55 protein-coding genes and 2 pseudogenes (2 of these 57 running past the window's edge) are annotated in these 56,116 nt (G+C 70.8%); 34 read left to right on the top strand and 23 right to left on the bottom strand.

Going from position 1 to position 56,116, the window contains the following annotated elements:
- A protein-coding gene (locus tag ABD798_RS35060) for an alcohol dehydrogenase catalytic domain-containing protein (protein WP_344885159.1) crosses the window boundary here: on the top strand, positions 1 to 363 show its 3' portion. Its footprint begins 639 nt before the window's first position; 363 of the gene's 1,002 nt are visible here — the last part of the coding sequence; the start codon falls outside the window, past its left edge; it ends in the stop codon at positions 361 to 363.
- Here ABD798_RS35060 and ABD798_RS35055 read toward each other — a convergent pair.
- Positions 360 to 1,085 carry an SDR family NAD(P)-dependent oxidoreductase gene (locus ABD798_RS35055; protein ID WP_344885156.1) on the bottom strand — a complete coding sequence of 242 codons (726 nt, stop codon included), beginning with the start codon at positions 1,083 to 1,085 and terminating at the stop codon, positions 360 to 362. The two genes, ABD798_RS35060 and ABD798_RS35055, sit on opposite strands and share 4 nt — an antisense overlap.
- Before the next feature lie 63 nt (positions 1,086 to 1,148).
- Between ABD798_RS35055 and ABD798_RS35050 the strand changes: the two genes are divergently transcribed.
- On the top strand, positions 1,149 to 1,694 hold the full coding sequence (locus ABD798_RS35050; RefSeq protein ID WP_344885153.1) for a MarR family winged helix-turn-helix transcriptional regulator: 546 nt from the start codon (positions 1,149 to 1,151) through the stop codon (positions 1,692 to 1,694).
- Here ABD798_RS35050 and ABD798_RS35045 read toward each other — a convergent pair.
- The 3 genes from ABD798_RS35045 to ABD798_RS35035 all read right to left on the bottom strand — a co-directional run bounded on the left by ABD798_RS35045 (position 1,665) and on the right by ABD798_RS35035 (position 3,361).
- Positions 1,665 to 2,375: an HAD family hydrolase gene (locus ABD798_RS35045; RefSeq protein ID WP_344885150.1), complete on the bottom strand. Its 711-nt coding sequence runs from the start codon at positions 2,373 to 2,375 to the stop codon at positions 1,665 to 1,667. The genes ABD798_RS35050 and ABD798_RS35045 overlap by 30 nt on opposite strands.
- 63 nt (positions 2,376 to 2,438) lie before the next feature.
- Positions 2,439 to 2,564, bottom strand: coding sequence for a hypothetical protein (locus ABD798_RS35040; protein ID WP_344885147.1), 126 nt, complete (start codon positions 2,562 to 2,564; stop codon positions 2,439 to 2,441).
- A gap of 26 nt (positions 2,565 to 2,590) precedes the next feature.
- Positions 2,591 to 3,361: an SDR family oxidoreductase gene (locus ABD798_RS35035; protein ID WP_425549327.1), complete on the bottom strand. Its 771-nt coding sequence runs from the start codon at positions 3,359 to 3,361 to the stop codon at positions 2,591 to 2,593.
- Positions 3,362 to 3,558: 197 nt separating this feature from the next.
- Here ABD798_RS35035 and ABD798_RS35030 point away from each other — a divergent pair, with 197 nt between their 5' ends.
- The 4 genes and pseudogenes from ABD798_RS35030 to ABD798_RS35015 all read left to right on the top strand — a co-directional run.
- Positions 3,559 to 5,184 (top strand): ABC-F family ATP-binding cassette domain-containing protein, encoded by a 1,626-nt coding sequence (locus tag ABD798_RS35030; protein WP_344885141.1) that lies wholly within the window; start codon positions 3,559 to 3,561, stop codon positions 5,182 to 5,184.
- 184 nt (positions 5,185 to 5,368) lie between these two features.
- Positions 5,369 to 5,578 carry a helix-turn-helix domain-containing protein gene (locus ABD798_RS35025; protein WP_030429267.1) on the top strand — a complete coding sequence of 70 codons (210 nt, stop codon included), beginning with the start codon at positions 5,369 to 5,371 and terminating at the stop codon, positions 5,576 to 5,578.
- 54 nt (positions 5,579 to 5,632) lie between these two features.
- Positions 5,633 to 6,433, top strand: coding sequence for an enoyl-CoA hydratase/isomerase family protein (locus tag ABD798_RS35020; protein ID WP_344885138.1), 801 nt, complete (start codon positions 5,633 to 5,635; stop codon positions 6,431 to 6,433).
- Positions 6,434 to 6,616: 183 nt separating this feature from the next.
- Positions 6,617 to 8,476 (top strand): annotated as a pseudogene (locus ABD798_RS35015) (ABC transporter ATP-binding protein); the annotation flags it as partial.
- A gap of 279 nt (positions 8,477 to 8,755) precedes the next feature.
- Here the strand turns inward: ABD798_RS35015 and ABD798_RS35010 are convergent.
- The gene (locus ABD798_RS35010) at positions 8,756 to 9,472 is read right to left on the bottom strand and encodes a sugar isomerase domain-containing protein (protein WP_344885135.1); all 717 of its coding nucleotides are present in this window, start codon (positions 9,470 to 9,472) and stop codon (positions 8,756 to 8,758) included.
- A gap of 245 nt (positions 9,473 to 9,717) precedes the next feature.
- On the opposite strand from ABD798_RS35010, the gene ABD798_RS35005 reads away from it, so the two are divergent.
- Genes ABD798_RS35005 through ABD798_RS34995 form a run of 3 tightly spaced genes read left to right on the top strand, consistent with a single transcriptional unit; the run spans position 9,718 to position 12,140 of the window.
- Positions 9,718 to 10,206: a GNAT family N-acetyltransferase gene (locus ABD798_RS35005; RefSeq protein ID WP_344885132.1), complete on the top strand. Its 489-nt coding sequence runs from the start codon at positions 9,718 to 9,720 to the stop codon at positions 10,204 to 10,206.
- A gap of 4 nt (positions 10,207 to 10,210) precedes the next feature.
- Positions 10,211 to 10,966, top strand: coding sequence for a DeoR/GlpR family DNA-binding transcription regulator (locus ABD798_RS35000; RefSeq protein WP_344885129.1), 756 nt, complete (start codon positions 10,211 to 10,213; stop codon positions 10,964 to 10,966).
- Positions 10,959 to 12,140, top strand: coding sequence for an MFS transporter (locus ABD798_RS34995; protein ID WP_344885126.1), 1,182 nt, complete (start codon positions 10,959 to 10,961; stop codon positions 12,138 to 12,140). Before ABD798_RS35000 ends, ABD798_RS34995 begins: the two co-directional genes overlap by 8 nt.
- Positions 12,141 to 12,233: 93 nt before the next feature.
- On the opposite strand, the gene ABD798_RS34990 is transcribed toward ABD798_RS34995, so the two are convergent.
- Positions 12,234 to 12,758, bottom strand: coding sequence for a CGNR zinc finger domain-containing protein (locus ABD798_RS34990; RefSeq protein WP_344885122.1), 525 nt, complete (start codon positions 12,756 to 12,758; stop codon positions 12,234 to 12,236).
- Between the two features lie 25 nt (positions 12,759 to 12,783).
- Between ABD798_RS34990 and ABD798_RS34985 the strand changes: the two genes are divergently transcribed.
- Positions 12,784 to 12,990, top strand: a complete 207-nt coding sequence (locus ABD798_RS34985; RefSeq protein WP_344885118.1) for a hypothetical protein — start codon at positions 12,784 to 12,786, stop codon at positions 12,988 to 12,990.
- A gap of 18 nt (positions 12,991 to 13,008) precedes the next feature.
- On the opposite strand, the gene ABD798_RS34980 is transcribed toward ABD798_RS34985, so the two are convergent.
- Positions 13,009 to 13,539: a DinB family protein gene (locus ABD798_RS34980; protein ID WP_344885115.1), complete on the bottom strand. Its 531-nt coding sequence runs from the start codon at positions 13,537 to 13,539 to the stop codon at positions 13,009 to 13,011.
- 131 nt (positions 13,540 to 13,670) lie between these two features.
- Between ABD798_RS34980 and ABD798_RS34975 the strand changes: the two genes are divergently transcribed.
- The gene (locus ABD798_RS34975) at positions 13,671 to 14,417 is read left to right on the top strand and encodes a TetR/AcrR family transcriptional regulator (RefSeq protein ID WP_425549322.1); all 747 of its coding nucleotides are present in this window, start codon (positions 13,671 to 13,673) and stop codon (positions 14,415 to 14,417) included.
- On the opposite strand, the pseudogene ABD798_RS34970 reads toward ABD798_RS34975, so the two are convergent.
- A pseudogene (locus ABD798_RS34970) lies at positions 14,373 to 15,095 on the bottom strand (CPBP family intramembrane glutamic endopeptidase); the annotation flags it as partial. The gene ABD798_RS34975 and the pseudogene ABD798_RS34970 overlap by 45 nt on opposite strands.
- A 12-nt stretch (positions 15,096 to 15,107) precedes the next feature.
- Positions 15,108 to 15,980, bottom strand: coding sequence for a ferredoxin family protein (locus ABD798_RS34965; protein ID WP_344885109.1), 873 nt, complete (start codon positions 15,978 to 15,980; stop codon positions 15,108 to 15,110).
- Positions 15,981 to 16,102: 122 nt separating this feature from the next.
- On the opposite strand from ABD798_RS34965, the gene ABD798_RS34960 reads away from it, so the two are divergent.
- The 6 genes from ABD798_RS34960 to ABD798_RS34935 all read left to right on the top strand — a co-directional run bounded on the left by ABD798_RS34960 (position 16,103) and on the right by ABD798_RS34935 (position 22,656).
- A complete protein-coding gene (locus ABD798_RS34960) occupies positions 16,103 to 18,076 on the top strand; it encodes a VWA domain-containing protein (protein ID WP_344885106.1) in 1,974 nt (657 codons plus the stop codon).
- Between the two features lie 157 nt (positions 18,077 to 18,233).
- Positions 18,234 to 20,357 carry an MMPL family transporter gene (locus ABD798_RS34955; RefSeq protein WP_344885520.1) on the top strand — a complete coding sequence of 708 codons (2,124 nt, stop codon included), beginning with the start codon at positions 18,234 to 18,236 and terminating at the stop codon, positions 20,355 to 20,357.
- 54 nt (positions 20,358 to 20,411) lie between these two features.
- A complete protein-coding gene (gene mshC / locus ABD798_RS34950) occupies positions 20,412 to 21,647 on the top strand; it encodes a cysteine--1-D-myo-inosityl 2-amino-2-deoxy-alpha-D-glucopyranoside ligase (protein ID WP_344885103.1) in 1,236 nt (411 codons plus the stop codon).
- 173 nt (positions 21,648 to 21,820) lie between these two features.
- Positions 21,821 to 22,057: a hypothetical protein gene (locus ABD798_RS34945; RefSeq protein ID WP_344885100.1), complete on the top strand. Its 237-nt coding sequence runs from the start codon at positions 21,821 to 21,823 to the stop codon at positions 22,055 to 22,057.
- Between the two features lie 75 nt (positions 22,058 to 22,132).
- Positions 22,133 to 22,402 (top strand): DUF6355 family natural product biosynthesis protein, encoded by a 270-nt coding sequence (locus ABD798_RS34940; RefSeq protein WP_344885096.1) that lies wholly within the window; start codon positions 22,133 to 22,135, stop codon positions 22,400 to 22,402.
- 2 nt (positions 22,403 to 22,404) lie between these two features.
- Positions 22,405 to 22,656 (top strand): DUF6355 family natural product biosynthesis protein, encoded by a 252-nt coding sequence (locus tag ABD798_RS34935; RefSeq protein ID WP_344885093.1) that lies wholly within the window; start codon positions 22,405 to 22,407, stop codon positions 22,654 to 22,656.
- A 101-nt stretch (positions 22,657 to 22,757) separates the two neighbouring features.
- Here the strand turns inward: ABD798_RS34935 and ABD798_RS34930 are convergent, their stop codons facing one another.
- On the bottom strand, positions 22,758 to 23,375 hold the full coding sequence (locus tag ABD798_RS34930; RefSeq protein ID WP_344885089.1) for a DUF998 domain-containing protein: 618 nt from the start codon (positions 23,373 to 23,375) through the stop codon (positions 22,758 to 22,760).
- Positions 23,372 to 26,824 carry a bifunctional lysylphosphatidylglycerol synthetase/lysine--tRNA ligase LysX gene (gene lysX / locus ABD798_RS34925; protein ID WP_344885087.1) on the bottom strand — a complete coding sequence of 1,151 codons (3,453 nt, stop codon included), beginning with the start codon at positions 26,822 to 26,824 and terminating at the stop codon, positions 23,372 to 23,374. The genes ABD798_RS34930 and lysX overlap by 4 nt, the downstream gene beginning before the upstream one ends.
- Before the next feature lie 53 nt (positions 26,825 to 26,877).
- Here lysX and ABD798_RS34920 point away from each other — a divergent pair, with 53 nt between their 5' ends.
- Complete coding sequence (locus tag ABD798_RS34920) at positions 26,878 to 27,759, top strand: alpha/beta fold hydrolase (RefSeq protein WP_344885084.1); 882 nt, start codon at positions 26,878 to 26,880, stop codon at positions 27,757 to 27,759.
- A 5-nt stretch (positions 27,760 to 27,764) separates the two neighbouring features.
- On the opposite strand, the gene ABD798_RS34915 is transcribed toward ABD798_RS34920, so the two are convergent.
- From ABD798_RS34915 to ABD798_RS34905, 3 genes are read right to left on the bottom strand one after another with little or no spacing between them, the layout of a single operon-like run.
- The gene (locus tag ABD798_RS34915) at positions 27,765 to 28,298 is read right to left on the bottom strand and encodes a TetR/AcrR family transcriptional regulator (protein ID WP_344885081.1); all 534 of its coding nucleotides are present in this window, start codon (positions 28,296 to 28,298) and stop codon (positions 27,765 to 27,767) included.
- A gap of 35 nt (positions 28,299 to 28,333) precedes the next feature.
- Entirely contained in the window at positions 28,334 to 29,446 is a 1,113-nt protein-coding gene (locus ABD798_RS34910; protein ID WP_344885078.1) for an MFS transporter, read from the bottom strand.
- Positions 29,443 to 30,363: a PAC2 family protein gene (locus ABD798_RS34905; protein ID WP_425549321.1), complete on the bottom strand. Its 921-nt coding sequence runs from the start codon at positions 30,361 to 30,363 to the stop codon at positions 29,443 to 29,445. Before ABD798_RS34905 ends, ABD798_RS34910 begins: the two co-directional genes overlap by 4 nt.
- Before the next feature lie 221 nt (positions 30,364 to 30,584).
- Between ABD798_RS34905 and metH the strand changes: the two genes are divergently transcribed.
- Genes metH through ABD798_RS34875 form a run of 6 tightly spaced genes read left to right on the top strand, consistent with a single transcriptional unit; the run spans position 30,585 to position 37,730 of the window.
- A complete protein-coding gene (metH, locus tag ABD798_RS34900) occupies positions 30,585 to 34,142 on the top strand; it encodes a methionine synthase (protein ID WP_344885075.1) in 3,558 nt (1,185 codons plus the stop codon).
- A gap of 11 nt (positions 34,143 to 34,153) precedes the next feature.
- On the top strand, positions 34,154 to 34,834 hold the full coding sequence (locus ABD798_RS34895; RefSeq protein ID WP_344885072.1) for an HAD family hydrolase: 681 nt from the start codon (positions 34,154 to 34,156) through the stop codon (positions 34,832 to 34,834).
- A 54-nt stretch (positions 34,835 to 34,888) separates the two neighbouring features.
- A complete protein-coding gene (locus ABD798_RS34890) occupies positions 34,889 to 35,299 on the top strand; it encodes a hypothetical protein (protein WP_344885069.1) in 411 nt (136 codons plus the stop codon).
- A gap of 29 nt (positions 35,300 to 35,328) precedes the next feature.
- Positions 35,329 to 35,880, top strand: a complete 552-nt coding sequence (locus ABD798_RS34885; protein ID WP_344885066.1) for a DUF3558 domain-containing protein — start codon at positions 35,329 to 35,331, stop codon at positions 35,878 to 35,880.
- A 3-nt stretch (positions 35,881 to 35,883) separates the two neighbouring features.
- On the top strand, positions 35,884 to 37,053 hold the full coding sequence (locus tag ABD798_RS34880) for a hypothetical protein (RefSeq protein ID WP_344885063.1): 1,170 nt from the start codon (positions 35,884 to 35,886) through the stop codon (positions 37,051 to 37,053).
- Positions 37,054 to 37,055: 2 nt separating this feature from the next.
- Entirely contained in the window at positions 37,056 to 37,730 is a 675-nt protein-coding gene (locus tag ABD798_RS34875; RefSeq protein ID WP_344885060.1) for an ESX secretion-associated protein EspG, read from the top strand.
- Here the strand turns inward: ABD798_RS34875 and ABD798_RS34870 are convergent.
- A complete protein-coding gene (locus tag ABD798_RS34870; protein WP_344885057.1) occupies positions 37,708 to 38,268 on the bottom strand; it encodes a GrpB family protein in 561 nt (186 codons plus the stop codon). The two genes, ABD798_RS34875 and ABD798_RS34870, sit on opposite strands and share 23 nt — an antisense overlap.
- A gap of 97 nt (positions 38,269 to 38,365) precedes the next feature.
- Between ABD798_RS34870 and ABD798_RS34865 the strand changes: the two genes are divergently transcribed.
- A complete protein-coding gene (locus ABD798_RS34865; protein ID WP_344885054.1) occupies positions 38,366 to 38,629 on the top strand; it encodes a phosphoribosyl-ATP diphosphatase in 264 nt (87 codons plus the stop codon).
- A gap of 23 nt (positions 38,630 to 38,652) precedes the next feature.
- Positions 38,653 to 39,501: an ATP phosphoribosyltransferase gene (gene hisG / locus ABD798_RS34860; protein ID WP_344885051.1), complete on the top strand. Its 849-nt coding sequence runs from the start codon at positions 38,653 to 38,655 to the stop codon at positions 39,499 to 39,501.
- A gap of 4 nt (positions 39,502 to 39,505) precedes the next feature.
- On the opposite strand, the gene ABD798_RS34855 is transcribed toward hisG, so the two are convergent.
- The 5 genes from ABD798_RS34855 to ABD798_RS34835 all read right to left on the bottom strand — a co-directional run bounded on the left by ABD798_RS34855 (position 39,506) and on the right by ABD798_RS34835 (position 43,598).
- Positions 39,506 to 40,699: a galactose oxidase gene (locus tag ABD798_RS34855; RefSeq protein ID WP_344885048.1), complete on the bottom strand. Its 1,194-nt coding sequence runs from the start codon at positions 40,697 to 40,699 to the stop codon at positions 39,506 to 39,508.
- A 77-nt stretch (positions 40,700 to 40,776) separates the two neighbouring features.
- On the bottom strand, positions 40,777 to 41,532 hold the full coding sequence (locus tag ABD798_RS34850) for a YlbL family protein (RefSeq protein WP_344885045.1): 756 nt from the start codon (positions 41,530 to 41,532) through the stop codon (positions 40,777 to 40,779).
- Between the two features lie 116 nt (positions 41,533 to 41,648).
- Entirely contained in the window at positions 41,649 to 41,948 is a 300-nt protein-coding gene (locus tag ABD798_RS34845) for a holin (protein WP_344885042.1), read from the bottom strand.
- Between the two features lie 37 nt (positions 41,949 to 41,985).
- A complete protein-coding gene (locus ABD798_RS34840) occupies positions 41,986 to 42,591 on the bottom strand; it encodes a glycoside hydrolase family 25 protein (protein WP_344885039.1) in 606 nt (201 codons plus the stop codon).
- 107 nt (positions 42,592 to 42,698) lie between these two features.
- Positions 42,699 to 43,598 carry a RecB family exonuclease gene (locus ABD798_RS34835; RefSeq protein ID WP_344885515.1) on the bottom strand — a complete coding sequence of 300 codons (900 nt, stop codon included), beginning with the start codon at positions 43,596 to 43,598 and terminating at the stop codon, positions 42,699 to 42,701.
- Between the two features lie 183 nt (positions 43,599 to 43,781).
- Here ABD798_RS34835 and ABD798_RS34830 point away from each other — a divergent pair, with 183 nt between their 5' ends.
- Both ABD798_RS34830 and ABD798_RS34825 read left to right on the top strand, forming a co-directional pair.
- Positions 43,782 to 44,915, top strand: a complete 1,134-nt coding sequence (locus ABD798_RS34830) for a site-2 protease family protein (protein WP_344885036.1) — start codon at positions 43,782 to 43,784, stop codon at positions 44,913 to 44,915.
- Positions 44,916 to 44,989: 74 nt separating this feature from the next.
- The gene (locus tag ABD798_RS34825; protein ID WP_344885033.1) at positions 44,990 to 45,820 is read left to right on the top strand and encodes a tRNA (adenine-N1)-methyltransferase; all 831 of its coding nucleotides are present in this window, start codon (positions 44,990 to 44,992) and stop codon (positions 45,818 to 45,820) included.
- A 254-nt stretch (positions 45,821 to 46,074) separates the two neighbouring features.
- Here the strand turns inward: ABD798_RS34825 and ABD798_RS34820 are convergent, their stop codons facing one another.
- Complete coding sequence (locus tag ABD798_RS34820) at positions 46,075 to 47,010, bottom strand: Rv0361 family membrane protein (protein WP_344885030.1); 936 nt, start codon at positions 47,008 to 47,010, stop codon at positions 46,075 to 46,077.
- A gap of 67 nt (positions 47,011 to 47,077) precedes the next feature.
- Positions 47,078 to 47,488 (bottom strand): hypothetical protein, encoded by a 411-nt coding sequence (locus tag ABD798_RS34815; RefSeq protein WP_344885027.1) that lies wholly within the window; start codon positions 47,486 to 47,488, stop codon positions 47,078 to 47,080.
- 474 nt (positions 47,489 to 47,962) lie between these two features.
- Between ABD798_RS34815 and arc the strand changes: the two genes are divergently transcribed.
- The 5 genes from arc to ABD798_RS34790 all read left to right on the top strand — a co-directional run bounded on the left by arc (position 47,963) and on the right by ABD798_RS34790 (position 55,218).
- Positions 47,963 to 49,765 carry a proteasome ATPase gene (arc, locus tag ABD798_RS34810; protein ID WP_344885025.1) on the top strand — a complete coding sequence of 601 codons (1,803 nt, stop codon included), beginning with the start codon at positions 47,963 to 47,965 and terminating at the stop codon, positions 49,763 to 49,765.
- Between the two features lie 264 nt (positions 49,766 to 50,029).
- Positions 50,030 to 51,244, top strand: a complete 1,215-nt coding sequence (locus ABD798_RS34805; RefSeq protein WP_344885022.1) for an MFS transporter — start codon at positions 50,030 to 50,032, stop codon at positions 51,242 to 51,244.
- Between the two features lie 107 nt (positions 51,245 to 51,351).
- On the top strand, positions 51,352 to 52,113 hold the full coding sequence (locus tag ABD798_RS34800; protein ID WP_344885018.1) for an ABC transporter ATP-binding protein: 762 nt from the start codon (positions 51,352 to 51,354) through the stop codon (positions 52,111 to 52,113).
- 7 nt (positions 52,114 to 52,120) lie between these two features.
- The gene (locus ABD798_RS34795; RefSeq protein WP_344885015.1) at positions 52,121 to 54,625 is read left to right on the top strand and encodes an ABC transporter permease; all 2,505 of its coding nucleotides are present in this window, start codon (positions 52,121 to 52,123) and stop codon (positions 54,623 to 54,625) included.
- Positions 54,626 to 54,855: 230 nt separating this feature from the next.
- On the top strand, positions 54,856 to 55,218 hold the full coding sequence (locus ABD798_RS34790) for a DUF1304 domain-containing protein (RefSeq protein WP_344885512.1): 363 nt from the start codon (positions 54,856 to 54,858) through the stop codon (positions 55,216 to 55,218).
- A gap of 149 nt (positions 55,219 to 55,367) precedes the next feature.
- Here ABD798_RS34790 and ABD798_RS34785 read toward each other — a convergent pair whose 3' ends face one another.
- Complete coding sequence (locus ABD798_RS34785; protein ID WP_425549320.1) at positions 55,368 to 55,886, bottom strand: NUDIX hydrolase; 519 nt, start codon at positions 55,884 to 55,886, stop codon at positions 55,368 to 55,370.
- 43 nt (positions 55,887 to 55,929) lie between these two features.
- Here ABD798_RS34785 and dop point away from each other — a divergent pair, with 43 nt between their 5' ends.
- Positions 55,930 to 56,116: the 5' end (the start) of a depupylase/deamidase Dop gene (dop, locus tag ABD798_RS34780; protein WP_344885009.1), read on the top strand. The gene runs 1,313 nt beyond the window's last position; only the first 187 of its 1,500 coding nucleotides appear in the window; its start codon is at positions 55,930 to 55,932; its stop codon lies off the right edge, out of view.

Below are 56,116 nucleotides of genomic sequence, written 5' to 3'. Positions count from 1 at the left end.
GTGCTGCCCGAAGTGCTGCGCGAAGCCCTGCGCACGGTCGTCCCCGGTGGGCTCGTCCTGCTCTACGGCGGGACCGCGCCCGGCGACGCGCTGCCCGGACTGGACTGCGACCTCGACGGCGTGCGTCGGGGCGAGCTGGTCGCGGAAACGTCCTGGGACGGCAAACCGGTGCGCGTCGGCGGGAGCTACGGCACCGTCCAGGACGACTTCGGCGCCGCGATCCGCGCCCTCGTCGAGCTGGACCCGTCGGCGCTGCCGGTGGAGCGGATGATCACCGAGGAGATCCCGCTGATCGCGCTCCCCGGCACCATCCACGCCCACCTGGCGACCCGCCCGCTCGGCAAGACCCTGGTGCACCCCTAGCGGGTGGTGAAGGCGCCGCCGTTGACGTGCAGGGTCTGGCCGGTGATGTGGCGAGCCCCTGCGGAGGCCAGGAAGTACGCGGTCTCCGCGATGTCGTCGGGGTGTCCGGCGCGTCCGTTGTGCGTCGCCTCGATCAGCGCCGCGCGCCGCTGGTCGCTGAGCTGTCCCTTGAAGAACTCGGTCTCGGCGATGTAGCCGGGGGAGATCAGGTTCGCGGTCAGCCCCTTCGGGCCGACCTCCGAGGACAGCCCGGCCGACCACGAGGCGAGTGCCGCTTTCGACGCCCCGTAAGAGGATGAGGCGAACTCGGCGCCGATCGAACCGACGTTGATCACGGTTCCGCCGGGCCGCATCCGGTCGAGCACGGCCGCGGTGGTGAGCACCGCGCTGAGCAGGTTGGCGTCGAGGTTCGCCCGCCATGCGGCGGCCACCGCGTCGAGAGGGGAGAGCCCTGCGCGGGGCGGGTCCAGGTCGGTGTTGCCGCCCGCCATGTTGACCAGGACGTCCAGCTCCGGCCCGAGGTCGTCGGCCAGGCGAGCCACCTGTCCGGGATCGGTCGCGTCGCAGGTGATCGCGCGGACGTCGAGCTCGGCGGCGGTCGCGGCGAGCTTCCCGGCGTCGCGCGCGGTGATGACCACGGTGTCCCCGGCGGCGCGGAAGCGGGCTGCCACAGCCTTGCCCAGCCCGGTCGAACCGCCGGTGACCAGCACGGTGCGTGTCATGCGAGTGCTCCTCTGCTATGTTTAGGTCTAAACGTTTAGATCTAAACGTAACAGGAGTCGTGGATGGCTGGCGAGGGATATCCGCTCGAACAGGTCGCTTCGTGGCCCGCTGCCGACATCGCCTCGGCGTGGCAACGCGAGCTGCCCGGTGTGCGCACGGGCTCGATCGAGATCATCACGCCGCTGTGGCGGATCGCGAAGGTCCTCGCCGACGACCGCCGCCGCACGCTGACCGAACTGGGCGTCGACCCGTCCACGCTCGACCTGCTCAGCGTGATCAGGCGCGCCGGCCCGCCCTACGAGCTGACCACGCGCGAGATCGCCCGCCGGACCATGGTCACCGCGGGCGCGGTCTCGCAACGCGTGGCGCGCGCCGAACAGGCCGGGCTCGTGGAGAGATCGTCGTCGTCGGCATCACGCCGCGCGGTCGCGGTGCGGCTCACCGAAGCGGGCCACGAACTCATCGAACCCGTTGTGCGCCAACTGCTCGAACACGAAGCCGACTTGATCGACTCGTTGAGCGAGGACGAGCGCGCGACGCTCACCGGCATCCTCGCGCGGCTGGAGCGGGCGCTGGTCTCAGGCGGCGAGGGCTTCGGCGGTCAGTGAGAGCACGGCGTCCAGGCCGCGCGGGCGGTCGCGGTGCCGGGTGTGCGGCAGGACGTAGACCGCGAGTCCCACTCGGGCCGCAGCACCGTCCTTGACCGGGTCGTCGCCGACGAACAGCGTGCGCGACGGCTCGACGCCCAGCTCCTCGCAGGCGATCCGGAACAGATCCGGCTCGGGCTTCACGGAGTCGTGCTCGCAGGAGAGCACGAAGGAGTCGATCAGGTCGGTGACGCCCAGCTCGGCGAAGGAGGGCCGGATGTCCCAGCCGATGTTGCTCACGACGCCGATCTTCACCCCGTCGGCGTGCAAGGTCTTCAGCACCGAAGCGGTGTCGGGGTAAGCGGGCCAGGAGCCCGGGTCGGCCAGGCACGCGTAGAGCGACTCGCCGAGCAGCTCGGGGTCGGCGTCGGCGCGGAAACCGTCGGCGGACTCGGTCATCATGCGCGTCCACACGGCGCGGTGGCGCTCGGCGGACCGGTCGCAGCCTTCACGTTCGACGAGCCCGCTCGGCCCGTCGACCCGCTGCCTGGTGCGCTGGATCAGCTCGGCTGCCTCATCCAAGTCCACTAAGACCCCGCGCTCGGCGGCCTGCGTCTGCACGCCGCACGGCGTCAGCACGTTGCCGTCGTCGAACAGGGTCCCCGAGAAGTCGAAGAGCACAGCGTCGAACCGTCGAGACACGCACACCCCCTGGCTTGTGGCCTCTCGATCGAGGCTACCCAGAGAGCAGTCCGCTCCGACCCGTCAAGTCTTTGTGGTGGCGGACGGCGCCGCCGCCCGGGCTACGCCGATCCGCCGAACGGCGGAGACGAACTCCCTGGCCAGGGCGGTGAGCCCGGCCGGGATGTACTCCTCGGTGATCTCCGCCACCACCCGTGCCCCGGTGGCCTGCCCGCTCAGCCCAGCGTTCCGGTGGCCAGCAGTCCGCCGTCGACGCGCACGGTCTCGCCGCTGATCCAGGCCGCCGCGTCCGAGGCCAGGAACGCCACCAGGCCCGCCACGTCCTCCGGGGTGCCGAGTCGCTTCAGCGGGTACGCCGCCGCGGCGTCGTCCTCGCGGCCGGTGTAGAGGTGCTCGGCGAACTTCGTCTTCACCACGGCCGGGGCGACCGCGTTGACCCTGACCTTCGGGCCGAGCTGCCACGCCAGCTCCTCGGTGAGCCGGATCAGCGCCGCCTTGCTCGCGCCGTATGCCGCGATCACGCCGCTGGAGCGCAGCCCGGCGACCGAGGCGACGTTGACGACCGCGCCGCCGTGCTCACCCATCCACGCCTTCCACGCCTGCTGCACGAAGCCCAGCGCGCCGACGACGTTGGTGTCGAAGATCTTGCGGACCGCGTTCAGGTCGGCGTCCATCAAGGAACCGAACACCGGGTTGATCCCGGTGTTGTTCACCAGCACGTCCAGCGAGCCGAAGCGCTCCACGGTCCTGCCGACGGCCTCGGCGCGCGCCTCGTCGGAACCTGTGTTGGCCACCACTGCGAGAACCCGGCCGGTCCCACCGGTGACCGAGGCCGCGAGCTTGTCGGCGGCGGCGTTCAGCTCGTCGGGCTTGCGCGCGGTGATGGTCACCGAAGCGCCCCTGGACAGCAGTTCCTCGGCGATGGAGAACCCGATGCCCCTGCTGCCGCTGGTGATCAGCGCGGTGCGTCCGGCGAAGTCGTTCAGCGTGGTCATGGGTGCACTCTAGGGCTGGTTACCGGCGAGTAGCCAGGGCGTGCGGCAAAACCGGTCGAACGCATCGCGTAAACTACGGGCGTGGTCTTGATGGATTAGCGGCGCGCGTGGCCTGCCTCCGGTTCTGATCGGGGAGGCGGGCAGATGCCCCCTGTCTTCCGCCACGCGATTCGTCTGGAGTTCTTCCCTTGATCACTGTCACGGACCTTGAGCTGCGCGCGGGCTCCCGCATCCTGCTGTCCGGCACCACCCTCCGCGTCCAGCCCGGCGACCGGATCGGCCTCGTCGGCCGCAACGGCGCGGGCAAGACCACCACGCTGCGCGTGCTCGCGGGCGAGGGCGAGCCCTACGCGGGCACCGTCCTGCGCTCCGGCGAGCTGGGCTACCTCCCGCAGGACCCGCGCGAGGGCGACCTGTCGATGACCGCGAAGGACCGCGTGCTGTCGGCGCGCGGCCTCGACGAGATCCTCCGCGAGATGGAGAAGTCCCAGGCGATCATGGCCGAGCTGGTCGACGAGAAGGCCCGCGACGCCGCCGTGCGCAAGTACGGCCGCCTGGAAGACCGCTTCGCCGCGCTCGGGGGCTACGCCGCCGAGAGCGAGGCCGCCCGCATCTGCGCCAACCTCGGCCTCGCCGACCGCGTGCTCGCGCAGGAGACCGGCACGCTCTCCGGTGGTCAGCGCCGCCGCGTCGAGCTGGCCCGCATCCTGTTCGCCGCGACCGAGGCCGGCTCCGGCAAGTCCGACACGATCCTGCTGCTGGACGAGCCGACCAACCACCTCGACGCCGACTCGATCACCTGGCTGCGCGGCTTCCTCAAGGGGCACAGCGGCGGCCTGATCGTGATCAGCCACGACGTCGACCTGCTCGCCGACGTGGTGAACAAGGTGTGGTTCCTGGACGCCGTGCGCGCCGAGGTCGACATCTACAACATGGAGTGGAAGCGCTACCAGGAGGCGCGCGCCGCCGACGAGAAGCGCCGCAAGCGCGAGCGCGCCAACGCCGAGAAGAAGGCGGGCGTGCTCAAGGCGCAGGCCGACAAGATGCGCGCCAAGGCCACCAAGGCCGTCGCCGCGCAGAACATGGCGCGCCGCGCGGACAAGCTGCTCGCCGGGCTGGACGAGGTCCGCGTCTCGGACAAGGTCGCCAAGATCCGCTTCCCGCAGCCCGCCGCGTGCGGCAAGACCCCGCTCACGGCAGAGGGCCTGTCCAAGTCCTACGGCTCGCTGGAGATCTTCGCCGGGGTGGACCTGGCGATCGACAAGGGCTCGCGCGTGGTGGTGCTCGGCCTCAACGGGGCGGGCAAGACCACGCTGCTGCGCCTGCTCGGCGGCTCGGAGTCCTCCGACGCGGGCTCGGTCGTGCCCGGTCACGGCCTGCGGCTCGGCTACTACGCGCAGGAGCACGAGACGCTGGACCACGACGCCTCGGTCTGGGAGAACATCCGGCACGCCGCCCCGGACACCGACGCGCAGCAGCTGCGCTCGCTGCTGGGCGCGTTCCTGTTCACCGGCGAGCAGCTGGACCAGCCCGCGGGCACGCTCTCCGGTGGGGAGAAGACCCGGCTGGCGCTGGCCGGCCTGGTCTCCAGCGCGGCGAACGTGCTGCTGCTGGACGAGCCGACGAACAACCTCGACCCGGCCAGCCGCGAGCAGGTGCTCGACGCGCTGCGCAGCTACCAGGGCGCGGTTGTGCTGGTCACGCACGACCCGGGCGCGGTGGAGGCGCTGGAGCCCGAGCGGGTGATCCTGCTGCCCGACGGCACCGAGGACCACTGGTCGGCCGATTACCTAGAGCTGGTGCAGTTGGCCTGACCGGCCACCACGGCGGGGCTGCGGCCCCGCCTTTAGCGCGCCCGGATGATCCACAGGGCGTGACTCGCCGATCACGTGGCGATGATTTTTCATGATCGCCTGGCGTTTGCGGCTTCCGTGTTCGATCATTGCGGCGACAGGGGCCATGATCGGCCCCATTGGTCAAAACGGAAGGCGGGACAAGGTGGCTGACCTGAAGAAGGGCGCCCGGATCACGGGGACGGCCCGGGACAAGCTTGCCGCTGACCTCAAGAAGAAGTACGAGAAGGGGGCCAGCATTCGCTCCCTCGCCGAATCTACCGGGCGCTCGTACGGCTTCGTGCACCGGGTCCTCAGCGAATCGGGGGTGACTCTCCGCGGCCGTGGCGGCGCCACGCGGAGCAAGAAGAAGTAGACCCGGCGCGAGGCAGCGCAACACTCTCTCTCATCGTCACGGACAGGAGCCCGAGTGTCGATCGTCGACGCTGGCCTGCTCGACGCCGGGGGCGTCCAGCTCGCGCTGGACGGCCCACTGGCAACCATCACCCTGCACCGTCCGGAGGTGCTCAACGCGCAGACCCCCGCGACGTGGGCGGCGCTGCGCGGGATCGGGGAGGCGCTCTCCCCGGAGGTGCGGGTGGTCGTGGTGCGCGGGTCCGGCCGGGCTTTCTCGGCCGGGCTCGACCGCAGCCTGTTCACGGCGGATGACGGTGAGGGCGGCCCGGGGCTCATGTCGATCGCGACGATGCCCGCCGAGCGGGCCGATGCGGTCATCGCGGAGTTCCAGGCGGCTTTCAGCTGGCTGCGCGATCCGGCGCGGGTGACCGTCGCCGGGGTGCAGGGCCACGCGATCGGGGCCGGGTTCCAGCTCGCGCTGGCCTGCGACCTGCGGATCGCCGCCTCCGACGCCAAGTTCGCCATGGCCGAGACCGGTCTCGGCCTCGTCCCTGACCTCGGCGGCACGCTGCCGCTGGTGCGCTGCGTGGGCTACTCCCGCGCGGTGGAGATCTGCCTGACCGGCAGGCGGGTCGGCGCAGAGGAGGCCGAGCGCATCGGCCTCGTCACCTCCGTCACCGGAGTCGACGAGCTCGACGACGCGGTGAACAACCTCGTCAGGGCGCTGCTCGTGCCGCAGCCCGGCGCTACGCGGGAAACGTTGGCGCTGCTGCACTCCGCGGCCGACAACCCCGTCCCCGAACACCAGCTCTCCGCCGAGCGCGCCGCGCAGATCCGCCGCCTCGCCGACCTCAACGCCCTCCTGAACCCCTGACGCGCTGAATGACTCATTGAGGTACTTGAGCGTCCCGAATGAGTCATTCAGGACGTTGAGCGCGACGAACGGGGCATTGGTGGTGGCTCGCCGGTAGGGCGGCGCGCGAAGATGTCTCGGGCGGGAAGATATCGGGACCTCCTGATGTTGTGCTGGGCGCGACAAGGGGAGAGGACCGCCGCCGTGGACGGAACGTGGATGCTGATGCGCAGCGCGATGGAAGGCGCTGACGTACCGAACAAGATTCGCAAGGGCACGCTGAAACGCGTGTTCTCCTTCGCGAGACCGCACCGGCGCACGCTCATCGCGTTCCTGGCGATCACCGTGGTCACGGCCGTGCTCGCGGTCGCGACGCCGGTGCTCGCGGGCCGGGTGGTCAACGAGATCAGCGGCGGCGGGAGCTCCGGCGTCGTCGTCGGCATCGCGTTGCTGATCGCCGGGCTGGCCGTGGTGGAGGCGGGCGTCGGGCTCGTCGAGCGGTGGTTGTCCTCGCGCATCGGCGAAGGCCTGATCTACGACCTGCGCCGCGCGGTCGTGGGCCACGTGCAGAAGATGCCGATCGCGTTTTTCTCCCGCACTCGCACGGGCGCGCTGGTCAGCCGCCTCAACAACGACGTGATCGGCGCGCAGCGGGCGTTCACCTCCACGCTCTCCGGCGTCGTCGCCAACGTCATCCAGCTCGCACTGGCGCTGGCCGTGATGCTGACGTTGTCCTGGCAGGTCACCGTGATCGCGCTGGCGCTGCTGCCGGTGTTCGTGCTGCCCGCGCGGCGCATGGGGCGCAGGATGGCCGCGCTGCAACGGGAAGCGGCCGGGCACAACGCGACGATGACCACGCAGATGACCGAGCGGTTCTCCGCGCCGGGCGCCACGCTCGTGAAGTTGTTCGGGCGCCCCAAGGACGAGGCCGACGAGTTCGGCGCGCGGGCGGCGCGGGTGCGCGACATCGGTATCCGCACCGCCATGAACACGCGCGTGTTCATCACCGCGCTGACACTGGTGTCGAGCTTGGCGCTGGCCCTGGTCTACGGCCTCGGCGGCTGGCTCGCGCTGGAGGGCCAGCTCGCGGCGGGCACGGTCGTCTCGCTCGCGCTGCTGCTAACCCGGCTCTACACGCCGCTGACCGCGCTGGCCAACGCGCGGGTCGACGTGATGAGCGCGCTGGTCTCCTTCGAGCGGGTGTTCGAGGTGCTCGACCTGCCGCCCACGATCACCGAGAAGCCTGACGCCGCACAGGTTCCGGACGGGCCGGTCGCGGTGGAGTTCGACGACGTGCGCTTCGCCTACCCGTCGGCCGACAAGGTCTCCCTCGCCTCTCTCGAAGAAGTGAAGACGCTGGACACGCGTGGTGGCGAAGAGGTGTTGCACGGCTTGAGCTTCCGGGCCGAGGCGGGCCAGCTCGTCGCGCTCGTCGGCTCCTCCGGCGCGGGCAAGTCGACCATCGCCAGCCTGGTGCCCCGGCTCTACGACGTGGACTCCGGAGCCGTTCGACTGTCCGACGTGGACGTTCGCGAGCTGTCCTTCGACTCGATCAGGCAGACGGTGGGCGTGGTGACCCAGGACGGGCACCTCTTCCACGACACGATCGGCGCGAACCTGCGCTACGCGCGCCCCGGCGCCACCGAGGAGGAGATCTGGGACGCGCTGCGCGGAGCCCGGCTCGCCGACCTGGTGCGCTCGCTGCCCGACGGCCTGGAAACCGTTGTGGGCGAACGGGGTTACCGGCTCTCCGGCGGTGAGCGGCAGCGCCTGACCATCGCCCGGCTGCTGCTGGCGCGGCAGCGCGTGGTGATCCTGGACGAGGCCACCGCGCACCTGGACTCCGAATCCGAGGCGGCCGTGCAGGAAGCCCTCGCCGAGGCGCTCGCGGGCCGGACCGCGCTGGTGATCGCGCACCGGCTGTCCACGATCCGCGCGGCCGACCAGATCCTGGTCGTGGAGGCGGGCGAGATCGTCGAGCGCGGCACGCACGACGAACTCCTTGCGGCACAGGGGCGCTACGCCGATCTGTACCGCACGCAGTTCCGCCAGGCCGAACCTGCGGTGCCGGTGGCGCTGCCGCACGCGCTCGACGACTTCGGCGCTCTGTGGAGGCAGAGCCTCATCGAGGTGCGGCGGCTGTTCCCGACGCGACTGCGCCTGGTGCTCGACGGCGACAAGGGCACCGAGGCTCGGCTGCGCGAACTGGTCCGCGCGGAGGAGGCGTGCTGCCCGTTCTTCGCCTTCACGGTGACGCGCGAGGGCGAGCGGCTCGTGCTGGACACCGACGTGCCGGAGGCCGCGGCCGTCGTGCTCGACGAGATGGCGACCGCGGCCCTGAAGTCACGCGAGTCGGGGGACCCGCTTGCCGTAGTGGGCGAGTAGGTCCTTGTTCGCCTGGTCGCCGCCCTCGGTGTTGGCGCTGCGCCACAGCGGCAGGTCGACGCCGTCGCGCTCGGCCCGCGCGTGCAGCGAGACCAGCAGCAGGTTCCACACGAACATCGTGGCCAGCGAGGACAGCGGGGCGGTGACCGGGGCGCCCGCCGGGTGCGCGGCGTCACCCGGCGGGACCAGGGTGTCCAGCACGATGCTGGACTCGGCGGCCAGCGTGGTGCCCGAGCGCTTCGGCGCCGCCGAGCTGGCAGGGCCGGAGGTCACCCCGATCACCGGCAGTCCGGCCGCGCGCCCCGCCTTGGCCAGCTCGACCGGGTAGGGGTTCACGCCGGAGGTCGAGAAGACGATCAGCACGTCGTTCGGCCCCAGCGGGTCGGCCGCCAGCACCTCGGCGGCCAGCCCGGTGCGCCGCTCGGCGTCGGTGCTGGACTTCGCGCCGCGCATCGGCAGCAGGTCGGGGTGGTACAGCGGCCGCACGCAGGACAGCCCGCCCGCGCGGTAGAAGGTCTCGGCGACCGCTGCCAGCGAGTGGCCCGCCCCCGCCGTGACGATCAGCCCGTCCTTGGTGATTGCCGTGGTCAGCGCGTCCACCGCCCGTTCGACGGCCTCGGAGTTGTGCCGCTCCAGCCTGTCCAGGTGTTCGTGCACCGTCGCCGCGTATCCCATGCATGTGGTCTAAACCACTGCGTGGACGGTGTCAACCCGGTGCCGTGCGGGCCGACGCCGCACATCCGGATGCCGAACGGGGCGGCGAAGCGGAGACCGGCGCACTGCGCGCCCAGAGACGTCGAGAGGGCCCTCTTCGGCGGTGGCGCCGGTCAGGGCCGGGCGCCGGAATGCTGACTGTCGCCTTCGCAGGTGGCAGACGTGAGCAACCGTGAGTGTCAGGGGTCGCTCGTACCGTCAGTGCCATGCGGGAATTGCGGATCCGCCCGGCGCGGGCGGCGGACGCGGAGGCGATCACCGAATTGGTGCACGCGTCATCGGCCTACCAGGGCCGTTACGAGTCCATTTTGGACGGTTACGCGGTGACAGGAGCGCAGGTGGAGTCGACGGTGACCTTCCTGGCCGAGGACGGGGGCGGGCGGGTTCTCGGGTGCTACAGCCTTGTCCCCGGCGGCTCGAACCCGGGTGGCGCTGAGCTGGACCTGCTGTTCGTGGCCGACGAGGCGCAGGGCGGCGGGCTGGGCGCGCGGTTGGTGCGGCACATGCTGGAGCGGGCGGGGGAGCTGGGGCTGGCGTCGGTGCGCGTGGTCTCGCACCCGCCCGCCGAGGGCTTCTACCTGCGCACGGGCGCGCGCCGGGTCGGGACCGTGCGGCCGAAGCCGCCGAAGGTGCCCTACGCGCGGCCCGAGCTCCGGTGGGATCTTGCGGATCGAACAGGAGGTGTGTTCGTATGAACATGTGGAAAGTTCGGAACGGTATGACCTGATCGCGGGCGCGCTGCGCGAGCGGGACCGCGTGGAGGTCTCCGAGCTGGCCGAGCTGACCGGCTGCTCGGAGATGACCGTCCGGCGCGACCTCGACGTGCTGGAGCGCGACGGGCTGCTGCGCCGGGTGCGCGGAGGCGCGGTCAGCACGCTCAGCGGCGAGGGCGCTCCGTACGGCGTGCGCGCCCGGCAGCAGCTGGAGGTGAAGCAGCGCGTCGGCAAGGTCGCGGCCGAGCTGCTCGACGACGGCGAGAGCGTGGTGATCGACGCGGGCACCACCACGCTGGAGGTCGCGCGCGCGATCCTGGGCCGCAGGCTCACCGTGCTGCCGTTGTCCCTGCACGTGGCCAACGTCCTCGCCGAGGGTGCGGGGATGCGGCTGGTACTGCCGGGCGGTGAGGTGAGCCCGCGCGAGCTGGCGTTCCACGGCGCGCTGACCAGGAGCGCCTTCGAACGGATGCGCTTCGACACCGTCGTGCTCGGCGTGTGCGGGCTGACCGCCGCCGACGGGGTCAGCGCGTTCGACCTGTGCGACGCCGAGACCAAGCAGGCGGCGATCCGCGCCTCCGCGAGGGTGGTCGCGGTGACCGACTCGGCCAAGCTCGGCCGCGTCGCCTTCGGCCGGGTCTGCCCGATCACCGACCTCGACGTCCTGGTCACCGACCGGGACGCGCCAGCAGAGCAACTCGACCGGTTCCGCGAGGCCGGTGTGGAGGTTCACCTTGCCTGACGCCCCCGGATCTCCCGTCGCGGCCGCGCCGCCGAGGACCGCGCGGCGGGCGACCTCGCTCGTCTTCGGCGTGCACGCGGGCCTGTTCGCCGCGTGGACCCCGCACATCCCGCTGGTCAAGGAACGGCTCGGCGTGGGTGACGGCATGCTCGGCCTGCTTCTGCTCGGCGCTCCCGTCGGCGCGCTGCTGGCGATCCTGGTGGCCGGTCCGATGATCGCCAGGTGGGGCAGCCGGCCGATGATGATGGTCACCGCGCTGGGCTACGGCGGGGTGTCGTTCCTTCTCGGCATCGCGGACTCGGGCGTGGCGCTGTTCCTCGCGCTGATGGTGTGGGGTGCGTTCCAGAGCGCGCTCGACGTGGCGATGAACGCACAGGCCGTGCTCGTCGAGCGGCACTACGACCGTCCGGTCATGTCCAGCTTCCACGGTTTCTGGAGCCTCGGCGGTTTCGTCGGGGCCGGCGTGGGAGCGCTTGCAGTGGGTGCAAACGTCGGCTTGACCGTGCAGATGCTCGTGTTGGGCGCGGTGCTCATCGCCGTGGTGTTCGGGGTGAACCGCGTGCTGCTCGGCGGCGACCACGTCGGAGAGGCCGACGCTCACGCGAAGGTCCGCACCCGCGACGTTCTGCGCGACGGGCGGCTGCTTGCCTTGGGAGCGCTCATGTTCGCGGCGCTGCTGTGCGAGGGTGCTGCGGCGGACTGGGCGGCGATCTACCTCCGCGACTGGCTCGACACCTCGGCATCCTTCGCCGGTGCCGGCTACTCGGTGTTCGCGGTCGCGATGTTCGTCGGACGCGGGCTCGGTGACCGGTGGGTCGCTCGACATGGCCCGCGCATGGTCGTCGGTGGACTCTCGGTGCTGGCCGCCGTCGTGTTCTCCGTCGGCCTCGCGGTGGCTCAGCCGTGGGCGGCGCTGCTCGGCTTCGCCGCGCTCGGCCTTGGCGTGGCGTGCGCGGTGCCGGTGGTGTTCTCCAGCTCGGCGGAGCTGCCGGAGCGCCACCCGGCGCAGTCCATCGCGGCGGTCTCGGCGATCGCGTGGCCCGGCTTCCTGTTGGGGCCCACGGTGATCGGCGGCTTGTCGGAGGTGGTCACGCTGCCCTTCGCGCTCATCCTGCTGCCCGTGCTGTGCGCGGCGATCGGCCTCGGTGCCCGCCTCGTCCTCCGCCCCCGCTAGAGGCCGTCCTGCAAGTCGCTGGGTTTGCCGTCGTTAGCGATCGTGGCAGCCGGGGTTTGCCGGTCTTGAAGACTGCGGAACCCCGGGCGGGGGTCAGGTGCGGCGGCGGGCGCGGTGGTCGGCCACGTAGATCCGGTTGGCGCACTGGGTCGAGCAGAAGCGCCTGCGGCCGTTGCGCGAGGTGTCGATGAACACGGTGGTGCAGCCGTCTCGGGCGCAGCAGCCGAGCCGACCGCCGCCGGAGGCGCACACCACGTGCGCGAGGCCGGTGGCGGTGCGGGCCTTCACCCGTTTCACGGTGCTGTCGGTGTCGAGCGAATAGTGCAGGTGCGGCGTCATCTCGCCTTCGTGGCGCGCGATGGTCGGCTGAATGGCGGCCTCGCCGAGCAGCAGGTTGAGCGTCTCGATGCGCTCGTCGAGGTCGGTCGCCTCGAAGACGACGCGCAGTTTTGCCGCCCACGCAAGGAGTTCAGCGGTCTCCTGGGCGTCGACCTCGGGCCTGGTCGTCTTGTAGTGCCGCAGCAGCTCACCCATCGCGGGCGGGTCGGTGAAGGGGTCGGCGTTGACCAGCCCGACCGCGAGCGACGCCTTGTCACTGCCGTAAGGGTTGATGTGCACTAGCCCATGACAGCAGGCTGGGGGCATGCAGCGCAATGAGATCCCGGACGCGGTGACCTGCCCGAACTGCGGATGGCCTGCCGACGGAGCCGGTCCCGCCGTCGCCTCCTCGCACCACACCTCGACCGGCGCGGTCCGCTACGTGCGGTGCGTGTGCGGACTGCGCCTGGTGCTGCTCGGAAACTCCCTCGTCGGCACGGCGGGCGCCCCGGACGTGGCAATGACCGGCTGACCGTTCACCAACTGTCCACTAACTGTCTACAAAGGACGCTTTGAGGAGGCGGAGCTGGCCGATCTCGGCGACGTTCTTCATCAGCTCCGCGTTCACCCACGCGACCATGTGCGCGACGCGGTGCTCGGGGTCGCTCGGCCACGGAAACGGTGCCACGGCGTCAAGATCTTCCTCGGTGAGGTCGTCGAGCACGCTCAGCCACTCCGTGCGCAGCTCGCGCAGCCACGCCACGGCCGCCGCGCCGTCACCGGGCCACGTCACGTCGACGCGCTCGCGCGGGGTGCGGCCGCGCGCGTGGTCGATCGCGGTGCTCCACCACCAGCCGATGTGCCAGGTGAGCCAGGCGATCGTGGGCACGGGGATCGGGTCCAGCTCGCTCTCGTCCCAGTCCGGCCGCCAGACGCCGTCCTCGCCCTCGCGCACTGTCCAGCAGACTTTTCCGGGCTCCCACAGGAAATCCGTGTCGTCGAGGAGGCCGAGGTGGAACTCGAACAGTGACCAGGTGAGGTCGAACTGCCAGCGCGACAGGGTGTTCGGGGAGGCGGACATGGCGCAGACCCTGGCACATCGACGGCGCGCGCACGACCCGGTTTCCGAGTCGGCGAGATCACTTCGAGTGGCCGCGCAGGTCACACCACAGTTAGGGTACCGCTGTTGTGGTGGTCGGGTCGGGGACGGACATGGCTTCTGGAGCACGCGCACACTCACGCCGCGAACTGCTCGCGGACGCGGCGATCGATGTGCTGGCAAGGGAAGGCGGCCGTGGCCTCACCCACCGCGCGGTGGACCGCGAGGCCCAGGTTCCCCTTGGCACCACCAAGAACTACTACCCCACGCGCAACGCGCTGCTCATTGCGGCCGCGCGTCGGATGGCCGACGAGCACAGCGCCGCGGTGCAGGTGCTGCGCGACACCACACCCGCCGGAGTCCGCCCGGACCAGGTTCGCGAGCTGTACCCGGCGATGCTGACGCGCGCCGTGCACGGCGACCGCACCCAGACGCTGGCGCTCTTCGAGCTGTACCTGGAAGGTGTGCGCCGCCCCGAGGTGCGCGAGGCGCTCGGCGACATGGTCCGGGCCAACGCCGAGGGCGTCATCGCCGTGCACCGTTCGGCCGGGCTCGACACCACCCCGCGCGACGCTGCGTTGCTGGACGCCTACTTCCTGGGTGTGTCGATCTCCATGCTCGCCCTGCCGGAGGACGCGCTCGGCAAGCTCGGCCTCGACGACTCCCGGGACCTCGGCCGCGGCCTGTTCGACGCCGCTGTCCCCAGTGCCGCTGTCCCCAGTGCGTCAGAACAGCGCGATGAGCATGGCCGGGGGAGCGTTGACGAGCCCGTGCGCCAGGATCAGCATCCAGGGGTTGCGGTGCCGCGACCAGAGGTAGCCGAGCAGGAGCCCGGTGACCCCCTGGTTGGCCACGACTGAGGCGAGGTCCAGCGGCAGCCCGCCGCCGCCCTGGATTCCCACGTGCCAGACCGCCCACAGCAGCGACGCGACGACGATCGCGGGCCACCGTCCGTACAGGGACTCCAGCCTGGTTTGCAGCCAGAACCGGTAGAACACCTCTTCCAGCACTGCGTTCACCAGGAACACCACTGCCAGCACGGCGATCGGCGCCGCGCTCCCGCTCCACGGCGTCAGCACCGTGATCAGTCCGATGTAGACGGTCACGACCAGCAGCGGGCGCAGCCACCGGCCTTGAAGGTCCACAGTGGACCACTCCCGCCAGGTGACCCGGACGACGGCGAGCGGGATCACCAGCAGCAGGGCCACCTTCAGGCCCAGGAACCACAGATCACCGCGCGGGGACACGTAGTAGCCCGCCGCGAACGCGGCACCCAGTACCACCAGGCTCCACGTCCGCACGGCGAGCGTGCGCGGGTCTGTCCCTGTGAACGGATCGACCGCCGGTTTTTTCGGCGCCAGCAGCACCGCTACCAGCAGCGCGACCGTGACCGGCGCCCACAGCTGCCAGAGCGCCCGCGTCCGGTCGTGATCGGCGGAGTACCGCAGAACCGAGTGCCCGCTGAGCACCAGTCCCAGCACCGCCGCCACGAACACCGCGATCCCGCCGACGAGCAGCGCTCTGCCGGTCCTCGTCATCGCGCCCCCTGCTCAGCCGGAGACGAGCTCCAAGCCGGAACAGGAGAAGGCCGAGCCCGCCGTGGCCATCTTGCCGCAGCTGTTCGGCCACGCGGGCAGCTCTGTGACGATCATCCGAACCCGCCACCGCCGGCCGTCGACGTGCTCGACGGTCACCGAGTCCGCCGACTCCGCCGCGACGGAGAGCGAGTTCGCCGTGACATCACCGATCGCGGAGCGGACGGCCAGCTCGGCGGCCTGGCCGATCGGGCTCCACGTCGCCCGGCCCCGGCAGCCCTGCACCACCATCTCCCCGGCGGCGGTCGCTTTCAGGAGGTCGCGAGCCTGCGTGGCGTCGAGCCTGCCGTGCACGTAGCCGGTCGGCAGAGCGACCATCGCTGGCGCGAAGCGGTGACCGCCGGTGTGCGTGCTCTCCCAGACGGACTCGCCGTACTCGGCCGCCAGGTCCGCCGCGATCGGACGACCGAGCAACGCACAGCAGCGGTCACGCTTGCCGTTGGTGCACACCAGCAGCAACGGCTCGGTGATCCGCTCGCCGAAGGGCCGGGTGAGATCGAGTTCCAGCAGGTCCTCCGGACCTTCGACCGTGTGCTTGAACAGCCACATCGCGTCGGGCCTTGTCGAGGCCAGGTACACCCGGCGTGGGCGCGGGCGGTGCATGTCGGGATGGCGTCCCGGACGGCGGATCAGCACGACGCGGTGACCGGCCTCGTTGGCACGGCGTACCAGTTGGGCTCCGATCCCGGGGTCGAGATGGCTGTCCACCAGCGCGTCAGCACCCCACGGGCCGGGTTGCTCCACGCAGAGCCAGCTCGCCGCGACCGGGGCGGTCCCGGCGAGCGGTTCGGCGGAGGCGAGCGCGGCGCAGCCGCTGGCGTTGTGCATGCTCCGCCCATCATCACCCGGTTGGTCCTTGATTGACACCCCGGGGTTGCCCGCGAACCTCGCCGGGAACGCACGTGGTCGCGGACTGGCCGGGCGTGGCAGCCTGGGACAGGGAGGTGGCCATGGCTGAGCCCGGTAGCTACCGGTACGGAGCGTGGGACGGTGGGCGCGACCCACTCGCGCCCCCGCCGGACCTGCGCGCGGCGCTGGCGGAGATCAGCCGCGAGGTGATGGCGGGGTCCTCGCCGGAGTCCGCGCTGCGCGAGCTGCTGCGCCAGGGCGTGCCCGGCACTCGCGGACTGGACGAACTGACCCGGCAGGTGTGGCAGCGACGTGCGGCGTTGCAGCGCAGGCACCGGCTCGACGGGACCGTGCAGGAGGCCAAGCGGCTGCTCGACCGGGCGTTGCAGGCGGAGCGCCGCGCGCTGGACGCCGACAGCGGAGAGGACGCGCGGTTCCGGCAGATGCGCTTGGACATGGTGTCCGACAACGTCGGCGGGGCCGTGCGCGAACTGGCCGACTACGACTGGCGTTCGGCGGATGCCGCTGAGGCCTACCAGGAGATCCAGCAGCTGCTCGGCCAGCAGATGGTGGAGCAGCGCTTCAAGGGTATGAGTGAGGCGCTGAAGCAGGCACGGGCGGGTGGGGATTCCAGCACTGTCTCCGAGCGCGTCCGCGAGATGCTGGCCGACCTCGACCTCCTGCTGAGCGCGCATGCGCAGGGGCGTGCCGATACGCCGTCGCGCTTCCAGGAGTTCATGCGCGAGCACGGGGAGTTCTTCCCGGAGAACCCGCGCACGGTGGACGAGCTGATCGACCTGCTCGCGGCGCGCTCGGCGGCGGCACAACGGCTGCTGAACTCGATGACGCCGCAGCAGCGCGCCGAGCTGGCCGAGCTGTCGCGGCAGGCCTTCGGCGACCCTCGGCTGGCCGAAGCACTGTCCAAAGTGGACGACAAACTGCGCGCACTGCGCCCCGGCGAGGACTGGTCGGGACGCGGGCGTTTCCGCGGCGACCAGGCGATGGGGCTCTCCGAGGCCACGGAGGCGTTGCAGGAGCTGGGAGAACTCGACCAGCTCGCCGAGCAGCTCGCGCAGGCGCACCCGGGCGCGCGCATGGAGGACATCGACTCCGAGCTGCTGGAGCGGCATCTGGGCGAACAGTCCACTGTGGACGCTAAGGCGCTCGCCGAGCTGGAGCGGCAGTTGCGCGCGCAGGGAATGCTGGAGCGCGGCCCCGACGGGGACCTCCGGTTGAGCCCCAAGGCGTTGCGCCGTCTGGGCGAAGACACGTTGCGTGATGTGCTCGGCCAGCTGCGCGGAGCGCGCGGCGAACGCGACGCCAACCGCGCGGGCGCGGCAGGGGAGCGGACCGGTTCCACCAGGCCATGGCGCTTCGGCGACACCGAACCGTGGGATGCGTCGCGCACGGTGGGAAACGCCGTCCTGCGCACGGCGGGAACCGGTGAGGCGCTGACGATCGACGTCGCGGACGTGGAGATCGCCGAGACGGAGCAGCGTTCACGGGCGGTCGTGGCACTGTGCGTGGACACGTCGTGGTCGATGGTCCAGGACGGCCGGTGGGTGCCGATGAAGCGCACCGCGCTCGCGTTGCACCACCTGGTGCGCACGCGTTTTCGCACCGACGAGCTCCAGCTGATCACCTTCGGCAGGCACGCGATGAGCGTGGACATCGGAGAACTCACGGCGCTGGAAGGAACTCACGAGCAGGGGACCAACCTGCACCACGCGCTGATGCTGGCAGGACGCCACCTTCGGCGGCATCCCGACGCGCATCCGGTCGTACTCGTTGTGACGGACGGCGAACCCACCGCGCACCTCGAACCCGACGGCGAAGCCGTTTTCGACTACCCGCCACGGCCCGAGACCATCGCCAAGACCATGGTCGAGGTGGACGCGCTCGCCAGGCGCGGCGCGGGGATCACCGTGTTCATGCTGGGGGAGAACCCCAGGCTGGAGGCGTTCGTGGACACCGTGGCGCGCCGCACCGGGGGCCGCGTACTCGCGCCCACGACGGACGGTCTCGGTGCCGCGGTGGTGTCGGACTACCTGAGAAACCGGCGACTGTCCACGTAGGACAACTCGAAAGGTCGCCGTGTCATTGCGCGGAACAGTTGATCACACGGCATGATGGGCGTCCGGAGACACTCGTGGCGCACCGGAGGGGAGGACTTCCCCCGTGGAGGTCGAAAAGCAGCGAAGACCGCGATGGCGGTGGGTGCTGCCCACGCTGATGGTCCTCGCCTGGTTGGTCTTCGGCGCGTTCAGCGGCCAGTTCCAGAGCCGTCTCGCCGAAGTGCAGAAGAACGACAACGCCTCCTTCCTGCCCGCGAGCGCGGAGTCCACCGAGGCGACCGATCTCCAGGCCGCGTTCTCCGACAAGCGCGTGCTGCCCGCGGTGCTGGTCTTCGAGCGCCCGGCCGGGCTGACGATGACCGACCAGAACGCGGTGCAGGAGCGGCTCGTCCAGCTCGCCGCGCTGCCCGGCATCAACGGCCAGATCTCCCCGCCCGACCTGGCCAAGGACGGCAAGGCGGTGCAGGCCGTCGCCGCGCTGGACGCCCAGGACGGCGCGAAGCTGGCCAGGGCCATCGGTGAGCTGCGCGAGATCGTCGGCAAGAACCTGCCCGCCGGGCTCAACGCCTACATCACCGGTCCCGCCGGTCTGCTGGGCGATCTCGCCGACATCTTCAAGGGCATCGACGAACTGCTGCTCGGGGTGACCGCCGCCGTGGTCGCGCTGATCCTCGTGGTCGTCTACCGCAGCCCCCTGCTGCCGCTGCTGGTGCTGGCCTCCGCCGGGCTCGCGCTGGCCAGCTCCACCTTCGTGGTCTACGAGCTGGCCGCCAACGAGGTGCTCACGCTCTCCGGCTCCAGCCAGGGCATCCTGTTCATCCTGGTATTCGGTGCCGCGACGGACTACGCCCTGCTGCTGGTCGCCCGCTACCGCGAGGAGCTGCGCAGGCACGCCTCGCCCTACACCGCGATGGGCAAGGCCTACCGCGCGTCCTTCGAGCCGATCCTGGCCTCCGCGGGCACCGTGGTGCTCGGCCTGCTGTGCCTGCTGCTGTCGGAACTGAATTCCAATCGGGGCTTGGGCCCGGTCGCGGCCACCGGCATCGTGATGTCGCTGCTGGCCTCGCTGACCTTCCTGCCCGCGGTGCTGGTGATCTTCGGCCGGGTCGCGTTCTGGCCGTTCCGGCCGATGGCGGTCACCGGCAAGCACGCCAAGGTGCCCACCGACGTCGAGCAGCACGGCTCCTGGGCGCGCGTGGCCGCCGCCGTCGGCAACCGGCCCCGGCTCACCTGGATGATCACCGCGCTCGTGCTGCTCGGCGGGGCCGCGCTGCTGCCGCAGTTCAAGGCGGCGGGCACCTCGCAGACCGACCTCTTCCTCACCAAGGTCGAGTCCGTGGCCGGTCAGAAGGCGCTCTCGGCGCACTTCCCCGGCGGCATCGGCAGCCCGGCCGCGATCATCGCCAACGCCCAGACGGCTCCGGCGGTGATGGCGGCGGCCAAGGTGCCCGGCATCGCCGACGTCACCCTCGGTTTCGACCTGCCGCCCGGCGCCCCGCCGCCCGCCGACGTGACCGCGCTCAAGCCCAAGGTGGTCAACGGGAAGGTGCAGATCTTCGCCACCTTCTCCGCGCCCGCCGACTCGCCGGAGTCCGTCGCGGCCGTGCAGGCGCTGCGCGAGGCGGTGCACAGGGTCCCGGGTGCCGATGCCAAGGTCGGCGGCTTCACGGCGTTGCAGTACGACGTGCAGGAGGCGTCCTCGCGGGACCGGTGGGTGATCATCCCGGCGGTGCTCGTGGTGATCGTCATCGTGCTCGCGCTGCTGCTGCGCTCGCTGCTGGCGCCGCTGCTGCTGACCGCGACGGTGGTGCTGTCCTTCGCCGCCACGCTCGGCGTCGGCGGGCTGATCTTCGAGCACCTGCTCGGCTGGCGCGGCGCCGATCCGAGCGTGCCGCTGTTCGCCTTCGTGTTCCTCGTCGCGCTCGGCATCGACTACAACATCTTCCTGATGACGCGGGTGCGCGAGGAGACGATCAAGCACGGCACCGTCACCGGCGCGCTGCGCGGGCTCACCGTGACCGGCGGTGTGATCACCTCGGCCGGTGTGGTGCTCGCGGCGACCTTCGCGGCGCTGGCCGTGCTCCCGCTGCTGTTCCTGGCGCAGCTGGCGTTCCTGGTGGCCTTCGGTGTGCTGCTCGACACCCTGGTCGTGCGGTCGCTGCTCGTGCCCGCGCTGACCATCCACATCGGGCGGGCCGTGTGGTGGCCAGGGAAGCTGTGGCGCGCGGAACCGGCTCGGCGGCGGCGCTCGGACGACGAGCCGGGCGGCTTGAGTGGTTAATGAGCCAGGTACTTGAGTGGTTAATGAGCCAGGTAACTGTCTAGGGTCGTAATCATGCAACCCTGGTCATCCGTCCCGGTTCCGCGCGTGCCTGGCACGCCCCGCCCGCTTCGGCTCTACGACACCGCGTCCGCCGAGGTCAGGCCGACCTCGCCGGGGCAGGTGGCCAAGCTCTACGTCTGCGGGATCACCCCGTACGACGCCACCCACCTCGGGCACGCGGCGACCTACCTCGCCTTCGACCTGGTGCACCGCGTCTGGCTGGACAACGGCCACGAGGTCCACTACGTGCAGAACGTCACCGACATCGACGATCCGCTGCTGGAGCGGGCGAAGCGGGACAAACAGGACTGGGTGGTGCTCGGGCTGCGCGAGACCGCGCTGTTCCGCGAGGACATGGAGGCGCTGCGGGTGGTGCCGCCGCGCGAGTACGTCGGCGCCGTCGCGGCCATCCCGGAGATCGTCGAGGCCGTCGCCAAGCTCCTCGCCTCCGGCGCGGCCTACCGGCTGGACGACGAGCACCCGGACATCTACTTCGACCACACCGCCACCGGGCGTTTCGGCTCCGAGTCCAACTACGACGAGCCGACCATGCTCAAGTACTTCGCCGAGCGCGGGGGCGACCCCGACCGGCCCGGCAAGCGGCACCCGCTCGACGCGCTGCTGTGGCGTTGCGCGCGCGAGGGCGAGCCCTCGTGGGACGGCGAGCTCGGCCCCGGCCGCCCCGGCTGGCACATCGAGTGCACCGCGATCGCCGTCAACCGCCTCGGCGCGACCGTGGACGTGCAGGGCGGCGGCTCCGACCTGATCTTCCCGCACCACGAGTTCAGCGCCGCGCACGCCGAGCAGCTGACCGGCCAGGCGCCGTTCGCGCGGCACTACAGCCACAGCGGCATGATCGGTCTCGACGGCGAGAAGATGTCCAAGTCCAAGGGCAACCTCGTCTTCGTGTCCAAGCTGCGCGCCGACGAGGTCGACTCGATGGCGGTGCGCCTGGCGCTGTTGGCTGATCACTACCGCTCAGATCGCTCGTGGAGCGCCGAGCTGCTGTCCTCCGCCGAGGAGCGCCTGATCCGGTGGCGCGAGGCCGTGTCGCTGCCTGAGGGCCCGTCCGCCGAGTCTCTCGTGCAGCGCCTGCGCGACCACCTCGGCGACGACCTCGACACCCCGCGCGCCCTCGCCGCCGTCGACGGCTGGGTGGCCGAGGCGCTGACCCGGCGCGGTACCGACGCGGGCGCCCCCGCTCTCGTCCGCGACGCCGTCGACGCGCTGCTCGGCATCGCGCTGTAGTTCTCGCCCGTTCGGCGCCCGTCGCGTTTCCTCGCGGCGGGCGCCGTTTCGGTTGCGAGGTGGGTTGCGTGCGGCAACGATCTTGTTACGAGACGCTTGACACGCAACCGTCCTGGGTAAGACCACGTCTTGAGAGTGATCACTTGATGGGGTTTCCAGGGGGAGGACACGCGATGAGCGCTCCGGTGCACGCTTACCGATACGGCCCCGCCGCCCGCGTCCCGCAGCGTCGTAGGCCGCCCGCGCGTCCCGCGCACATCACGCGTCCGGCGGAGAGCTGCTACTGCCCCGAGTGCTACCGCCCCACCAGTGCGGGTGATGTGCTCTTCGGCATCGTGGGCGGCCTGCTGCTGGCTGGCCTGATCGTGGGCTCCGGGTGGCTGTTCGGCTTCTACAACCTCTTCGCCTGAGTTCTTCAGTCCCGGCTTTCGCGAGCGGTTCTCCCTTTCATCAGGATTTCAGGGCCGCTGCTTACGTTGCGCTGCATGAAGATTCGAGCGACAGCCGCGGCTGCTCTCTCCCTGGCCGCGATGACCCTCGTGGCCCCGGGGACGGCCGCCGCCGAGCCGTGCGGCTACTACGAGTCCGGTTACGGCTTCCACTACAACCACTGCGCCTCGGGCCACGTGAAGGTCCACGTCGACGTCTTCCACGACTTCGACTACGACATCTGCGCCCACCCCGGGCTCAACCTTCTCGGGCTTAAGGTCCATGAGCGCAAGATCCGCAACGCCTGGTACGTCGGGGGGTGCTGAGCGTGCGACTCCTCACCGCGCTCGCGATCGTCGCGGCGGGCCTCGTGGCTCCCACGGCCACCGCTGCCGCCGAGCCGTGCGGCTACTGGTACGACGAGACCTACGCGTACTACTCGCACTGCGGCCCGACCAAGGTCAAGATCGACGTCGATGTGGCGTGGGGCAGGGATTACACAGCCTGCGTCAAGCCCGGGCGCTCCGTCCTCGGCACCTGGCCGCAGGTCACCAACGCCTGGTACATCGGCCTCTGCTGAGCACTGCTCGGCCATCACGTGCCACCCCGCGAGCGGCCCGATTGGTGCGTTGAGCGCGCTGAACGGGTCGTTTAGTGCGCTCAAGTACCCAAACGGGTCGTTCAGGGCTTCTGACGCACCAAAGGGGGCGTTCGTGCCGGGAGGGTTACGGCGGTCAGCAGGAGTGCGGCGTTGGTGGCGACGAGTTGGACCCGTTGGACGATGCCCGCCCAGGGGCCGCCGACGAGGATCGCGGACAGGAGGCCGCTGACGACCAGGACGGCGAAGCACGCCCACAGGATGAAACGTGCTTGGGGGCCAAGGGTTTTTCGGAGGGCCAGCAGGCCGATCACGGCGGTGACGATGCCGAAGAACACGAGCACGCTCGACGCCTGGTGGATCTCGTGGGACAGCGAGACGGTGTTGTCGATCTCGCGCTGGCGGCACGCGCGGTCGATGCTCGGCGCGCAGTCCAGGGGTACGAGCGCGTCGAGCACCGTCACCCCGCCGAACACCGCGAGCCCCACGCGAAGGAGCTTGTGCCGCAACGAGAACGCGGCGGCCACGAACAGAGTGCCCGCGATGACGTCGGTGGTGCGGAACAGGAAGCGGTACGGCTGCCCGCCCGCCATGTGCTCGGACACATAACTGTGCAGCAGGCTCAAGTCGTTGGGCAGCACGAACTCCAGCAGCCATGCCGAGTACACGAGCGTGCCGAGCAGGAGCAACCACCGCGTCATACCGACGAGCCTTCTGGGCGCACGAACGGGAACAGCACGGTCTGCCGGATCGTGCCGCCGCACAACATCATCAGCAGCCGGTCGACGCCGAGCCCGAGCCCGCCGGTGGGCGGCATGCCGTACTCCAGCGCCCGCAGGAAGTCCTCGTCCAGCTCCATGGCCTCGACGTCACCGCTGGCCGCCTTCATCGACTGCGACTGCAGCCGGTCGCGCTGCTCGACGGGGTCGGTCAGCTCGGAGTACGCGGTGGCGATCTCCGCGCCGAACGCGATGAGGTCCCACCGCTCGGCCAGCCGGGGGTCCTCGCGGTGCTGGCGGGTCAGCGGCGACACGTCGGTGGGGTAGTCGCGGTAGAACGTCGGCCGCACGGTCTGCCCCTCGACGAGGTGCTCGAAGGCCTCCACCACGTACTTGCCGCGGCTCCACCCGTCCTGGAACGGCACGCCCGCCGCGTCGAAGTGCTTGCGCAGGTCCTCGAACGGGGTGTCCGGCGTAATGTCCTCGCCCAACCGCCGCGCGAGCGCCTCGTGCACGCCGATCACCGGCCACTCACCGCTGATGTCGTGCTCGGTGACGGTGCCGTCGGGGTTGACGTGCCGCGCCACCTGAGCCCCGTGCGCGGCGACGGCCGCCTCCTGGATCAGCTCGCGGACGGTGTGCAGCATGGTGTTGTAGTCGGCGTAGGACTGGTACGCCTCCAGCATCGTGAACTCGGGGTTGTGCGTGGCGTCCGCGCCCTCGTTGCGGAAGTTGCGGTTCAGCTCGAAGACCCGGTCCACCCCGGCGACGCACAGCCGCTTCAGGTAGAGCTCCGGCGCGATCCGCAGGTACATCCGCATGTCGTAGGCGTTGATGTGGGTGACGAAGGGCCGTGCGGTCGCCCCGCCGTGCACGGCCTGCAACATCGGCGTCTCGACTTCGAGGAAACCCCTGGTGTGCAAGGAATCCCGCAGCGTTCTGACCACTGTGGACCGTGCGCGCAACATGGTCCGCGCCTCGTCGTTGACCACCAGGTCCAGGTAGCGCCTGCGCACCCGCGCCTCGGCGTCGGCGAGCCCCTTGCGCCTGTCCGGCAACGGGTGCAGGCACTTCGCGGTGATCATCCACTCGGTCACCGAGACCGACAGCTCACCGCGCTTGGAGGTGATCACCTCGCCCTCGACGCCGACCTGGTCGCCGAGGTCGATCGCGGCCTTCCACGCCGTCAGCCGGTCCGCGCCGAGCTGGTCCTCGGAGAGCATCAGCTGCAACTCGCCGGTGAAGTCGCGCAGCACCGCGAAGCACAGCCTGCCGACCTCGCGCTTGGCCACGACCCGGCCCGCGACGCTGACCCGCGTGCCGGTCCTGGTGTCCGGAGCCAGCTCGCCGGCGCGTTCGCGCACCTCGCCCAGCGAACAGCCGCGCGTGAAGCCGACCGGGTAGGCGTCGACGCCCTCCGCCCGCAGCCGGTCGAGCTTGTCCCGCCGCACACGGACCTGCTCCGGCAGGCGCCGCGAGGACTTCGGCTCGCGAACGCGCTCCTCGATCGCGTGCACCTGCTGCACGAAGGCTTCGGCCACCTCGGGCGTGTGCAGCTCGCGCCGCGCGATGCTCGGCCGCAGCAGCGCGCGCCTGCTCGGCACGAAGCCCTCCGCGACGCCGGCGATGAGGCTGACCCGCGCGAGCTGCCGTGCGCTGCGGTAGCACAGGAAACGCGGGTCCCACTTCGGCCCGTACTTCGCGTTGGACCGGTACAGCGACTCCAGCTGGAAGAACCGGGACGCGAAGCTCAGCGCCCACCGCCACAGCCGCAGCACGGGTCCGGCGCCGATGCGCGCGCCCTCCTCGAAGACCGCGCGGAACATCGCGAAGTTCAGCGAGATGTGCTGCACGCCGAGCCGTCCACCAGCCTCGACCAGCTCGCAGATCATGAACTCGTTGAGCCCGTTCTCGGCGGCGCGGTCGCGGCGCATGAGGTCCATCGACAGGCCCGTGCGGCCCCACGGCACGAACGAGAGCAGCCCGCGCAGGGCGCCGTCGGCGTCGTAGGCCTCGATCATCACGCAGCGCGCGTCGGAGGGATCGCCGAGCCTGCCCAGTGCCATCGAGAAACCGCGCTCGGTCGCCTCGCCGCGCCACGCCCGCGCCGCCGCGATCAGCTGGTCCATCTCCTCGTCCGGGATCTCGCCGTGCCTGCGCACGCGGGAGGTGTACCCGGCGCGTTCCACGCGGCTGACCGCCTGCCGCACGCCTCGGCGCTCCCGGCCGGTGAGGGTGAAGTCGCGGACGTCCAGGATCGCCTCGTCGCCGATCTCCAGCGCCTTGAGCCCGGCCTCGGTGTAGGCGTGCGCGCCCTCCTCGCTCGCGCCGAGCACGCCGGGAACCCAGCCGTAGCTGTAGGCCTCGGCCAGCCACGCGTTGATCGCCGCGGGCCACGCGTCCTCGTCGCCGATGGGATCGCCGCTGGCCAGGCAGGTGCCGCCGATCACGCGGTAGGTCACGGCGGCGCGGCCGGAGGGCGCGAACACCACGGACTTGTCCCTGCGCGTGGCGAAGTAGCCGAGCGAGTCGCCGTCGCCGTGCTCGGCCAGCAGCTCGCGCAGCGCCAGCTCTTCTTCCTGGGACAGCAGTCGTTTGCTGCGCGCGGAGCGGAGGAAGCGGGCCAACGCGTAGGCGCCGACCAGGGTTCCGCCGAGGTCCAGCAGGAAGGTCAGCCAGGACGAGGACGCCTGGTCGATGCCGATCTGGTCGATCGGGATCCAGTTGCCTGTGACCTGGCTGAAGGACCAGAGCAGCTGCTCCAACGTGCCCGGGGGCGTGGAGGCCGCGAACGGCGCGAGGCCCCAGCCGATCAGCGTCACCAGGACCATGCCGATGGCCAGCGAGCCCAGCGCCCGCCAGCCCGCGCCCTCGTTGAGCCGCGCGGGGAACGCGGGGCGCAGCACCATCAGCAGCACGATGATCCCGATGCTGACCAGGTTGGCCATCACCAGGTCCCAGAGCGTGTCCGAGACGGCCAGCTCCTGGAGGTCCTCCTCCGACACCGTGGCATCGCCGATGGCCAGCAGGTACAGCCAGATCAGCGCCACGATCGCGTTGTAGACGACCACGTAGAGGACCTGGAACAGCACCAGCACCCACAGCGCGGCCCGCTTGCGCCTGCGCAGTGCGGCGCCGAGCACGACCAGCACGAGGACGATGAAGATGTTGGCGTCCACCGGGAGCCCGGTGTAGTCGAAGACGCTGCGGATGGCGTCGCCGACGTCGGAGTAGTCGTCGCCGAGCAGCAGGAGCACCAGCGAGCAGAGCGCGCCCAGCTCCACGACCGTCGCGATGATCGTGGCCGCCGTGTGCTTCCACGCGGGCACCTCGTGGCGCGGCGGCCTGCTGCCGCGCTGGGGCTTCTCCGCCGTTGTCACGGCCGCCCGATTTCCGGTCGCGGCGGAGTTGTCGGCGGATTCTCGGCCCATGTTCGGACTTCTCCAGCTCGTTGAACGGTCACTTCGTGGGCGAGACTAGCGGAATGGGAAGCAGCGCCCGCTCACATTCCGAGGAACTCGGTCGCTTCGGGGACCGAGTCCTCGACCGCGTCGACGTCACCGGCGAGCCCGTGCGTGCGGCCGTCGCGCTGTGCTCCGGGCTCGGCGGACTCGCTTCCGACTGGAACCCGGTCTCACGGCTGCTGGAACCCGGTGTCGCGGGCGTCGCCTTCGAGTTCACCCCCGGCGGCCTCCCGCTCCGCGAGTGCGTCGCCGCGCTCGAACGGCTCCGCCTCCGCCATGCGCCCGAAGTGCCGTTCGTGCTGGTAGGGCACTCGATGGCGGGCATGACCGTCGAGGCGTACGCGCGGGCGCACCCCGAGCTGACGGCAGGTGTGGTGCTCGTCGACCCGAGCCCTGAGCCGCCCGGCAGCACCGCCGTCGACGACTCCTTCACCAAGGCTGTGCGCGGGTGGGTGCGACGCGACACGGTGCGGCGGCACCCCGGCCTGGCGCGGCGGCTCGGCCCGGCGCTGCGCGCGCTGATGATGACCTTCGGCACCCTCTCCGCTCCCGATCCCGATCCCGTGGCCGCGCGCGCCCGTTTCGCCGATTCCGGTCTCCTCACTGATTTTCTCGCTGAGTTCGCCAGTTATCCCTCGCGGATTCGTGAACTGGAAAAGATGCGCGCGTCATCAAGTACTCCGCTCGCGATTCCGTGGACCGTGCTGACCGCCGCCTCCGCTATCGGAACCGGGCGCGCCGCCGCTCGGTTGCTCGCCGCGCACGCCGACCTCGCCGCCGTGAGCACGCTCGGCAGGCACGAGGTCGTCGGCGGCGCTGATCACCTGCTCGGCCTCGACCGCCCCGAGGTGGTCGCCGCCGCCGTGCACGAGATCATCCGGTCAGCGCCGTCATCCTGTTAGCGCCGTCATCCGGTTAGCGTCGCGACCGCCGCGGTGACCGCAGCTTCGCGGAGCTGCTCCCTGGGCACGTCCGGGAACTGGATCGTGCAGTCCTGGAGCCCGCCGAGCGCCATGACCGCCCTGGTCGACTGGGCCAGGTCCGGCGTCGGCGGGAACAGCAGCTCCGCCAGTCGGTGACGCCAGGTCAGCACGATCTCGATCATGCCGAGCTCGGCCAGCGTGGGCATCTCGCTGAGCACCAGCACGATCAGGTCGCGGTGCTCGAAGTGGAAGTCGAAGTAGCCCTCCAGCAGCGCGCGCTGGTCCACCTCGGTCCGCTTCTCCTGCTCGCGCAGGAACGCCTCGCCGTCCTCGATCAGCGGCTGCACGATGCTGCGCACCAGCTCCTCGCGCGAGGCGAAGTGGTAGTACAGCGCGGGTTTGGTGATGCCCAGTTCGGCGGCGATGGCCTGGAGGCTGGTCTTCTGCACGCCGTTGCGGCGGAAGAGATCGCGCGCGACCGCCTGGATGCGCTGTCTGGTGTCCGAGCCCCTCGCCACCCGCCAAGCCTACTTTCGCCACGGCTTGGTGACCGTCAAGGACTGTCGGAGCGCGGCAGCACGGCGGGGGCGCTGATCGCGAGCACCACGGCGGGCAGCACGAACGCCGCGCCGTGACTCAGCTGGTAGACCGGGACGAGCGCGGCGGGGGAGAGGGCTCCGCCGAGGAAGCGCAACGACTGCAACACCGAGATCGCTCCGCCCCGGTTGCCGCCGTGCGAGGTCAGCACGATCGCGTTGAGGCCGACCAACATCAGCTGCGTGGCCGTGCCCGCGAACGCCCACGCGAGCGCGACCGTCGGCAGCCACGGCAGCACTCCGACGGCCACCACGAGCACGCCGCCGACGAGCGCGCCCACCAGAACGCACCGCGTCGAGCCGAAGCGGTCGACCGCCCGGCCGACCGCGCGCGCCGTCAGCAACCCGCAGACGCCGAAACCGGTCAGCAGCGCGCCCCGGGCTCCCGCGCTCAGCTCGAAGGTGTCCACGAGCCGCAGCGAGACCAAGAAGGACAGTCCGCCGAGGCAGCCCCAGCACACCATCGCGACGAAACCGGAGCGCAGCACCCGAGGCCGCCACGCGCTGCGCAGGCTCGGTCGGCTCGTCGATTCCCCTTGCGGCACACCGAGAACGGCCAGCACCGCCGCTACGACAGCGACTCCGACGAAGGCAAAGCGCCACGACAGCTCCGCCGCGAGCCCGCCCACCAACGGCGAGAACGTCTGCCCCGCCGCCTGCATCGAGGCGAACCACCCCAACGCCCGGCCGAGCCGCTCCGGCGCGGTGACCGCGGCGACCGCCGACAGCAACAACGGTGTGGTGAACGCGTTCGCCGCGCCCTGCACCGCGCGCCCCGCGAGGAACAACGCCTCGGATTGGGCGAGCGCGCAACACACCGACGCCGCCGTGTACACGACGTACGCCAGCACCACGGTGCGCCGGGCGCCCCAGCGCTCGCCGTAGGTGCCCGACACCAGCATGAGCGCGGCGAACGGGATCATGTAGACCGTCAGCGACGCCGAAGCCGCTCCGGCCGAGACGCCGAACGCCTCGCCCAGCTCGGGCAGCATCGCGGTGACCACGCCGCCGCCGAAGGGGCCCAGGAACCCGCCCGCGTACAGCCCGGCCGTGAGCCAGGACGACCTCACAGACCCGGTCGTGGAGGCCCGTCCCCGCCCCACCGCCTGCGCAGGTAGCGCTCGAACTCGGCGGCGATCGCGTCCCCGCTGGCCTCGCTCAGCTCGGTGAGCTTGGTGTCCTCGTCACCGCGCTCCTCCAGGGACCGGACGTAGTCGCGCACGTCCTCGTCCTCCTCGGCCATCTCGCTGACCGTCTGCTCCCACTCCTCCGCCTGCTCCGGCAGCGCGCCGAGCGGGACCTCCACGTCCAGCACGTCCTCGACGCGGTGCAGCAGCGCCAACGTGGTCTTGGGCGCGGGCGGCTGCGAGACGTAGTGCGGGACCGCGGCCCAGAAGGAGATCGCGGGCACCCCGGACTGCACGCACGCGTCCTGGAACACCCCGACGATGCCGGTCGGCCCCTCGTAGCGGGAGCGCTCCAGCGAGTACCTGGCCGCCGACTCCGCGTCGTAGGCCGTTCCGGTCACCGGGACCGGGCGCGTGTGCGGGTTGTCCATCAGCAGCGCGCCGAGGGTGATCACCGTGGTGATCTCCAGCTCGTTGACGTAGTGCAGCAGCTCCGCGCAGAAGGCGCGCCAGCGCATGTTCGGCTCGATGCCGTGCACGAGCACGATGTCGCGGTCGGAGCCGGGCGGGCGGCACACCGACAACCGCGTCGTCGGCCACTCGATCCGCCTGGTCACCCCGTCGACGTTCTTCACCGACGGCCTGCTGACCTGGAAGTCGTAGTACTCGTCGGGGTCGATCTCGGCGAGCGGGGACGCGTCCCAGATCAGCAGCAGGTGCTCGATCGCGGTGCTCGCCGCGTCGCCGGCGTCGTTCCACCCCTCGAACGCCGCCACCATCACCGGGTTGTTCAGCTTCGGCAGCCCGCCCGGGTCGCCGGTGGCCCCGTGTGCGCCGGTCGTGAGGTCTGGATCTGTCACCGCGCCAGCCTACGACCCCGCACCGACGACTTCCGCCACCGCCGCCACAACCCGTCTCGCGTTCTGCGCTGAATGACTCATTGAGGTACCTCAACGCACTGAATGAGTCATTGAGGGCGCTCAAGTACCCGAATGACTCATTCAGCGCGTTCTGTCCCAGCCAGCGGACGCCGGTGTTGTCGGCGTGGGCCTAGGCGGAGCGCTCCCACTACGCTCGGGGTATGGCCGATCGTGTCGCATCGCCGTTCCTCGACGTCCTTGACCAGCGCGTTCTGGTCGGCGACGGGGCGATGGGCACCATGTTGCAGTCGTGGCCGCTGACCCTGGAGGACTTCCAGGGGCTGGAGGGCTGCAACGAGGTGCTCAACGTGACCCGGCCCGAGGTCGTGGCCTCGGTGCACCGCGCCTACTTCGAGGCCGGGGCCGACGCCGTCGAGACCAACACCTTCGGGGCGAACTGGGCGAACCTGGCCGAGTACGACTGCCCGGAGCGGATCTTCGAGCTGGCCGAGGCAGGCGCCAGGATCGCGCGGGGTGTCGCCGACGAGTTCGCCACCGCCGAGCGGCCCAGGTTCGTGCTCGGCTCGATCGGGCCCGGCACCAAGCTGCCCACCCTCGGCCACGTGCGCTTCGCCAAGCTCCGCGACGCCTACCAGGAGCAGGCCAAGGGCATGCTGGTCGGCGGCGTCGACGTGATGCTGGTGGAGACCTGCCAGGACCTGTTGCAGGCCAAAGCGGCGATCATCGGCTGCAAGCGCGCCATGGCCGAGGAAGGGCGCGCCGTCCCGGTCATCGCCCACGTCACCGTGGAGACCACCGGCACGATGCTGGTCGGCAGCGAGATCGGCGCCGCGCTCAACGCCCTCGAACCGCTCGGCATCGACCTCATCGGCCTCAACTGCGCCACCGGGCCCGCCGAGATGAGCGAGCACCTGCGCCAGTTGTCCAAGCACTCCCGCGTCCCGCTGTCGGTGATGCCCAACGCGGGCCTGCCGCAGCTCGGCCCCGAGGGCGCGGTGTACCCGCTCGGCGCGGACGATCTGGCCGAGGCGCTCGCGGGCTTCGCGACGGAGTTCGGCGTCCGCCTGCTCGGCGGCTGTTGCGGCACCACCCCCGAGCACGTGCGCGCGATCGCGGAGATCGCCGAGGACCTCACTCCCGCGCGTCGCCGCCCCCGTCCCGAGCCGGGCGCGTCCTCGGTCTACCAGGCGGTGCCCTTCCAGCAGGACTCCTCCGTGCTGATGATCGGCGAGCGGACGAACGCCAACGGCTCCAAGGCTTTCCGCGAGGCGATGCTCTCCGGCAAGATCGAGGACTGCGTGGAGATCGCGCGCGGGCAGACCCGCGACGGCGCGCACATGCTGGACCTCTGCGTGGACTACGTCGGCCGCGACGGCACCGAGGACATGTCGGAGCTGGCGGGGCGGCTGGCCACCGCGTCGACGTTGCCGATCATGCTCGACTCGACCGAGCCGGACGTGCTGCGCGCGGGCCTGGAACGGCTCGGCGGGCGCAGCATCGTCAACTCCGTGAACTACGAGGACGGCGCCGGTCCCGACTCGCGCTTCCAACGGATCATGCGGCACGTTCGCGAGCACGGGGCCGCCGTCGTCGCGCTGTGCATCGACGAGGAGGGGCAGGCCCGCACCGCTGAGTGGAAGGTCCGGGTGGCCGCGCGGCTGATCGAGGACCTCACCACGAACTGGGGCATGCGCGTCAGCGACATCGTGGTGGACACGCTGACCTTCCCGATCTCGACCGGCCAGGAGGAGGTCCGGCGCGACGGCGTCGAGACCATCGAGGCGATCCGCGAGCTGAACCGCCGCTTCCCCGAGGTGCAGACCACCCTCGGCCTGTCCAACATCTCCTTCGGCCTCAACCCGGCCGCGCGCCAGGTGCTCAACTCCGTGTTCCTGCACGAGTGCGTCCAGGCCGGGCTCACCACCGCCATCGCGCACTCCTCGAAGATCCTTCCGATGGCGCGCATCCCCGACGAGCAGCGCGCGGTCGCGCTCGACCTCGTCTACGACCGCCGCCGCGAGGGTTACGACCCGTTGCAGCGCTTCATGGAACTCTTCGAGGGCGTGACCGCCTCCTCCTCCAAGGAGACCCGCGCGCAGGAGCTGGCCGCGCTGCCGTTGTTCGAACGGCTGGAGCGGCGCATCGTCGACGGCGAGCGCAAGGGTCTCGAAGCCGACCTCGACGCGGCCTTGGAGCAGCGTCCGGCGTTGCAGATCATCAACGACACGCTGCTCGGCGGCATGAAGACCGTCGGCGAGCTGTTCGGCTCCGGGCAGATGCAGCTACCGTTCGTGCTCCAGTCCGCCGAGGTGATGAAGACCTCGGTCGCGTACTTGGAACCGCACATGGAGCGCACCGACGACGACGGCAAGGGCAGGCTGCTGCTGGCCACCGTCAAGGGCGACGTGCACGACATCGGCAAGAACCTGGTGGACATCATCCTGTCCAACAACGGCTACGACGTCGTGAACATCGGCATCAAGCAGCCGATCAGCACCATCCTGGACGCTGCCGCCGAGCACCGGGCCGACGTGATCGGCATGTCCGGGCTGCTGGTCAAGTCCACGGTGATCATGAAGGAGAACCTCCAGGAGATGAACTCCCGAGGGGTGTCCGTGCGGTGGCCCGTGCTGCTCGGCGGCGCCGCGCTGACCCGCTCCTACGTGGAGAACGACCTGTCGGAGGTCTACGAGGGCGACGTCCGCTACGCCAGGGACGCCTTCGAAGGGTTGCGGCTGATGGACGCGCTCATGGCGACCAAGCGCGGCGGCGCCGATCCCGTTCTCTCCCAAGAAGAACTGGCCAAGGCCGCCGAGCGCAAGGCCCGGCACGAGCGCTCGCGCCGCATCGCCGAGCAGCGCAAGGCCGCGGCACCTGAGCCTTCGGCCGACCTCGGGCGCTCCGACGTGGCGGTCGACCTGCCGCTGCCGACCCCGCCGTTCTGGGGAACCCGTGTGGTCAAAGGCGTTCCGCTCGCCGACTACTCGGCGCTGCTGGACGAGCGCGCCACCTTCCTCGGCCAGTGGGGCCTGCGCGGCAGCCGCGGCGGTGACGGCCCGAGCTACGAGGAACTGGTGGAGACCGAGGGCCGCCCGCGACTGCGGTACTGGCTGGAGCGCTTGGCAACGGAGAACATCCTCCAGCACGCCGCGGTCGTCTACGGCTACTTCCCCGCTGTGGCAGAGGGAAACTCCGTGCACGTGCTGACCGAACCGCGTCCTGACGCGCCCGTGCGGCACATCTTCGAGTTCCCCCGTCAGCGCCGCGACCGCAGGCTCTGCATCGCCGACTTCATCCGCCCGCGTGAGCTGGCCGTCGCCGCCGGTGAGGTGGACGTGCTGCCGTTCCACCTCGTCACCATGGGGCAGCCGATCGCCGACTTCGCCAACGAGCTGTTCGCCAAGGACGCCTACCGCGACTACCTCGAAGTGCACGGGCTGGGCGTGCAGCTGACCGAGGCGCTCGCGGAGTACTGGCACAAGCGCATCCGCGAGGAGCTCGTCTGGCCCGACGGCGGCACGGTCGCTGGGGAGGACCCCGACAGCGTCGAGGAGTTCTTCAAGCTCGGCTACCGGGGCGCCCGCTACTCCCTCGGCTACGGCGCGTGCCCCGACCTGGAGGACCGCGTCAAGCTCGTCGACCTGCTGGAGCCCGGCCGGATCGGCGTCGCGCTGTCCGAGGAGCTCCAGCTGCACCCCGAGCAGTCCACCGACGCCTTCGTGCTGCACCACCGCGAAGCCAAGTACTTCAACGCGTAGAGGAGAACCCCGTGACCAGACCGTCCTTTGTGGACGGCCCGGCGGCCGTGCTGTGGGACATGGACGGCACGCTCGTGGACTCGGAGAAGATCTGGGACATCCCGCTTGCCGAGCTGGCGGTCCGCCTCGGCGGCGAACTGTCCGCCGAGACCAGGGCGGAGATGGTCGGCTCCAACCAGGAACGCACCCTGCGCCTGCTCTTCGCCGCCCTCGGCCTCCCACCCGAGCCCGCCGCGCTCGCCGAGGCCGGTGACTGGCTCGTCGCGCGCACCGGCGAGCTGTTCGCCGCCGGGCTGCCGTGGCGCCCCGGCGCCCCCGAGGCGCTGCGCGCGATCCGCTCCAGCGGCGTGCCCACCGCGCTGGTCACCTCCACCGTCCGCGAGCTGACCGAGATCGCGCTCGACACCATCGGCCGCGAGCACTTCGACCTCACCGTGTGCGGCGACGAGGTCACCAACCCCAAGCCCGATCCGGAGCCCTACCGCGCCGCCGCCGCCCGCCTCGGCGTCGACATCACCCGCTGCGTCGTCGTCGAGGACTCCCCGACCGGAGTCACCGCCGGAGTCGCTTCAGGAGCCACCGTTCTGGTGATTCCCTGCGACGTCCCCGTGAATTCAGGCGAACGCCGGATATTCCGCGAATCGCTTGTCGGAGTGGACCTCGCCGAATTGTCCGCGCTCCTGTCCCGCTGATTCTCCCGATCTGCTTTCCTGTTTGCGGGGAGCGCACAGGGGGAGGGCTGGACGATGTCCGGATCAGGGACGCCGCCGGGGGCCGAGCACGGCGGCCCGTACGTCGAGTCGACGGAGATACCGCAGGTCAGCATCGGTGGTGTGGGGCCGGGTGGCGGCTACACCGTCGACCCCGACGGCGCCCCGCGTCTCATTCGAGCCTTGCGCGAGGCGCGAGACAAGCTGCTGGAACTCCGCGACCTAGAAGGCCGATTTGGGCATGTGCCTATGCCTGAGGACCCGTACAGCGTCGCTGCGGTGGAGGCGATCAAACGGAGACTGGGGCGCGAGCCTGGTGGCTACGCTTGGGCCAATCAGGGCGGAATCGACCAGCTGGACCGGCTGATCGAGAAGCTGGAGGCTTCTCTGAAGATCTATCGGGACGCTGAGGAGCGGAATCGTCGCAAGTTCGGTCGGGGGGTGTGATGCGGCGCTGGATGGTGTGCTGTGTTCTGGTGCTGGCCGGATGCGGCCAGGTCACGCCGGGAGAACCGGCGGAGGTCGTCCGAGGCCCCGACGGAAGGTTCCCGCCACCGATCCCGAATCCCTCGCTGTCCTACGACAAGTACCTCACCAGGCCCTGTGAACTGCTCTCACGGGAGCAACTGATGTCGATAGGGATCATCACGGATCTGGGCAGGCCGGGCGAGCACCCTCTTCTAGGACCTGAGTGCAGGTGGACCGCCGACAGGGTGGCGGACACCGGTTTCTCAGTGTTGCTCATGTCCAAGGGCGACGGCCTGCGCCCCGCTTACAAGAGTCGGAACTTCGGATACTTCGCGGAGACCACGATCGGCGGCTATCCGGCGCTCAACACAGACAACAAGACGCCGACCGGAAAGCCGACACCGGTCGGTACCTGCGATACAGCGGTGGGGATCGGCGACTCTGTGGCTTTCACCGTCGCTGCTCACGGTCACAAGCCGCATCCGGACTACGAGGAGCCGTGCAAGGCGTCGGACAAGGTGGCGTTGTGGGTGTTGGAGAAGCTGAAGGCGGGGAGCTGAGCGGTGTTCACCAAGACCATCGTGGGTGAGGCGAGGCCCGCTGGCTACGACTCGCAGACGATCTACAACTGGTTCCACGGCGGTCCAGGGCCGCAGGCAGCGTGCTCGGTCGCGGAGGAGACGCTGAAGCAGATCACCAAGATCCACGCGGAGGTCCACGCCATCCTCAAGAACGGGATCGAGGAGTCGCGGGCGTTCTGGACGGGCGGGGCGGCGGAGTCGGCCAGGGGCGGGATGAGCCCGATGGTGGCGTGGGCCGACGGGATCAAGCAGGTCGCGGACGGCGCGCAGCAGCAGGTGAACCTGGTGCGGGACGCGTTCTTCCGCGCCAAGAACAGCGTTGAGCCGCCGAGCCCGGTCCCGGACACGAAGCAGATCACGGGCGGCCTCATCGGCGTTCCCGACGCGTCGCAGTTCGTGAAGACGATGCAGCGGTGGGTGGCGAACCTGGAGCACAACGTCCGCGTGGCGGAGGGCTACGGGACGAGTTCCACCACGGCGGTCCACGCGATGCCGGAGTTCAGCCAGCCCAACGGCGCGGGCGGTGAGGTGAAGCCGCCGGAAGCACCGCCGCGCGACCCCGGCCCACCGCGCCTCCCACCCGAGGGACGCGGCCCACGCGGCGGCGGCGATCTCGGTGGAGGCGCCTGGCAAGGCGGAGTCGGACAAGGCGGCGCGGGCCAAGGCGGAACGGGGCAGGTCGGCGGGTCGGAGAGCGCGTCGTTCGTGCCACCCCCGCCGCAGCACGGCCAAGCCGGTCCGCAGCCGTGGCGGCCGGAAGGAAACCAGAGCGCGGACCAGGGCCTCGGCGGAGCGATCGGCGGCCTGGGGGCGATGGGCGGGCTCGCATTGGGGGCCGGAGGGGCCGGAGACAGCGCCGGAGGTGCGGGAAGGCCGGGCGCGGGCCAAGCGGGCCAAGCAGGGCGAGGAGCAGGACAGGGCGGTGGGCGAGGCGCGCCGGGCGAAGCGGGACGCGGTGTCGCGGGGATGACTCCGGCGGCCCGCAGCGGTGGAGCGAGGCCTGGGACGCCGATGGCGGGGCCGATGGGCGGGCAGGCGGGTGGCGCGGAGGACGAGGAGCACCAGCGGCCGTCGTGGCTGGTGGAGGTCGACGACGTGTTCACCAACGACATGCAGAAGGTCGCTCCGCCCGTGATCGGTGAGGAGCCCTGACCATGCGGGTGAAGATCTCCGCGCTGGCCTTCGACGTGCTGTGGCAGTGGCACGGCCTCGGCACGAAGCCGCCCGCGCTGGCCGCGGTGCCCTCGCCGGGAAGGACCGCGCGGGAGCGGCACGAGCTGGAACGGCTGGCCTGGCGGGAGCTGGAGCCGCACGGCGACCTGGCGGCGGAGATGGCGTTGCTGCGCGCGCCGTCGGTGGAGTACTTCGGGTGGTTCGGCGGTGTCGAGCGGAGCTGTTCGGCGCACGTCGCCGCTGGTCAGCGGGCCGCGCTGCGCGTGGTGGTGGAGCTGGGGCACGTCACGCTGGAGACGGCTCCCGCGGAGCGGGCGGCGGAGGCGCTGGTCTCCGCGCTGCCGCCGATGCCACCGGGACGCGGCGGGGTGGTCTCGGTGCCCGAACGACCTCCCGCGCGGGACTCGCTGCTCGTCCGGGCGCACCCCGAGGAGCCGGAGCTGCGGCGCTGCCGATCACTGCTGGAGAGCCCGAGGACCGGGGGAGGCCTGATGCTCTGCGCCACCCGCGACGGCATCGGGGCGACGGTGCACTACTTCGACACCGGCGGCGGGCGGTACCTGTGCGTGCGGCGGGCCGACGCCGCAGGGGACCCCTGGCTGGTCGTCGGTCCCGCCGCCGCGAGCGACCTGGTCAGCCGCCTGCGCGCCGCATGATCTCCTGGATCACCTCGGTCTTGGCGTCGGCGTAGTTCTGCACGTACTTCCACGTGCGCTGGGCCAGTTCGCGCTTGGTCCGCTCGTACAGCTCCCGGTCGGAGTCGTTGGAGCGGAGGTGGTCGCGGAAGCGCGTCATCCGCTCGATCTCCGAGCACCCGGCGGTGAACACGTGCAGGTTGATGTTGGTGTCAGGGCCCTTGAACATGCGGTGCTCGAACCACTCCGGCTCGCGCACCCGCAGCACGTAGCCCGCGGCCTCCATCTGCGGCACGTAGGCGGCCTCGTCGGTGGAGTCGACCACCGCGACGGTCATGTCGATGATCGGCTTCGCGGCCAGGCCGGGCACGGAGGTGGAGCCGGTGTGCTCAGCGCCGACGAGCGTGTCGCCGAGCAGCGAACGCAGGCGTTTCGCCTCCCGCTCGAAGAGCGCGGGCCACTCGGGGTCGTACTCGGCGAGGGTGATCGCCGAGTTGTGCGTGGGGTCGAAGTCCACGTTGACGGCGATGATCTCGGCGTCGTCCATCGGAGTCGTCATGATCGTTCCTTCCTGAGGGCAGTCGACCAGAATAACCCAGGTGAGGCCGACCACCCGGGGCATCCGTTCGGAACGGTGAGATGAAAGGATTCAGGGCGTGAAGACGTTCGACGGGTTGTTCGCCGAGCTGACCGAACGGGCAGCCACCAGGCCGGAGGGTTCCGGCACGGTGGCCGCGCTGGACGCCGGTGTGCACGCGCAGGGCAAGAAGGTGCTGGAGGAGGCGGGCGAGGTCTGGATCGCCGCCGAGTACCAGTCCGACGAGCAGCTCTCCGAGGAGATCTCGCAGCTGCTCTACCGCCTGCAGGTGCTGATGATCGGCCGCGGCATCAGCCTCGAAGACGTCTACCGCTACCTCTGACGCTCAAGCTAGGAGAACCAACGATGTTGCGTGTCGCTGTGCCCAACAAGGGCACACTGGCCGGTGCCGCCTCCGAGATGCTCACCGAGGCTGGCTACCGGCAGCGGCATGAGCAGCGCGACCTGACCGTGCTGGACCCGGTCAACGAGGTCGAGTTCTTCTTCCTGCGCCCCAAGGACATCGCCATCTACGTCGGCTCCGGCGAGCTGGACCTGGGCATCACCGGCCGCGATCTCGCGCAGGAGTCCGGCGCGCCGGTCGCCGAGGCGCTCTCGCTCGGCTTCGGCTTCTCCACCTTCCGCTACGCGGCGCCGAGCGGGCGCGAGTGGAAGGTCGGCGACCTGGAGGGCAAGCGGATCGCCACCGCCTACCCCCGCCTGGTGCGCACCGATCTCGCCCGGCACGGCGTCACCGCCGCCGAGGTGATCCGCCTCGACGGCGCGGTGGAGATCTCCATCCAGCTCGGTGTCGCCGACGCGGTCGCGGACGTGGTCGGCTCCGGCCGCACGCTGCGCCAGCACGGCCTCGTCGCGTTCGGGGACGAGATCTGCCGCTCCGAGGGAGTGCTCATCGAGCGCGCGAACTCGCCGGAGTCGCCGGAGAAGTCGCAGCTGGCCGGTCGGTTGCAGGGCGTGGTGTTCGCCCAGCAGTACATGATGCTGGACTACAACTGCCCGCAGGACCTGCTCGACGCGGCGGTGGAGATCACCCCCGGCCTGGACTCGCCGACGATGTCCCCGCTCGCCGACCCGCAGTGGGTCGCGGTGCGCGCCATGGTCGCCCGCAAGGAGGCGAACCTGGTGATGGACCGGCTGATCGCGTTGGGAGCCAAGGCGATCCTGGTCTCCGACATCCGCTCCTGCCGGCTGTAGACCGCTAGCCGAGCCGCCACACCGCCGGGGTGCGCACCCCCGGCCTGATCTCGCCACTGACCACCACGGGGTGCCCGTTCCAGAGCACCGCCGGGGTGGTCGCGGGCGGCGGGCCGGGGAAGTGCCCCTTGGCGCGCCAGGAGTTCCGCGCCGCGTCGTAGTGCAGCACCTCCGGGGTGAACCCGGTGTGGTGGTCGTGGATCCAGGTGATCACGTCGTTGTGCTCGTGCCAGCGCGGGGAGTCCTTCGGCTCGCGGTCGCGCAGCGCGGTCTGGTGCTGGATCAGGTTCCACCGCGCCAGATCGCGATCACCGCCGAGCACGAGCAGGCCGTCCTCGCCAGGGAAAGCCATTCCCGCCGTCACGCACCACGGCAGGTCGGCGATGCGCCGCCAGCTCCGTTGGCGCGGCGAGTACGCGTAGGCGTCGCGGTAGAACTGCCAGCCGGTCGACGTCTGCGCTCGCCCGCTGAGCAGGTAGAACCGTCCGTCGTGGGCCCCGCCCACCGCGACTGAGCGCGGATCGCCCGGCCAGGTCGGCAGCCTCCGCCACCCGTCGCCGGGGCGGGCCAGGTCGAGTGCGTAGAAGTCCGCACCCTCAGCCACGTGCACGACGTCGTCGACGATCCCGGCCACGCCGTAGGACATCGCGCGCGGCAACGGTGGCAGCTGCTCCTGCTCGATCGCGCGCCGCTGCGGGTTGTAGCGGAGGGAGAAGACCTCGGCGAACTTCCGCACCGGTGCGAGCGCGGAACCGCTTGGGCCACCGAGGAATCCTTCGCCGCCGATGACCAGGACGCCGCGCCCGGTGCTCAGGCACGCGGAGTAGGCGAGGCTGTTGGGCAAGCTGAACGTCGTTGGCAGCCAGGAACCGTTGGGCGCCATGACGAACACGTCGTTCCAGTAGACCTTGCCGAGCTCGTTGCGCCGGTTGGCGGTCTTCGCGGGCTCCGGGAAGTTCGCGCCGCCCGCGACGATCAGGTGCCCCGCGTGCACTCCGGCGAGCGGACCGGCGAGGCCGAGCTGGCGCCAGTGCGGCGTGCCCACGGGGATCGCCGGATGCCACGCGGTCGGGTTCGGCGGCAGCGGGGCCAGTCGCGTCCAGCCATCACGTGAGGCCGGGTCGGCGGCCGCGATGCCCGGGGTGAGGGGCAGCAGGGAGGCCATCGTCGCGAACGCGCGCCTGCTGAGCTCGACCATGCCGCCTCCAGACATAGGACGTGGGATGTCCAGCGCGCACGCTAGGCCCCGCACACCGTCCCGGGCAACCCCCCGGCTCAGCAGGAGGGGGCGTCGCGGCCCTCGCCGAGCGCGGTGAGCGCGGAGACGGCCTCGGTCAGCGTGCTCACCTTGACCAGGCGCAGGCCGTCCGGAACGGTCTGCAACGCCTCCTCGCAGTTCGCGGCGGGGGACAGGAAGGCGGTCGCGCCGATCTCCTTGGCGGCGATCATCTTCATCCGGATGCCGCCGATCCCGCCGACCGCGCCGTCCGGCGCGATCTCGCCGGTGCCCGCGACGGACTTCCCCTTGAGCAGGTCGCCGGGGGTCAGCTTGGCCACGACGGTCAACGCGAAGATCAACCCGGCCGAGGGGCCGCCGATGTCCTTGATCCCCACGGAGACCTTGATCGGCGAAGCGGGCTTCAGGAAGGTGCGCGCCGCGTCCTCGGCGACCGACTGCGACCCGGTGAACGCCTTGGTGTTGTCCTGCTGGACCTGCTGGACGGTCTTGTCCGGCGGGAAGATCTGCTCGCGCGGGGCGAGCGCGAAGCGCGAGGAGGCCCACATCCGCGCCGCGTCGTAGAGGGTCAGGTCGTCGGTGACCGAGACCGTCGGCAGGTACAGCGAGCCCGTCGTGGGGTAGGTGGGCGCTCCGGTGACCTCAACGACCGCTCTGCCGTCCACCGAGGCCAGGGTGTCCCGGATCTCGCCGGGCCCGAGCGCCACGTACGGCACGGTCACGGCCGTCGAGCCGAGGGCCAGCCCCGCGGCCAGCAACGCACTCAACACCAAGGTCACGACGCGGCGGCTCACGGTCCACACGCTACAAGCACCGAAGGTGAAGTCCCTGTCGAGGTCGGGCGCGGGAGCCGTCCCCGAGTCCACAGTGGAGCTGAAGGGCGGGGGCCCGTGGACCCCCGCCCTTCAGCTCAGGGCATCGGGCCGGGAGGAACGGTCGGGCTGGCCTGCGGGGTGCTGGTCAGCGTCGCCGATCCGGCCGGTGCCGCCGCCGTGCGCACCAGGCTCGGGCTGGTGTGGTCACCGATGGTCGCTGAGCCGATGGAGGTCAGCAGCGACAGCACGGCCGCCAGTCCCGCCGCCGACGCCGCGGCTCCCCACGGCGCGTCCAGCAATCCCACGGAATTGGCCGCGAGCACCGCGACCGCCGCTTGCGCGAAGGTCTTGATCGCGCGCTCGACCGCGCCGAGCCAGAACAGTTTCGTCCACATAGGAGTGTCCTTTCTCCCTTTGTGCCGTTACCGTTTTTTACTGTGCGGTCAGCTGGTCGAGCTCGACCATGCACAGGTTCAGGTCGACGGGGCCGTCGATTCCCGGCAGCCGTCCGGTGTCGCTGTACTGGTGCGCGCACACCTTGTCGGTGAGGTAGCCGGGTTGACCGGGCGGGCGCCCGTAGTGGGCGACCCAGAGCCGCACGCCGTCGTCGAGCCAGTGGTCGGGGTTGAGCTTGTCGCGGAACCAGCTGGTGCTGGCGTAGACCATGATCTGGTTGCGGCCGGTGATCCTGCGGGTCTCGGCGATGAAGACGCGCACCCACTCGGCGAGGTCGCCGCCGTTGTCGCGCTCGATGTCCAGGCAGGGCGGCAGGTTTCCCTCGCCGCCGAGGCCGCGCGCGTTCAGCTCGGTGGCGAAGTGCTCGGCGTCGGCCTCCGGCGGGTTGGTGTCCGGCCGGGCGAAGTGGTAGCCGCCGACGGTGAAGCCGACCGAGCGGGCCGCGTTCAGATGTGCGTCGAAAACCGGGTCCACATAACCGATTCCCTCGGTCGCCTTGATGTAGGCCCACTCGTACCCGGCGTCGCGGACGCCGTACCAGTTCACGTCCTGATGTCGTGAGACGTCGATTCCAGAGCTCATTTGCCCCTCCCCCGAGACAGCGATTGGGGTGCCATTTATGGATACCTTGGCACCACCCCCGCCGAATACCGCCTACCGAGGGGAAAGCCCGCACTTTCGCGCGGTCGTCACTCTGCCCGATCGGCCATCGTCTCGGTTCCGGCGTCGGGTTCCGGCCATCCGGGGTACGGCGGGGGAGTGCCGCCGAAGGACGGGCACAGCGCCTGGTGGTCGCAGAAAGCGCACAGCTTTCCGGGATTCGGCCGGAAATCGCCGGTGCGCCCGGCGCGCAGGATCGCCTGCCAGATCGCGTCGAGGGTGCGCTCGAACCGAAGCAGTTCCCCTTCGTCGGGGGTGTAGGCCAGCTTCTGCCGGTCGGCCAGGTACATCAGCAGCAGCTGCCGGGGAACGACTCCGCGCAGCCGCCAGAGCACCAACGCGTAGAACTTCATCTGGAACAGCGCCTTGGCCTCGCCGATCTCGCGGGGCGCGGCGCCGGTCTTGTAGTCCACGACGCGGATCTCACCGGTGGGCGCCACGTCGACGCGGTCGACGTAGCCGCGCAGCAGCACCCCCGACGGCAGCTCGGTCTCCACCAGCTGTTCGCACGCGTCGGGTTCGAGCCTGCGCGGGTCCTCCAACAGGAAGTAACCGTCCACAAGGGACTTCGCCGACTCCAGCCACTCCGCGAGTTCGGGGTCCTCGGAGCTCTCGAACATCTCCGCCAGCAGCTCGGGGCGCTCTGTCAGCAGGTCGGCCCAGGACGGTTCCACGAGGCCCTTTGCGGTGTCCGGCACGCGCTGCTGGGCGGGCATGCCGAAGAGCCGCTCCAGCACGGAGTGCACGACGGTGCCGCGAACCTGTGCCCTGGTCGCCTTCTCCGGCAACCGGTCCACCGCGCGGAAGCGGTAGAGCAACGGGCACTGCTTGAAGTCGCTCGCCCGCGACGGCGACAGCGCGGGCCGTCGGACCGGCCGCCGCGCCCCGCGCTCGTCCGCCGGACTCGCGGTCTCCGCAGGAGCGGTCACCGCCGGAGCCGGAGCGGCAGGCTCCTCCGGCGCGGAACCGGCTGGGGGGTCGTTCGCGATCTCCGCCACGCCCCGCACCCTAGGCCAGAACCCCGACAAGATCACCGACCCGCCCCGGAGCGGCCGCCGCCGACCCGGCGGGCGATACGGCGAGCGAACACGGTGACCCCTACGCTGCTGTGCGTGACGGCCGAGGGACGGTGGGACGGGCACGGCGGAGGAGGGTTGCTCCTCGGTCGTGTGTCGGGCGTTCCCGTGGTGCTCGCACCGTCGTGGTGGCTCTTCGCGGTCCTGGTCGTGCTGTTCTACACACCGCTGGTCGGCCTGTTGCTGCCGGGAAGTCCGGTGTGGGTCGCGGCGCTGCTCGCGGGTGCGTTCGCGATCCTGCTGGCGATCTCGGTGTTGCTGCACGAGATGGGGCACTGCGTCGCGGCGTTGCGCCTGGGACTGCCGGTGCGCCGGGTGCGGTTGCAGATGCTGGGCGGGGTCTCAGAAGTCGTCCGCACGCCGTCCACCCCCGCGCACGAGGGCGTGGTCGCGGCGGCGGGGCCGGTGGTGTCACTGCTGCTGACGGGCGTCTTCGGCCTGGCGTTGCTGATGGCGGAGCACGAGACGGTGGCGTGGGTGCTGCTGCTCCAGGCCACGATCGCCAACGGAGCCGTCGCGCTGTTCAACCTGCTGCCGGGGCTGCCGTTGGACGGTGGGCGCATCGTGCGCGCGGTGGTCTGGGGCGCGACGGGTCGCCGGGGCGCGGGCACCAGGGCCGCGGTGGTCGGAGCGGGTCTCGTCGCCGCGGGGCTGGTGGTGTGGGCGGTGAGCGGGCTCGTCGAAGGCGGGGCGGACCAGTGGTTGCGGCTGGCGGTGTGCGTGCTCATGGCGGCCTTCGTGGTGACGGGTGCCAGCGCGGAGTTCGCGGCGGAGCGCCGCACGGCCTGGCCGGAGGGGCTGACCCTGGCCGAGCTGCTGCGCCCGGTGCTGCAACTGCCCGCGGAGAGCCCGGTCGCCGACGCGCTCGCGGCCGCGGCGGGCCGGGGCGTGGTGCTGGTCAGGGCGGACGGGATCGCGGTCGGCCTGCTGGACACGGCGGTGGCGGAGCGCTTGGCGGCCACCCAGCCGAACACCCCGGCGGAGCGCGCGGCCGAGCCGATCACGGCGGACACGGTGCTGCTGGACTCCGAACCGGGCGAGGAGATCGCCGAGCGGGTCCGCACGGGCGCGGCATGGCAGTTCCTGGTGGTGGACGAGGACGGCAAGCCGAGCGGGGTGCTGCGCAGGGAGGACCTGCGGGCCGCGCTGACCGCCGCGCGTGGCCGCTGACCGCCGCCCCGCGCGAGGATGCGACGATCGTGCGCCCAACACCACGCACGCATCGCCCTCGGAGGTAGTCAGCAGTGAGCAGGACCAGCGGCCCGTTCCAACCCGGTGATCGGGTCCAGCTCACCGACCCGAAGGGCCGCAAGTACACCGTGGTGCTGGAGGCGGGCAAGGACTACCACACCCACCGCGGCGCCATCGCGCACGACGACCTGATCGGCAAGCCCGAGGGCAGCGTGGTCACCTCCGTCGGCAACACGCTGTTCCTGGCGCTGCGCCCGCTGCTGCCCGACTACGTGCTCTCGATGCCGCGCGGCGCCCAGGTGATCTACCCCAAGGACGCGGCGCAGATCGTCATGTGGGGCGACATCTTCCCCGGGGCGAGGGTGCTGGAGGCCGGAGCCGGCTCGGGCGCGCTGACCTGCTCGCTGCTGCGCGCGGTCGGGGAGAAGGGCCAGGTCACCTCCTACGAGGTGCGCGAGGACCACCTGGAGCACGCCGAGCGCAACGTGCAGCGCTTCTTCGGCGAGCACCCGCCGAACTGGGACCTGCACCTGGGCGACGCCGCCGAGTACGCGGGCCCGCAGCTGGACCGCGTGGTGCTGGACATGCTCTCGCCGTGGGACATGCTGCCGATGATCAGGCAGAACCTGGTGCCCGGCGGCGTGCTCACCGTCTACGTCGCCACCACCACGCAGCTGTCGCGGATCACCGAGGCGCTGCGCGAGCAGACCTGCTGGACCGAGCCGGAGTCCTGGGAGACGCTGATGCGCCCGTGGCACTCGGTGGGCCTCGCGGTGCGGCCGGAGCACCGGATGGTCGCGCACACCGCGTTCCTGCTCACCGCGCGCCTGCTGGCCGAGGGCGTGACGGCGCCGAAACCGCAGCGCCGCCCCAGCAAGGGCTAGAGCCCGTCCTGCAAGTGCCGTCCGGGGTTGGGGTGTCTTCAAGACCCGCAAACCCCTCTGTTGATCATCGTTAACCGCCGCAAACCCTGCGGTCTTGCGGGGTTTGCTGTCGTTGGAGACGGCCGGGGTGGGGGTTGGGTGGTCTTGAAGACCGGCGAACCCGATGACGTGCAGGACAGGGCCTAGGGCCACTCCGAAGACGACCGAAGGGCGCCTCCCGTGACGGGAGGCGCCCTTCGTGGTGTCACGCCCGATCAGCTGGTGGGCACCGGGAACGACGGCATCGAGAAGGACGGCATGGAGAACGAGGGCATGGAGAAGGACGGCATCGAGAACGACGGGCGCGAGGTCGGCGAGGACGGCCGCGAGCTCGGCGCGGTGGGCACCGGCGGCGGGGTGTCGCTGGCCTTGAAGATCCCGCAGATCTTCCAGTCACCGTTCTCGGTGAGCAGGTCGTAGTTGAAGTCCTGCTTCTTGTCCTCGCTGCCCTCCCTGGACAGCGTCCGCTCGATGACGACCTTGCCCGTCTCACCCTCCGCCGTGACGCTCTTGACGACGAACTTCGCGGTCGAAGCCGTGGTGCTGCGCGGCGTGGTGGTGCGGGTGTTGGTCTGCTGGCGCTTCTGCTCCTTCTCCAGCGACTCCGTGAGGACCTGCATGTCCTTGGCGCAGAGGCCCTCGCGGAACTGGTCGATCGGGTACTCGGTGACGTTCTTGCCGAAGCTCTCCGACATCAGCTGCGCGGCGCGCTCGGCGATCGCGTTGGGGCTGCTGCCGGAGAACAGGAAGTACGCGCCGACGCCGCCGCCGGCCAGCACCACGACCGCGATGATGATGCCCACGATCAGGCCGGTCTTCTTCTTCGGGCCGCCGGGCGGGGTGCCGTAGCCGTCGTAGCCGGGCGGAGGGCCGTAGGGACCCTGCGGGCCGCCGGGACCGGGCTGGCCCTGGGGCGGGTAGCCGTAGGGACCGGGCTGACCCGGGCCGGGCTGGCCGGGGAAGCCGCCGGTGTTGGGCGGGCCGCCGGGACCACCGGGGAAGCCGCCCGGCTGCTGGCCGTAGGGGTCCTGGGGCTGGTTGAAGCCACCGGTGTTGGGCGGCGGCTGCTGGCCGTAGGGCTGCTGCCCCTGCCCGCCCTGGTTGTAGGGGTCTGGCTGGCCACCGTAGGGCTGCTGGGGTGGGTAGGTCATCACCGTTCCTGTTTCACTCGTCGATCACTGCCGGACATCAACGGCCAACCACTCAACGGCCACCACATCAACGGCCACCGCCCAGGCCACCCAGCTTGCCGAGCAGGCCGAGCCCCCTGGTCACACCGCAGATCCGCCAGCCCCCGTCCTCCGTGACGAGGTCGTACGTCTCGGTCACCGGCCGGGAGGAGCCGCTGACCCTCATTTCCAGCGTCGCCGTCACCGTGTCCCCGTTGGCGGTCACGGAGGTCACGGCGGCGCTCTCCGGGGTGGGAGCGAGGCCGCCGAGCCCGAGGCTCTTCGTCAGCTCGCCCAACCCCTTCGTCACCTCATCCAGCGCGCCGAGAGCGGTCTTGTCCTTGGCGCACAGCAGCGATCTGTCACTGCCGTCCGCCTTGGACAGTGCGGCGGCGTAGGCCTCCGCGACCGTCCTCGGATCGTCCTTTTCGGAGCCATTGAGCACGAACACCCAGGTCACCGCCACTCCAACGGCGAGAAGAGCACCGCCGACGACGATCCACGGCCAGGTCCGGCGATCACCACCGCCAGGGTCCCGCTGTCGCGCTGCGTGATCAACTCCATTCATCCCCGCCGTCGGAAACCCTTGCCGCGACCGGGGTTGCCAGCGCATCCCGACGGAGCCCGGCCGTCCGTGATCGCCCAGCTCGGGCGGGGTCCCGGACGGCTGTCCGGGGTGCTCACCCTGCCAAGGCGGTGTGGACATCGGGTCTCCTGAAGGCCTCTGTCTGGAAAACGCCCGATCGGACGCTGTCGCACGGCTACTGGACGCACGGTAGTGGGTACCTGGTTCCCGCCGTGACCGAGATGGAGCAGTTCATCCCGCCGAGCGGGCGTTTATCGGCTTCGTTACGCCCAAGTGGCCTGGCGGACATCTCGGTTGTCGGTGATCGCCGGTACCGTGGTCACACGAGTGCGGGAGGAGGGTGCCGACATGCAGCACGACCATCCCGGCAGCCGCCCTGAGCAGGGCGGCGAGCGGAAGAGTGGCGGCAGCGCGGCCGAGTTGAGCGCGCAGATCCGATTTCTTGAGGACGAAGTGGCGCTGTTGCGCCGCAAACTGACCGAATCGCCCCGGCACGTCCGGCTGCTGGAGCAGCGGCTGGCCGAGGCGTCCAACCGGGTGAGTCAGCTCACCGAGCGCAACACCAAGCTCGTGGAGACGCTCAAGGAGGCCCGGGGTCAGCTCCTCGCCCTGCGAGAGGAGGTGGACCGGCTCGCCCAGCCGCCCAGCGGCTACGGCGTGTTCCTGGCCAGGCATCCCGACAACACCGTGGACGTGTTCACCTCGGGGCGGCGCATGCGCGTCGCGGTGTCCCCCGCGGTCGAGACCGAATCGCTCCAGCAGGGGCAGTCGGTCCGGCTCAACGAGGCGCTGACCGTGGTCGAGGGCGGCGACTTCGAGCGCATCGGCGAGGTCTGCACCCTGCGCGAGCTGCTCAACACCGAGTCCGACGTGCAAGGCGTCACCAGGGCACTGGTGGTCGGGCACGCCGACGAGGAGCGGGTGGTGCTGCTGGCGCACCCGCTGCTGGACGCTCCGCTCAAGCCCGGTGACTCCCTGCTCGTGGACAGCAAGGCGGGCTACGCCTACGAGCGGGTGCCCAAGGCCGAGGTCGAGGACCTGGTGCTGGAGGAGGTGCCCGACGTCCGGTACGAGGACATCGGTGGCCTGTTCCGGCAGATCGAGCAGATCCGCGACGCGGTGGAGCTGCCGTTCCTGCACGGGGACCTGTTCCGCGAGTACGAGCTGCGGCCCCCCAAGGGCGTGCTGCTCTACGGCCCGCCCGGCTGCGGCAAGACGCTCATCGCCAAGGCCGTGGCCAACTCCCTGGCGAAGAAGGTCGCCAAGGCGCGCGGTGACACCAACCACGACCAGGCGAAGTCGTTCTTCCTCAACATCAAGGGCCCCGAGCTGCTCAACAAGTTCGTCGGCGAGACCGAGCGGCACATCAGGCTGATCTTCCAGCGGGCTCGGGAGAAGGCCTCCGAGGGCACCCCGGTGATCGTGTTCTTCGACGAGATGGACTCGATCTTCCGGACCAGGGGCAGCGGCGTCAGCTCGGACGTGGAGACCACGATCGTGCCGCAGCTGCTCAGCGAGATCGACGGTGTCGAGGGCCTGGAGAACGTCATCGTCATCGGCGCCTCCAACCGCGAGGACATGATCGACCCGGCGATCCTGCGACCCGGCAGGCTCGACGTGAAGATCAAGATCGAGCGGCCGGACGCCGAGGCGGCCACCGACATCTTCTCCAAGTACCTGACCGACAACCTGCCCATCCACGAGGACGACCTCGCCGAGTTCCACGGGGACAAGCGCGCCTGCATCGACGCCATGGTGCAGCGCACGGTGGAGCGGATGTACGAGGAGTCCGAGGACAATCGTTTCCTGGAGGTCACCTACGCCAACGGTGACAAGGAGGTCCTGTTCTTCCGGGACTTCAACTCCGGCGCGATGATCCAGAACATCGTGGACCGGGCGAAGAAGTACGCGATCAAGTCGGTGCTCGACCACCAGCAGTCGGGTCTGCGGGTGCAGCACCTGCTGGATGCGATCGTGGACGAGTTCGCCGAGAACGAGGACCTGCCCAACACGACCAACCCGGACGACTGGGCCAGGATCTCCGGCAAGAAGGGCGAGCGCATCGTCTACATCCGGACCCTGATCACGGGCAAGAACCAGGAGACGGGCCGGGCGATCGACAACGCCAACAACACCGGTCAGTACCTGTAGCCGGATCTGGAGAACGGTCAGCGCGGCGCAGTTGCGCGAACGGCCCCCCGACCCCTCGGTCGGGGGGCCGTTCGGTTACCGTGGCCTCCCCTGAATTGCTGAACTACGGGGTGATCGCTTCGCTGCGGCGAGAGCGCACAGTGTCCGGAATGGACTCTTTCGCGTTGTCCGGTGAATTCCACAGCGCGAATTCCCGTTCACCGTGGTGTTCTTCTCGTGTGTCCCCAGTCAGCGGCGCTCACCCCGAGGAAGGGTGACGCGGAGGTGGCCACCACCGGGGTGATCCGCGCGCGGCGGTCGACGATCGCCACGTTCGCGCTCGTGGGGTTCGTCTTCGGCATCTGGACCGTGCGCATTCCGGCGCTGGCCGATCGGCTCGGCCTCGGTGAGGGCGCTGTCGGGCTCACGGTCTTCGCGTGGGGGACCGGCGCGCTGGTGTGCATGCAGCTCTCCCGGACCGTGCTGTCCACTGTGGGCAGTCGCACCGTGCTCCGGCTGGCCGCCCCGGCGGTCGGGCTGGGCGTGCTCGCGGTGTCGGTCGCGGGCTCCTACCCGGTGCTGCTCGCCGCCGTCGTGGTGTTCGGGATGGCCTTCGGGCTCACCGACATCGCGATGAACGCGCAAGCGTCCACCGTGGAGCTGGCGATGGGCAGGCCGGTGATGAGCGGGATGCACGCGGGCTGGAGCGCGGGCGCCGTCTCGGGTGGACTCTGCGGTGCCGGAGCCGCCGCGCTGGAGCTGGGTTTCACGCCGACGCTCGCGCTCGCCGGGGCGCTGAGCGTGCCGGTCGCCCTGGTGCTCGGCCGCGACTACCTGTGCGACCCGACCGCCTCCGAAGGTGCTGAGCCCGCGCCGGGCGGAGTTCGGCTGCCGCGAGTGGTCTACCTCGTCGGAGCGCTGTGCTTCGTGGCCTTCCTGATCGAGGGTTCGGTGGCCGACTGGAGCGGGCTGTACCTGCGCGACGCGCTCGGCGCGGGGGATTGCCTTGCCGCGCTGGGATATCCGGCCTTCGAGGTGGCGATGCTCGCCGGGCGGCTCGTGGGCGATCGGGCCAGCGCCCGGTTCGGCGCGCGGCGACTGCTGGTGTGGTCGGGGATCGCCACGGCGGCGGCGTTCGTGCTCGTGGTGCTCGCGGAGTCGGCCGTGCTGGTGCTGCTGGGCTTCGCCGTGGTCGGGGCGGCGGTGTGCGTCGCGGTGCCGCTGACGTTCTCCCTCGCCGGGTCCCTGGTGCCGCAGCGGCTCTCCGGAGCGGCCATCGCCCAGGTCGGCGCGCTCGGCTACACGGGCCTGCTGCTCGGTCCGGTGCTCATCGGCGTCGTCGCCGAGGCCAGCGACCTCAGGGTCGGGTTGACAGGGGTCGGCGCGCTGGCGCTGGCCATGTCCGCGGGCGCGCTGCTGCTGCGCTCCGGGCGCGCCCGCGACGGAGTTGTCAGGGGGCAGCGCGGGCGAACTCCGGGTCTGTCTCGGGGAAGCACCTGAGGACCCGCTCAGCTACCGTCCGGAGACTGTGCATCGGACCTGCGCCGATGCTTCGGCCTGGTCCGAAGTGGACGGTCGAACACGGTGTCAACGCAAGGAGAACCCCAGTGACTTCAGCTCCGCCGGTCGCCGGCCGGACCGAGCTCCGCGTCGCGGCGCGCACGGTCGGCCTCGTCAAGGTCTACGGCAGCGGCGAGGCCGCGGTGCGGGCGCTGGACGGGGTCGACCTGGACATCCACGCGGGCAAGTTCACCGCGATCATGGGGCCGTCGGGCTCCGGCAAGTCGACGATGATGCACTGCCTCGCCGGGCTCGACGCGGCCAGCGGGGGCGGGGTGTTCCTCGGCACGACCGACCTGACCAGGCTCTCCGACCGGGACCTGACCACGCTGCGCCGGGACCGGATCGGCTTCGTCTTCCAGTCCTTCAACCTGCTGCCGCAGCTGACCGCGCTGCAGAACATCCTGCTGCCGCTGGAGCTGGCGGGCAGACAGCCGGACAAGCAGTGGCTGGACATGCTCGTCGGCGTGCTCGGGCTCGGCCAGCGGCTCGGGCACCGGCCCTCGGAGCTCTCCGGCGGCCAGCAGCAGCGCGTCGCGGTGGCGCGCGCCCTGGTCACCCGGCCCGAGGTGGTCTTCGCCGACGAGCCGACCGGCAACCTGGACTCGCGCAGCGGGCACGAGCTGCTGAACCTGCTGCGCCGCTCGGTGCACGAGTTCGGCCAGACCGTGGTGATGGTCACCCACGACCCGGTCGCGGCGACCTTCGCCGACCGCGTGGTGCTGCTGGCCGACGGCAAGCTCGCGGGGGAGATCTTCCGCCCGACCCAGGACAGCGTGCTCGACGCGCTGCGCCGCCTGGGAGTGTGAGGCGGCGGTGGCTCGTTCCCCACTCACCTCCGCCGTGCTCGCCGAAGCACGGCAACGCCCGACCCGCCTGCTGCTGACCGGACTCGCGGTCGTCGTGGCGACCCTGTTCACGGCGGGCACGTTCATGTTCGCCGACACCATGCGCAAGGGCCTCGAACTCCAGGCCGCCGTGACGCCGCAGGGCGCCTCCGTGGTCGTGGAGGGCCGGAGCAACCCGATCGACGACACCGTGCTCGCCACGATCCGCGCGGTCCCCGGGGTCACCGAGGCGGCTCCGGTGACCAGGCGCTCGGTCACCGTGGCGAAGACCGGTGGCACGGCCGAACCCGGCTACTGGGACATCAACGCCGACGGCGGCAAGGGCTCGCTCTCGCGCTACTCCGTCGTCTCCGGCGCGGCCCCGTCCGGCCCCGGTCAGGTCGCGGTCACCGAGAACACCGCGAAGTCAACCGGGCTGGCCGTCGGCGCGAAGCTGTCGCTCTCCGCGTGGGGGCAGAAGAAGTCCGCCGACGTCACCGTGAGCGGCGTCGTCAAGGGCAAGGGGGACCGCGGTTCCACGCTCGTCGGCACGCCTGACGCGGTGCGGGCGGTCCTCGGCCAGCAGGTCACCTGGGAGCAGGTCGACGTCGCCGCCTCCGGCTCGGAGAGCGCCGTGCTCAGCGCCCTGCGCTCCGCACTGGGTGCCGGGAGCACGGTGAGCACCGGCGTCGAGCGGCGCGCCGCCGAGGTGAGGTCGGCGCTCAGCGTGGTCGACGTGCTCTTCGCGATCCTGTCGGTGTTCACCGGTGTCGCGCTGGTCGCGGCGGCGCTCGTGGTGGCCTCGACGTTCCGGATCGTGGTGGCCCAGCGCCGCCGCCGCACCGCGCTGATGCGCTGCGTCGGCGCGACCAGGGGACAGGTGCTGCGCTCGCTGCTGTTCGAAGCCGGGTTGTCCGGGATCGCGGCCGGTGTGGTCGGCGTGCTGGCGGCGGTCGGCCTCGGCTACGCGGGCCTCGCCGTCGCCGGGAACTTCACCGAGGAGCCGTTGCCGCCGTTGCAGGTCTCGGTGACCTCGCTGCTGCTGTGCGTGCTGCTCGCGACGGTGGTCACGGTGATCGCCGCGCTGGCCCCCGCCGTCGGCGGGACCAGGGTGCCGCCGATCGCCGCGCTCGGTGCCGCCAAGGTCACCGACGCCGGTCAGGCGAAGTTCACCCGGCGGATGATCTTCGCGGCGCTGTTCACGGCCGCCGCGGTCGGCCTGCTGCTGCTCCCGGTGGGCAAGGCGCCGATGATCGCGCTCGTCGCCGTGGCGGGCTCCGGCCTGATGGCGTTCTTCGCGCTCATCGCGGCCGGGCCGGTGATCATGCCGCTGTTGGCGAAGCTGCTCGGCGGCCTGGTCCGGCTGGTCGGCGGAACGCCGGGGCGCCTCGCCGTCGGCAACGCGCTGCGGGTCCCCAAGCGCACCGCGAACACCACCACGGTGCTCACCCTCGGCGTGGTGCTGGTCAGCGCCGTGCTGGTCGGGATGAGCTCGATCCAGGCCAGCAGCACCGACCGGTTGGCCTCGCGCTACCCGGCCGTGGTGCAGGTCAGCTCCTCCGGCTCCTCCGCGAGCGGGTCGGGGATCGATCCGAAGCTGGCGGAGAAGGTCCGCACGCTCCCCGAGACCGGCACGTTCTCCCTGGTCTCCCGGGGCGAGGTGAAGATCGGCAGCTCGGAGGTCTACGTCGCGGGCATGGACGTGGCCGCCTACCCACCGGTCGCGCGGACCAACGCCGACGAGGGCTCGCTGAAGGACCTGGCCCCCGGCACGATCGCGGTCTCGCGGACCTACGCGGAGAAGTTCGGCGTGAAGTTCGGCCAGACCGTCGCGGTCACCGCAACCGGCGGACAACCGTTGCAGGCCAAGGTGATCGCGGTCTACCGGGGCAACGCCGCGCTGGGCTCGGCCGTGCTGCACCCCGGCGACTTCGCCAAGGTGCGGCCCTCGGACAAGCCCCAGATCATGCTCGTGGACCCGGCGCCCGGGGTGGACAAGGACAAGCTCAAGTCGGCCGTGAGCACGGCGCTCGGCAACGACACGACCCTGTCGGTGATGGTGCCGGGGGACGAGAAGGCCGCGATGGAGAAGATGTTCACCACGATGACGCTGATCGCGCTCGGCCTGGTCGGGATGACCGTGCTGGTCGCGGTGGTCGGCGTCGCCGTCACGCTGTCGCTGTCGGTGGTGGAGCGGACCCAGGAGAACGGCCTGCTCCGCGCGCTCGGCCTGACCAGGGGCGGCATGCGGGCGACGCTCGCGTGGGAGGCGGTGGTCTTCGGAGCCTGCGCGGCGGTGCTCGGGCTCGTGCTCGGCTCGCTCTACGGCTCGATCGGGGTCCGCTCGCTCGGCGAGTTCGACATCATCAGCATCCCCTACGGCCAGCTTGCCCTGGTCGGCGGCGGCCTGCTGCTGCTGACCATGGTCGCGGCCGTCGGACCGGCGCGGCGTTCGGCGCGGACCAGCCCGTTGCAGGCGCTGGCCACGGACTGACCCGATGACGAGGGCGCCCATCATCCACTGTGGACGGTGGGCGCCCTCGTCGTTCCGCCACGGCCGCTGTGAACGTGTGTCCACAGTGGTCACTGATGACACCGGCCGACGCTGATCGGATGACTCCTGTGGCGAGCGGGGCCCGCTTTTGGTTCGCTGCGCGCGGGCCCCGCCCGTTGCGCTACGATCGCGTAGCGAAACAATCCTGACTCATGAAGGAGGCTGCCCCGATGCAGCTCCTGGCGAACATCCTGGTCGGCGTCCTCGCCGTCCTGCACGCCTACATCCTGGTGCTGGAGATGTTCCTCTGGCAGACACCGCGCGCGCGGGCCGCCTTCGGCACCGACCCGGAGTTCGCCGCCGCCTCCGCCCCGCTCGCCGCCAACCAGGGCCTCTACAACGGCTTCCTCGCGGCAGGCCTGGCGTGGGGCCTCATCGCCGGCGGCGACGTCGGCTTCCAGTTCAAGGTCTTCTTCACCGTCTGCGTCATCGTCGCCGGCATCTACGGCGCGGCCACCGCCACCAAGCGCATCCTGTTCGTCCAGGTCATCCCCGGCGCGCTCACCCTCGCCGCCCTCCTCCTCGCCACCTGACCGCCGCCCGCGAACGCCCCCTTTGGTGCGTTGAATGCACTAAACGACCCGTTCAGGGCTCCCAACGCACCAAACGACCCGTTCAGGGCTCCCAACGCACTAAACGACCCGTTCAGGGCTCCCAACGCGCTGAACGGGTCGTTCAGGGTTTAAACGTCGGTGGAGAGGTGGTGGGTCAGCCAGTGGGTGATGAGTTGGCGGCCGTCGGGGACGAAGGGCCAGGTGGGGTCGGCGAGGCGCTGCCGGAGTTCGGGCAGGCCCATCCAGTCGCCCGCGACCACCTCCTCCGGCTGCCACACCACGGGCCCGTCCCACCGCGCCTCGAAGGCGAACATGTGGGCGCGCACGGGCGGCTGGAGGTAGGTGGCGGTGAACAGGGGCTCCACGGGCACCCCGGAGATGCCCAGCTCCTCGGCCAGTTCGCGCTCCGCGCACGAGGCCGGGTCCTCGTCGGCGCCGAGGACGCCGCCCGCCCAGCAGTCGTACATCCCCGGCGCGAAGTCCTTGGTGTCGCTGCGCTTGTGCACGTACACCCGCGTGCCGTCGCCGGAGCGCACCAGGACCGCGGTCGACGCGTGCCACAGGCCCTGCGCGCGCATCACCGAACGCGGCCGCGAACCGGTCCTGTTACCGCGTGCGTCGAAGATCGCAACCAACTCGTCGATCACCGCCACCCCCTGATCGTCACACGGAGGCCGTAAGGTGCACCACATGCGGCGGATCATGGGAACCGAGGTGGAGTACGGCATCTCCGTGCCGGGCGACCCTGCGGCCAACCCGGTGCTCACTTCCACCCAGGTCGTCCTCGCCTACGCGGCGGCGGCCGAGATCCCCAGGGCGCGACGCGCGCGCTGGGACTACGAGGTGGAGTCACCGTTGCGGGACGCGCGGGGCTTCG

It is taken from the genome of Allokutzneria multivorans (genome assembly GCF_039537405.1).
In the GTDB taxonomy this organism is placed as follows: Bacteria; Actinomycetota; Actinomycetes; order Mycobacteriales; family Pseudonocardiaceae; genus Allokutzneria; species Allokutzneria multivorans.
This window is presented reverse-complemented; position numbering and strand designations above follow the sequence as displayed.

Bases quoted from the DNA above. Each gene is read 5' to 3' on its own strand.
- ABD798_RS34980 (WP_344885115.1), bottom strand. From the start codon at position 13,539: ATGTCCGCCTCCCCGAACACCCTGTCGCGCTGGCAGTTCGACCTCACC.
- hisG (WP_344885051.1), top strand. From the start codon at position 38,653: ATGTTGCGTGTCGCTGTGCCCAACAAGGGCACACTGGCCGGTGCCGCC.
- ABD798_RS35010 (WP_344885135.1), bottom strand. From the start codon at position 9,472: ATGGGATACGCGGCGACGGTGCACGAACACCTGGACAGGCTGGAGCGG.
- arc (WP_344885025.1), top strand. From the start codon at position 47,963: ATGCAGCACGACCATCCCGGCAGCCGCCCTGAGCAGGGCGGCGAGCGG.
- ABD798_RS34940 (WP_344885096.1), top strand. From the start codon at position 22,133: ATGAAGATTCGAGCGACAGCCGCGGCTGCTCTCTCCCTGGCCGCGATG.
- ABD798_RS34955 (WP_344885520.1), top strand. From the start codon at position 18,234: ATGGTCCTCGCCTGGTTGGTCTTCGGCGCGTTCAGCGGCCAGTTCCAG.
- ABD798_RS34845 (WP_344885042.1), bottom strand. From the start codon at position 41,948: ATGTGGACGAAACTGTTCTGGCTCGGCGCGGTCGAGCGCGCGATCAAG.
- ABD798_RS34855 (WP_344885048.1), bottom strand. From the start codon at position 40,699: ATGGTCGAGCTCAGCAGGCGCGCGTTCGCGACGATGGCCTCCCTGCTG.
- ABD798_RS34960 (WP_344885106.1), top strand. From the start codon at position 16,103: ATGGCTGAGCCCGGTAGCTACCGGTACGGAGCGTGGGACGGTGGGCGC.
- mshC (WP_344885103.1), top strand. From the start codon at position 20,412: ATGCAACCCTGGTCATCCGTCCCGGTTCCGCGCGTGCCTGGCACGCCC.
- ABD798_RS34790 (WP_344885512.1), top strand. From the start codon at position 54,856: ATGCAGCTCCTGGCGAACATCCTGGTCGGCGTCCTCGCCGTCCTGCAC.
- ABD798_RS34965 (WP_344885109.1), bottom strand. From the start codon at position 15,980: ATGCACAACGCCAGCGGCTGCGCCGCGCTCGCCTCCGCCGAACCGCTC.
- metH (WP_344885075.1), top strand. From the start codon at position 30,585: ATGGCCGATCGTGTCGCATCGCCGTTCCTCGACGTCCTTGACCAGCGC.
- ABD798_RS35055 (WP_344885156.1), bottom strand. From the start codon at position 1,085: ATGACACGCACCGTGCTGGTCACCGGCGGTTCGACCGGGCTGGGCAAG.
- ABD798_RS34930 (WP_344885089.1), bottom strand. From the start codon at position 23,375: ATGACGCGGTGGTTGCTCCTGCTCGGCACGCTCGTGTACTCGGCATGG.
- ABD798_RS34840 (WP_344885039.1), bottom strand. From the start codon at position 42,591: ATGAGCTCTGGAATCGACGTCTCACGACATCAGGACGTGAACTGGTAC.
- ABD798_RS34870 (WP_344885057.1), bottom strand. From the start codon at position 38,268: ATGACGACTCCGATGGACGACGCCGAGATCATCGCCGTCAACGTGGAC.
- ABD798_RS35005 (WP_344885132.1), top strand. From the start codon at position 9,718: ATGCGGGAATTGCGGATCCGCCCGGCGCGGGCGGCGGACGCGGAGGCG.
- ABD798_RS34820 (WP_344885030.1), bottom strand. From the start codon at position 47,010: ATGACCTACCCACCCCAGCAGCCCTACGGTGGCCAGCCAGACCCCTAC.
- ABD798_RS35050 (WP_344885153.1), top strand. From the start codon at position 1,149: ATGGCTGGCGAGGGATATCCGCTCGAACAGGTCGCTTCGTGGCCCGCT.
- ABD798_RS34945 (WP_344885100.1), top strand. From the start codon at position 21,821: ATGAGCGCTCCGGTGCACGCTTACCGATACGGCCCCGCCGCCCGCGTC.
- ABD798_RS34890 (WP_344885069.1), top strand. From the start codon at position 34,889: ATGTCCGGATCAGGGACGCCGCCGGGGGCCGAGCACGGCGGCCCGTAC.
- ABD798_RS34985 (WP_344885118.1), top strand. From the start codon at position 12,784: ATGCAGCGCAATGAGATCCCGGACGCGGTGACCTGCCCGAACTGCGGA.
- ABD798_RS34875 (WP_344885060.1), top strand. From the start codon at position 37,056: ATGCGGGTGAAGATCTCCGCGCTGGCCTTCGACGTGCTGTGGCAGTGG.
- ABD798_RS34975 (WP_425549322.1), top strand. From the start codon at position 13,671: ATGGCTTCTGGAGCACGCGCACACTCACGCCGCGAACTGCTCGCGGAC.
- lysX (WP_344885087.1), bottom strand. From the start codon at position 26,824: ATGGGCCGAGAATCCGCCGACAACTCCGCCGCGACCGGAAATCGGGCG.
- ABD798_RS34920 (WP_344885084.1), top strand. From the start codon at position 26,878: ATGGGAAGCAGCGCCCGCTCACATTCCGAGGAACTCGGTCGCTTCGGG.